This window comes from Streptomyces sp. NPDC051104 (assembly GCF_040682835.1).
In the GTDB taxonomy this organism is placed as follows: domain Bacteria; phylum Actinomycetota; class Actinomycetes; order Streptomycetales; family Streptomycetaceae; genus Streptomyces; species Streptomyces cynarae.
Window position 1 is genome coordinate 1 of record NZ_JBFBBS010000028.1, and the last position, 55,450, is coordinate 55,450.

Consider the following 55,450-nt stretch of genomic DNA (forward strand, 5'->3'; position numbering starts at 1 on the left):
CGTGCGCAGCCTGATCCGGCAGGCATGGACCACTCACCGCTGGGACGAACGCCCGAACCGCCGACCATGACCGCACGCCTATCCGCGCGGCCTCTAAGTCATTCGACTGTCGCCCCTGGCCCGTGCCTCGACGATTCTGGAACAGTCGCCCGCGTGCCAGGTGCCGGGTGGTCGTCATGCTCGGAGGAGCCAGCCGTGAACCGTACTCCCGTCGTCTTCATCCATGGCGCATGGGTCCATGCGTTTTCCTGGGAGTCGTGGGCGGAGCGCTTCGCTAGCCGGGGATTCCTCGTCTTCACACCGGGATGGCCGGGGGAGGCAGCCGTCGCCCGGGAGGTGCGCAAGTCGCCCGAGACGCTCGGCGGCATCGGACTGGACGCGCTGACGGACCACTACGCCGACATCGTGCGGTCGTTCGAGGTTTCGCCGGTTGTCGTCGGCCATTCGGTCGGTGGGCTCATCGCGCAGCATCTCATCGGCGCCAATGTGGGCCGGGCAGCGGTGGCGATCGCACCCGCCCCGATCAACGGCGTCCCGCTGCCCGCCTCCCGGACCCGCTTGTGGACCCCCGACCAGGCGGACACCGCCGACCGGCTGGTGTCCCTGTCCCCGGAGCAGTTCCACCAGGTCTTTGCCAACACCGTCGCGGCGGAGGAGTCCGACCGGCTCTTCGAGGGCTATGTGGTGCCGGCACCGCGCCGGCTGCTCACCGACCTCGGATGCGCCGACGCGGACCGCAGCCCGCGCGCCGTGGCGGACATCGCCAACGCGCGTCGTGGCCCGCTCCTGCTGATCTCCGGGCAGCAGGACCGACTGGTGCCCGACTCCGTCACGCGTGCGGTCTACAAGCAGTACGGCGACTCCACGGCCGTGACCGACCTGAAGCAGTTCGCAGACCGCGCCCACTCGCTGGTCGTCGACAACGGATGGCGCTTGGTCGCCGACTACGTGCTCGGCTGGCTCGACGAACGTGGCATCCGCGCCCATCCCGTGGAGGGCTGAACACACCGCCGCCGACGGACGGAACCTGTCGTCCCGGGCCGTCGGCCACTGTGGTCACCGGTATGGGGCACACGTTCCGGTCACACGTTCTGCTCGCCGGGGATCTTGCCCAGTGCGTCGCGCAGCGCGGCGCGCGAGGTGATGCCGAGCTTGGGGAAGACCCGGTACAGGTGGGAGCTGACCGTGCGCGGCGACAGGTGCATGCGTTCGCCGATCTCCTTGTTGGTCAGGCCGCCGGCGGCGAGGTCGGCGATCCGGCGTTCCTGCCAGGTCAGCGCCGCGAGGTGCGCGGAGGAGGCGAGGGTGGCCGCGCCGGTGGCACGGAGCTCGGCCCGGGCTCGTTCGGTCCAGGTGGGTGCGCCGAGCCGTTCGAACGTCTCCGTGGCCAGGGTCAGGGACAGCCGTGCGGCTTTGCGTCCTTGGGTGTGGCGCAAGCGGATGCCGTGGGGAGGCGGATGCGGGCGTGTTCGAAGGGGAAGACGGCGGCGGCCGGGTGGGTTTCGGCGCGGTCGTACATGGCGTCGGCTTCCGTGGGATCGGCGGCGGTCATGGCGAGGGCGCCGTAGGTGATCAGGGCGAGCCGGGGGGAGATCTCGGGGAGGTTGGCTTCCTGCGCGGCGAGGGCGTGGGCGCGAGCTTGTTCGGCGCGGCCGGTGTGCAGGGCTGCTTCGACGAGGTCGAGGAGGGTGCGGGAGGCCTGGTGGGCGTAAGGGGTGAAGGTGCCGGGGGGTGTGATGCCGATGGCGTGGAGGTAGGCGGCTTCGTAGTCGCCTTCGCTGAGGGCGGCGGTGGTGCCGATGGCGTCGGCGATCTGGGTGAGGAAGCCGATGCCGCGGGGGCGGGCCCAGGCGTCGACGATCGCCTGCAGGCCCCTCGCGCGTTCGGTTTGGCCCCGCATCGCGGCCAGCAGACCGAGGTACGCACGGCTCTGGTGGGCGAACAGCGCATTGCGATGAGACGTGGTCAGTTCCAGGCAGCGTTCTCCTGTGCGCTCGGCCTCGTCCCACTCACCGACCGCCATCTGGTCGAGCATGATCAGGTGCAGCATGGTCATGCCGACCGAAGCGGCCCCCGTCTCGACCTCGCGGTCCACGGTGCGCTGCAGATAAGGCCGGTACTGGCTGAGCGTGTCCACGTGGTAGGCGGTGGCGCACAGGCGGGTGACGTCCCACGGTTCGAGGTCGCGGAGGCCGGCGAAGGCGCGCTCCACCCGCTCGTGCACGCCCGCACCGCGCCGCACCACGTCGCCCCAGGCGTCCTGGTATATGCGTGACATGAACGGCACGAGCTCGCCCAGGGAGCCGAAAAGCTCGTGAGTCGGTCCCCACGATGTCTCGTCGCTCGCGTACTGGTTGATGGCCAGCAGCAGGTTGACCAGTCGTGTGTGCATCTCGTCCGGCTCCCGTACGCCGCCGACCCGCATGCTCTCGATCGCCGCCAGCACCTGACGCTGCGAGGACCGTACGTCCCCGTCCTCGTACAGCGCGACGTAGGCCGATGCGACCACCGACGCCGGGGACTGGCTCTGCCCAATCCGGTGTCGGAGCCCACCAACCGCTGCGCCCGGTCCAGCTGGCCGGCGTGCCCGGCGATGAACGCCGCGCTGCCGAGCCTCCGGGACCGCTCCTCGAGGCTCTCGCTCAACTCCGCGGCACGGGTCAGCCAGGCCACGGCGGCAACGGCGCCGCCCCGCCGAGTGGCGGAGTCCGCGGCTGCTTCCAGTACGGCCGCGACCTGCTCGTCGGGATCGACCGTCGAGGCCGCCAGGTGCATGGCGCGCCGTTCCAGGTTCTCGCGGTGTACTTGGGCGAGAACGGCGTGGGCCGCGCGCCGCTCGTTGGGTGTCGTCATCTGGACGACCGTCGACCGCACCAGGGGATGCCGGAAGACGAAGTTCCCGGTGAGCGGATCGATGCCCAGCAGGCCGCAGGCCGCGGCCTCGTCGGCGTCCAGCATGCGGTAGCGGGTGCCCCCCCGGGCGGCCGGCCGCGGTGCCGGCCTCGACGCCGTCCAGGGCGCCGCGCAGCAGCTCCGCGCGCACGGCGTCGCCGAGGGTCTCGATGCGCGCACCGTACACGTGCTGGAGCCGCTGCGGCAGCGGGATGCCGGTGTACCCGGGCAGTTCCGCGGGGTCGCGTCCCGCCCGGCCGCCCCGCACGTGGGGCGGCAGTTCCAGCAGGGCCAGCGGATTTCCCTGGGCCTCGTCCAGCACCAGACGGCGGATCTGGGGGTCCAGCCCGGGATAGCGCATGTCCAGGAGCTGTTCGGAGGCCTTCTCCGACAGCGTGGTCACGGGCAGTTCGGGCAGCGCGGCGGTGTCGAAACCCGAGGGCACGGCGGCACGCAGACCGACTATCAGCTTCACCGAGCTGCCGGTGAGGCGGCGTCCCACGAAGCCGCAGACCTCGGTGCTTGAGGCGTCGAGCCACTGACCGTCGTCCAGCACGAGCAGGATGGGTTTCTGCGACGCCGCGAGCGACAGCAGGTCGAGGACGGCGATGCCGAGGGTCATGACCGACGGGGGAGTCCCCTCGCTCCTCGCGAACACGACGTCGAAGACTCTCCGGTGCACCTCGTCCAGCCGGTCCAGGTAGGACAGCAGCGGATACAGGAACTGGTGCAGGCCCGCGAACGGCAGTTCCGACTCGGCCTCGACCCCGGCCGCCCGGATCACCCTGTACTGCTCACCTGTTGCCAGTTCGGCCACGTGGTCCAGCAGGGCGCTCTTGCCCACACCCGTGTCGCCCCGCAGGACGAGAGCCCGGCCCCCGGAGGCCGCCACGAACGCCGACAGCGTCTCCTGCTCGCTTTCGCGGCCGACCATGGTCCCGATGACCGACTCCACTGTCCCCCACTCCCTTCCCCGCTGAACCACTCCGGTCCGCGCACGCCGGCGTGCCCGTGCGTACGGATCGCGACACCCATGACGTGCCCGCCACCTATTTCGGCCCACCTGGGACGAAGACTAAATGCCCCCAGGGGTTCACGTCACTTGATATGGCCGAAATGTTTCTTGTCGGACATGTGGCCGCCATACACCGGGTGTGCCTTCGGCGGTTCATGAGCCGTCGGTCCGGCGCACCGACCGGTACGAAGACGGAAACTCCCGGCCGGACGCCCCCGGCGTGGCCGGCGCGTACCGCGGTGACGGGCCCTGTCGTAACTGCCATCACATGTGAGCTACTGTCATACGTATCTACGGTGCGCGCATGTGTACGGATGCCTGGCAGGCGGAGGCCGGCAGGCGCACCGCTGGGGAACGAGGCGGGTGGGACTGGATCGATCGCGGGCCCCAGCCCTCCGACCGGACCCGTTCCCGGCCCGCGGGGGCGCCGGGCAGGCGGCCGCGCACGGCCCCCACGGGCGCCGATCCCTGAGGCCGCCGACGGGTTCACGGCCGCAGCGTGCGGAGGGCGGCGCGGACACGGCTGGGCAGGTCGTGGAATGAGTCGAGCGGCGGCGGGACGCAGCCGTACCGCAGCCGTATCGCCACCGCACAGGCCGACCGGCCCTCGGGAACACCTGGACACACGTGTTCCCGAGGGCCGTCGGTGTGTCAGGACGCACCGAGGCCGTGCAGCAGGGTGTCGACGACGACGTCCGCCGCCTGTGCGGGGCTCAGTTCGGGCAGTTGCCGGGACACAAGGTGCATGAGCTGGGGCAGCAGCGCGCTCGCCCATCCCTCCGGGAGACCGGGGCGCAGGAGGCCTTCGTCGGTGGCGCGTTCGAGGAAGGCGTCGACCTCGGCGACACAGGCGTCCCGGCGCCGGCGGACGGCCTCGTCGGCGAGCATGCGGGTGAGGTCGACGGGCCAGGTGCGGTTGACGGCGATGATGTTCTCGACGTAGCGGTGCAGGGCGACGGCGACGGGTGCCTCGCGCAGTCGTGCGTCCTTGATGGCGTGCTCGATGGCCGTGAGGCGGGATTCGTAGATGGCTGCGAGGAGTTCCTCGCGGGAGGCGAAGCGGCGGTAGACCGCATCCTCATCGACCCGGACCGTCACGTCGTCGTCGGCGCCACCTTCGCCGGGCCGGGCGTCGCCGAACTGCTGTACTCGGCCACCGTCGCCATCACCGCGGAGGTGCCCGTCGAGCGCCTCTGGCACGCCGTACCCGCCTTCCCCACGATCAGCGAGGTGTGGCTGCGCCTGCTGGAGACGAGGAGAGACTCATGACCATCGCACGCGACCTCGCGCTCGTCGCCCTGGGACCGCCGCCCGACCGGCCCGTGGAACAGGGCGACCTCTCCCTCGCGCTGGCGGGGGCGGAGGCGGTCGATCTGCTGGAGAGCGGGGCGCTGACGCTGGACGGCGACCGCGTGGTGCCCGGGCCGCCGGTGGCGACGGGCGACCGTCTGCTGGACCAGGCACTCTCCTCGCTCGTCCGGCGGGAGCCGTACGAGACGGCCGAGGACTGGCTGTGGCGCCGCGGCAGCGAACTCGCCGCGGCCTACGTCGACGACCTGGAACGGGCCGGGCTCATCGTCCACCCGCGGGGCCACGGGCTCCGGTCGCGGTTCACGCGGACCGTGCCGGCCGACTCCCCGGAGCGCCGTCGCGCGGAGGAGCGTCGGGCCTCGGGCGATCCGGTCCTCGCCGCTCTGACGGCCGTCCTGAGGATCGGCGACACCCCGTCGGAGGCGCGCGAGAGCCCAGATGGGGACGCGGTGAAACACGGTGCTGGCCGCCGTCGGGGACGCGGTGACGGAGCTGGAGGCCGTACGGCTGCGCCGGGGTGTCGAGGGCGGCGCGTTCGACAACATATGGCGGGGTTAGGAATCTTGCGGCGCGCACCCCGACGAGGTCACACCTGCGAGTGCCGGCAACCGAGTGTGTTTCCGGATGGGGGTCCGGCTCCACCTCGCCCACACCGAACTCAGCGCTGGCCGCCCGCTGTCGATCGCGGCCACGGTAGGCCGCTCCGCCCAACTGATCGACGGTCCCGGGTGGCGGCTCTGGCGGCACGGCTGCAGGATCCCGTGCTCAAGGTGGGGGAGCAGTGGTCGGACGCGGCACTGGGCGTCCCGGCCTGGGCCAGGGCGGAGGAGAAGGCCGGTTTCAGCCCGCTCCGCTCGCTCTGGCGCACCGGGCGACTCTCCCGTCCCGCGGCGGACAGCGTCGCACGGCACACACCCGCGTCCGGCCGGCGGGAGCCACCGCGCGCGGGGCGAGCGGAGGTGTCAGCCGGCCACGCGCGACTTGACGACGGTGTACATCACCGAACGCTGCTGCTTGTGACGCTGGATGCGTCCCTTGGCGACCAGGGATTCGAGGGTGTTCCGTACCACCTGCGGTGTCGGATTGCGGTCCGGGTACTTCTCCAGAAGTTCGTCCCGCAGTTCCTTCGCCAGGCGCGGCCCGTCGTGCTTGCCGAGCAGCTCCAACAGGAGGTCACCGAGCAGAGGCCGGCGCGACTTCCCCTTCGCGCCGGCCTTCGCCGCGTCACCCGCCGGAGCGCTCCTGGCCGAGGCCGAGCGTCGCGCAGTGGCTTCGGCAGGGGCTCGCTTCGCTTTTGCGGCGACGGGCTCGTCCTGCAACTGCTCGGGCAGACGTGACGGGTCCGCGAAGCCCTCGTACCGCTGGGCGAGGGTGAGGATGTCCGACAGGAGGGCCTCCTCCTGCTTCAACACCGTGAGTCTCTCCGCCAGTTCCTGCTGTCGACGGCGGTTCTCCTCCAGGTCCGACGCGGCTTGTTCTACCAACCGCGATCGGAGCGTGCCGGCTGATTGGCTGGTCACAACCGTTTCACTCCCTCGATATGGATGATGTTTGCGCATGGTACCCACGCCGAGGGTCCCGTGCAGATAAGTGTCAACGCCAGACGGTACGCCGGGCATGTTCACTTTTCACGATAAGCGCCGATGTGCTTGTGCATGTAGCTGGTGCCGACTCTTCTTCGGCCGTTCAAGGCGCGCGGCCGCCACCCGCACGTGGCTCCTTCGCACAGACTGCCCGGCAAGTGTGTCACCGAACCTTCCGTGACGACCCTTTACGGAGATTTGTGTGTCGGGCCTGAGCACGGTGGGCCGGGTGACCGGGCCCACCCCGTGCCATTTCTCACGTCGTGCCGATGGTCGCCCGTCCGGTCGGGTCACCGCTCCGGTCCGGGACGAGCGGTCCGCTTCACAAGAGCTTCCTCTCCTCGTGACGGCGCCGAGCGGCCATGCCGCGTGACATGTGTCTGTCGCCGTGAGGAGCCCTCTTGCCCTGCCGTCGGAGCCGGAACGGCGGTGGCGGACGACCGTCAGCATGGCAGCCGATGACCGTCGGTGGACAGGTATGTCGACTTGCCTCTCTCACACCCTCCGCATGCGCCATGCGTTGGATGACGGCAGGCGTCCGGTCGGTGGGCGGGCTCCCCGAACAGCCGGACGCGTCCTGCACGGGGGTGCCCGGCGAGCGGTGAAGGTGTTTCTTTGACAGGCGACACGTGTGCCTGGATGCTGAGACCGGCAGGACAGCGGGTGAACCTCGCGGTAGCCGTTCCGTTCATCCTCATGCCGGGCCGGCGAACAGCCGGGCGACTGCTTCCGGAGCCTGCTCCACCGGCAGATCGGTCAAGTGCCGTCGGACGGGACGCAGCCGTACCGCGCGGCGGTGCCGACCGGACGACGGAGTCCCCCGTCGGGCTGCGCGGCTTCGCGAAGGCGGTCCGGCCGATGGCTCGCCCCCACGGGTCGTCATGCCGGCGAGGAGGAGTCCCTTGTACGTTCTGATCCCCGACGATCCCGTGTTCTTCGCGAAGTTCCAGAGCCTTGAACAACCGCTTCTCCGCCACCTCTACCGACTCCACAGCGCGGGCCTGGAGTCCGACGACGAGCGGATCATCTCGGATGCCTACGACAGTTGGGTGCAGGTACTGCTGAAACTGCCGCTGTGGTCCGAGTGGCACACGGCGAGCACGTCCACCGACCCAGCTCCGGAGGAGTGGGCCGGATACGTTCTGTACAGCACGGGCGGCGACCAGCTGATGAGCCTGTATCCGATCGAGGTGACCGCGGCCGATCTCGGGCAACTGACGGCCTGCCTCGACCTGTTCGTCGAGCACGACCAGGCCCGGCCCGCGATGCCGGGCCAGACGCGCGCCGAGACGAGCGCCGAAAAGCCGGAAAAGGAGAGGGGTCTCACCGATGGCTTCCGCCGGGTCGTGGAGGTGCTCTTGCATCCTCCCCCGCAGCGGCTGCTCACCCTGCTGAGACATGTCGTGCTTCGAGGAACGCCCGTCTCCGTGACCCTGCCGGCCGAGCAGGAGACGGAGTACCGGCGCTTCTGCGAGGACATCGTGACCATCCTCAGCTCCGGCGACACCTTCGCCTACCGCAGCCACCGAGCCATGTATTTCTGAGACACCTCGGGCCGGTCTTCCCGGAGACCTCCCGGCGGGAGTCCTGGAAGCGGTTGCCGGGTGTGGGTGGTGTGCTGAACCTTTCGACCTGCCGTCACGTTGTCCAGTTGGAGGCTCCGCCGTCGGACACACGGACGGCGGGACCGGTAGGGGTCTTCCGGAGTCCTGCCACGCTCCCGTGGCAGGAGCACGTCCCCGCGCCGGCGGTTCGAGTCCCCCCTCAGGGCCGCCGGCGCGCTCCTGTCGCGCGTCACCGCGTCGCCCCGTCCGTTCACGCCGTGACCGGCGCGCGGCGAGGCATCGTCCGAGGACGGCCGTGGGTTCGGGCTCGTTCCCGCAGGCCCCTTGGACAGGTCCGGCGGCCCCCCGGCTGCCTCCTGGCCCGGCGCACGGGCGGCACCTGCCGCCGGCGCGCGGGAGCGTGGGACGTGCTGATGCACAGCTTCCGTGAGACGCTGGCAGCGCTCGCCCGCGCTGATCCCTGCAAGCGCTGCGACCGCACAAGCGCCGCGACCGCACGATGCCCGCGGCCAGGGGGTCAGCGCGTGGTCACGGCGGACGCGGTCTTCTTGCGTGCGCGGTAGGCGGCGGCCTTGTACTTGTTGCCGCAGGACTCCATGCCGCACCACTGCCGCCGCATGCCCCGGGACCGGTCGATGTAGACGCGCGTGCACTCGGGGTTGCCGCATTCCTTCAGCAGGGGGACGTCCGGGCCGCTGAGCAGTTCGACGGCCTGCCGTGCGACGGTGGCCAGGGCCTGCTCGGGGGTCGCCTCGGTGTGCCGGCCCGTGAGGGTGAGCTGCGGTGTCGCGGGGGTCTTGCGGGCGGCGCCGTTGACCACGGCGAGCGCCTGGCGGTCGAACTCCTCGCCGAGTCGCCGGTTGGTGACGAGCCGGTACATCGCTTCGCGCACGGCGATCGCCTCCCGGACGTCGTCCTCCTCGCCAGGCGTGATCGTGTCCACGAGTCCGGACTCCAGGTACCAGGCGTTGAGCCGCTCCGGGGTCACGAACATCTCGAACCGGGTCGAGCGCCGGGCGCGGAGGGTGGCCGCGAAGTCGAGCGCCGGGTGCCCGCATACGAAGACATGGTTAAGATTCACATCACCATCTTGACAGGTGACGCCCATGGGGCGCAAGCACCGTCAACAGAACCGTCACCCTTCAATGCGGTCATCCGGGTGAGATGGGGAAGTGATCGTACGGCACCGAGCGCGTTGGGCGCGGGTCAGGCCCGGGAGCCGGTCGCCGCCGCGCTCTCCCGCTGCCCGCCCTCCGCCTGAAGCCGCAGTTCGCACCCCTGCCACCGTCGGCGCAGCCAGCGGTCGTGACTGGCGAGGACGATCGCGCCGGGCCCCGGGCCGAAGCGCGGCCTCCAGTTCGTCGCACAGCGCCGGGGACAGGTGGTTGGTCGGCTCGTCGAGCAGCAGCAGCTGGGGCGGGCGGGCCACCAGCAGCGCCAGCGCCAGCCGCCGGCGCTGCCCCACGGACAGCTGCCCGACCGGTTTGCCCAGGTCCGCCTCGTGCATAACGCCGAGCGAGGTCAGCGGCACCTTCTCGGCCCGCTCCGAACCCAGCGACTGCTCGTAGGTGTCGCGCGCCGTGCGCTCGGGCCGGTCGAACACGGTGTCCTGGGTGAGCAGCCCCACAGTCAGCCGGCGCCGGCTGCGCACCTCGCCCTCCGCCGCGAGACGTCCGGCGAGCACGGCGAGCAGCGTCGATTTGCCCGCCCCGTTGCCGCCCGTGACCAGCAGCCGGTCGGTCGCCGACACCTCCAGGCCGTCCAGTGCGAGACGGCCGGGCACCCGCACGTCGTGCAGGGACACCAGCGGCTGCGGGCCCTGCTCCGCCCACGCGGCGTCGAGGAGTTCCTGGTGCCTGGGGTCGTCCTCCGGGACGCGGGCCAGCTCCTCGCCGAGCCGGTCCAGTTCCGCGAGGTCCTCGCGGGCCTCGCGCAGCGCCTCGTCGAGCACCGCGGCGATGGTCGAGCCGGCGTCGAACGGCATCTCCTGGTGGAGGAAGCCGAGGTCGCCGGGGCGGGTGACGCTTCCCGCGTCGGGTTCGTCCACGGCGGCGAGCACCCGCAGCAGGGTGGACTTTCCGGCGCCGTTCTCCCCGATGAGGCCGATGCGGTGGCCGGGGGAGGCGGTCAGGGAGACGCCGTCGAGGACACGCCGTCCGCCCAGGGAGCGGACCAGGTCGTGGGCGAGCAGAGCGGTCTGGGGCACAGGAAACCGTCCAACGTGATCGGTGGTCGGCCCGCCGGGCGCACGGCCTCGGACGCGGGCCACTGCACGCTCCGGCGGCTCACACCGCGGGGGCCCCCATCTCCTTGAGCACGCCGTCGGCCAGCCGCAGCCAGCGGCTGACCCCGATCTCGGCAAGGAAGCGCTCGTCGTGGCTGACCACCATGAAGGCGCCCTGATAGGAGTTGAGCGCGCTCTCGAGCTGCCCCGCGCTGACCAGGTCGAGGTTGTTGGTCGGCTCGTCGAGCAGCAGCAGGTGGGGCGCCGGTTCTGCGCACAGTGCGCAGGCCAGGGTGGCGCGCAGCCGTTCACCGCCGGAGAGCACCCCGACCGGCAGGTGCGCCCGCGCGCCCCGGAAAAGGAAGCGGGCGAGCAGGTTCATCCGCTCCGCATCGGGCCGCTCGGGCGCGAACGCCGCCAAGTTCTCCGCCACGGTGCGGTCCAGGTCCAGCAGACCCAGGCGCTGCGACAGGTAGGCGATCCGGCCGTCGTTGCGCTTGACCTTGCCGCTGTCCGGGGCGAGGTCGCCGGTGATCAGACGCATCAGGGTGGTCTTGCCCGCGCCGTTGGGGCCGGTCAGCGCGATGCGCTCGGGGCCCCGGATGGTCAGGTCGACACCGCCCTCGGCGAACACGGCCTCGTCTCCGAGACGCACCTGCATCCCTTCGCCGAGGAACAGGTTGCGACCGGCGGGCACCTTGGTGTCGGGCAGTTCCAGGGTGAGGCGCTGCTCCTCGCGCAGCGCGCGCCCGACCTCGTCGAGGCGGGCCTTGGCCTCGCTGACCCGGGCCGCGTGCATCTGCCCGGCCCGCCCCGCGGACTCCTGCGCGCCCCGCTTCATGTTGCCGGCGAAGATGCGGGGCAGACCGGCGTTCTTGAGGTTGCGTGCGGCGTTGCTCGCGCGGCGCTCGGCTCGCTCGCGAGCCTGCTGCATCTCCCGCTTCTCCCGCTTCACTTCCTGCTCGGCGTTGCGGACGTTCTTCTCGGCGACCTCCTGCTCGGCGTGGACGGCCTCCTCGTACTCGGTGAAGTTGCCGCCGTACAGGCGCAGTTCGTCGCTGCCGAGTTCGGCGATGCGTTCCATGCGGTCGAGCAGCGCGCGGTCGTGGCTGACCAGGAGCAGACAGCCGTTGAAGTCCGACAGCACGTCGTAGAGCTTGTGCCGGGCCTGAAGGTCGAGGTTGTTGGTGGGCTCGTCGAGCAGGAGTACGTCGGGGCGCTTGAGCAGCTGGGCGGCGAGGCCGAGCGAGACGACCTGGCCGCCGCTGAGCGTGCTCAGGCCGCGGTCCAGGGTGAGGTCTGCCAGGCCGAGACGGTCGAGTTGGGCGCGGGTGCGCTCCTCGATGTCCCAGTCGTCGCCGATGGTGGTGAAGTGCTCCTCGCTGACGTCGCCGGACTCCACGGCGTCCAGGGCACGGATGACCTCGGCGACGCCGAGCACCTCGGCGACCGTGAGGTTCCCGGTCAGGGGCAGGCTCTGCGGGAGGTAGCCGAGCGTGCCGCTGACGGACACCGAGCCGGTGGCAGGCTTCAGTTCGCCGGCGATCAGCTTGAGCAGGGTGCTTTTGCCGGAGCCGTTGGGGGCGACCAGGCCCGTACGGCCGGGGGCCACGGCGAAGGACAGGTCGTCGAAGACCGGGGTGTCGTCGGGCCAGGCGAAGGAGAGGTTCGAGGAGACGATGGCGGCGTCGGACATGGAAGCGACCTCGGAGGTACTGAGGGCAGAGCTCGGAGTTCTGCCCTGGGCAGACATGGGAAAAGGGGTACGACGAAACGGACCACCTCGGCAGCGCCCCTGAGCGCCGGCCGGTGGCCGTCAGATCCGGATCTCACCCGGAGATGTCGTCGTCACCCACCACGTCTGCGACTCCTCGAAACACGGTCTACGTCCCTCAGAGCCTAGCACGTGTCGTGGCCTTGCCCGGTTCCGGCCGTGCGGAGCTCATGCATGTGTGCCTGTGGGCACATGTCGAGTGCGCACATGCCGCGCTGTCCCATTCGTCGTGTTGTTGACAGCCCGAGTACGGCCGTGCCAGTATCGTCACCAGTTGAATAGGTGACGATGTCGCTGCATGGCTCGACAGTGTTCACACGTGTGGACCCGCCCGGCCGGCGCCGTCTGCCGTACGGCCGCACCTCGCCAGGATCGTCACCACTCCGAAGGAGCACACTGACCAAGGCAGGAAAGCCGAAGCCGAGGGCCGAGGGCGCACCGGTGGGACGGCGGGCGATGCTGGGCATGCTCGGCGCGGGCGCCGCGGGGCTCGCCGCCGCGCCCTACCTCCAGCGTGGCTGGGAGGGGTTCCTCGGTGCCGCCTCCCAGGTCGACGCCACCGGGCTGACCGGCCTGCTGCCCAATCCGGGCGGCTTCCGGTACTACAGCGTCGTCGGCTCGGTGCCGCACAAGGACGAGACGAACTACGAACTCACGGTCGGCGGACTGGTGGAGAAGCCGAAGACCTACACGCTCGCCGACCTGCGCGCGATGCCGCAGACCCGGGTCGTCCATGACGTGCTGTGCACGGACGGATGGCGTGTGGACAAGACGCCTTTCGAAGGGGTGAAGCTGGCGGACATCCTGGACGCCGCCGGGGTACGCTCCCCGGGCGCGGGGGTCCGCTTCTCCTGCTTCGACGGTGCCTACACCGAGAGCCTCACCCTGGAGCACGCCCGCCGCTCCGACGTCCTGGTGGCACTGAACATGCAGGACAAGCCCATCACCCACGACCACGGCGGACCCGTCCGTCTCTACGTGGCCCCCATGTACTTCTACAAGTCGGCCAAGTGGCTGTCCGGCATCTCGGTCACCGACAAGGTCGTTCCCGGCTACTGGGAGGAACGCGGTTATGCGATCGACGGCTGGCTCGACGGCGCCGACCGGCACAGCGACGCGGCCTGACCCCTCCGACCGGGTCCGCCGCTTCAGCACCGCCGAACGCATGGTCCACCGGGCCACCGGCTACCTGATGCTGGTGTGCCTGGTCTCCGCCGCCTGCCTGTACCTCGGGCCGCTCGCCCAACTGGTCGGACGGCGGCACCCGATGGTCACCGTGCACGAGTGGTCGGGCATCTCGCTGCCACTGCCCTTCCTGCTGGGACTCCTCTCGGCCGACTTCCGCGCGGACCTGCACAGGCTGAACCGGTTCGCGGTGTACGACCGGCGGTGGCTGCGGGCCGTCCGCAGGCGCAGGACGTCGCCCGAGGCGCGCCCGGCCGGCAAGTTCAACGCGGGGCAGAAGCTCTACGCGGGCTGGATCGCCGGCGCCGTCCTGGTCATGATGTTCACCGGCCTGCTGATGTGGTTCATGGGCCTGCTGCCCTTCATCTCCCGCACCAGCGCGATCTTCGTCCACGACCTGCTGGCCTGGACGATCACCTTCGTCGTCCTCGGGCACATGCGCGAGGCCTTCGAGGATCCGGAGGCGCGGCTCGGGATGCGTACCGGGTACGTCAGCCGGTCCTGGGCGCAGCGGTACCACTCCCGGTGGCTGCGCGAGGAGCGCGACGGCAGCGCGACCGAGGGAGCGGACGAGGTGTGACGTGGCCCCGGCGAGGGGGTGATGCCGGCCGGAAGGGCTCATGGACGACCGCAGTGCCCCGGACGCCGGGGCTTCCCGGTCGGACGGCCAGGCCCGCGGCTTCGTGCCCGAGCACCTGTGCGACTGGAGGCTGGAGGACCTGTCGACCGACCGCGTCCTCATCACCTCGGAACTGGTGACCAACGCCCTCATCCATGCAGGCGACGACATGGACTTGCGGCTGCGGGCGTCCGTGGACCGCGTCCGCCTGGAGGTGGGGGACTCCGACACCGACCCGCCCATGCCTGCCGCCTGCCCGCTCACCGACGAGGCAGCGCGCGGGCCGAGCACGGCCGCGGCCTGTTCCCGGTCGACGCGCCGGCGGACAACGTGGCACACCTCCCCGAACGGCCGGGCAAGACCGTCTGGCTGGAGACGCGCATCTCCGGGGCGGCCCCGAACCCCGCCGCATGACCTAACACGTTCGTCACCGTCCTCGGCCGGGGCCCGTGGACGCGGACCGTCAACTGACTGTTGTCGTGTGCTCGGCGTGCGTCCAGAGTGGGAGCCGGTCGGGCGGCGTCCGGCCACTGGCTCAGCTGAGGTTGAAACACACCCTTCCGTCACCGTCTTAACGGGTGATAGGGTTCGGATCAGTCTTCGGCGGACCCGAGGCTGCCTCGGGTCGCACACCCAGGTCGGGGAGGCGTGCGCGCGGACGTCGTCCGCGGTGAGACCGCCGCCCCAGCCACTGTCCTGCTCATCCGCCGTACACATGTGTCGTCGCGCGAGCGGGCGCACACCTACTTCTTGGATGGATACCCATGAGACGACGACTTCTGACTGTCCTCGCGGCCGGTGTACCTGCCGACCGCGTCGGCGGAACCCCGGAACTCCGCCTCCACGCCGCTCAATTGCGACACGGTGTCGGTGAAGGCCCCGGCCGGCACCGAGGTGGAGTCCGTGACGGCGGTCCGCCATGGGGGCGGCACCATCCAGGGCACCGGGGTCCTGCAGGGCACGGTCACCGACGTCCCGGCCTTCTGCGAGGTCACGGTCACCCTCACCCGCCCGGGCGACGGCGACCACGCCAAGGTGCGGACCTGGCTGCCCGTCAGCGGGTGGAACGGCCGGTTCCAGGGGCTCGGGGGCGCCGCCTACCTCGCCGGGGACAACAATGTCGGTCTGGCCACCGCGGTCAAGAACGGTTACGCGGCGACCACCACGGACGCCGGCGTCGGCGACGCCCTCGACACCAGCTGGGCACTGAACAGCAAGGGGCAGGTCAACACCGCCCTGCTGAACAACTTCGCCTCCCGCTCCCAGCACGAGGCGGCGGTCGTCGGCAAGGAGGTCGTCGACGGGGTCTACGGCAAGCGTGCCGCCTACTCCTACTTCACCGACTGCTCCACCGGCGGGCGCCAGGGCTACATGGAGGCCCAGCGCTACCCGACCGACTACGACGGCATCCTCGCCGACGCGCCCGCGATCAACTGGGATGAGTTCGAGGTCGCCACCCTGTGGCCCCAGGTGGTGATGAACAACGAGAAGACCTACCCGACCCCCTGCGAGTTCAAGGCCTTCACCGACGCCGCCGTCAAGGCCTGCGACTCGCTCGACGGCGTCAAGGACGGCCTGGTCAACGACGCTTCGCGCTGCGACTTCGACCCGCGCCGGCTGATCGGCACCAAGGTCGTGTGCAACGGCGAGGAACTGACCATCACGGTGGCCGACGCGGCCGTGGTACGCAGGATCTGGGACGGTCCGCGCACGCCGTCGGGCGAGAAGCTGTGGTCCGGCGTCCCGATCGGGGCCAACCTGGCGGCTCTGGCGGGTTTTTCCGATCCCGACGCCGACGGGAACGTCAAGGGAGCACCATTCCAGGTGCCCGCCGAGTGGGTCAGGCTGTGGGTGGCGAAGGACCCGTCCCTCGACATCTCGGAGATCACCTACGGCCGTTTCGCGCAGCTGTTCAAGCAGTCCGAGGCCGAGTACGACAAGGTCATCGGCACGGACGACCCGGACCTGTCCGCCTTCCGCAAGTCGGGCGGCAAGCTGCTGACCTGGCACGGCCAGGCCGACCAGTACATCCCCACCCAGGGCACCGTGCAGTACCGCAAGCAGGTCGAGCGGGAGATGGGCGGCTCCAAGCGGGTCGACGACTTCTACCGTCTCTTCCTCGCCCCGAACACCAACCACTGCGGCCTCAACGGCCTCAACGGCCTTGACGGCTCGGCCGACGGCCTCGCCGCGCTGACCGCCTGGGTCGAGCACGGCAAGGCGCCCAAGACGCTGCCCGCCACCCTGATCGACGCAGACGGTCAGACGGTCACCCGCGACCTGTGCAGCTACCCGTCGGTGTCCCGCTACAAGGGCCACGGCGACACGGCTGCCGCCTCCAGCTTCCGTTGCGTCTCCCCGTCCCGGCACTGACCGGCCGGGCCGCCGGCGACTTCCCGACCTGAGAAAGGCCGAACCATCATGAGCACGCAGACAGCGACGCCTTCGAGCCCGGCGACGACGGGCGAGCGCAACTCCCTGCTGAGGCTGTACCTGGGCCGCGGCGTCCTCGCCGTGGCGTGGGCCCTGACGTTCGCCGGAGCCCACGAGCACGTCGACGCCGTGGCGATCACGCTGCTGGTCGTCTATCCGCTGATCGACGCGGTGTCCTCGCTGATCGACTATCGTGCCACCCCCGACGGTTACGAGCGCCGGGTCACCGCGCTCAACGGGGTGCTCAGCACGCTGGCCGCCATCGCGGTCGGCATCGCCGGCGTGGGCGGCGAGGCCCCGGTGCTCCATGTGTTCGGTGCCTGGGCCGTCATCTCCGGTGCCGCCCAGGTGATCGTCGGACTGCGGCGGCGCGGCCCCGAGCTGGGCAAGCAGTGGCCGACCCTGATCTCGGGCGGGCTGTCGTTCGTCGTCGGCATCTTCTACAACATCCAGGCCGCGGGCGACAATCCCTCGCTCGACGTGCTGTCGGTGTACGCCACCGGCGGCGGGGTGTGGTTCATCCTCCAGGCCCTGCTGCTGTGCTGGAAGTCCCGGCAGCTCCGCACCAGGACCGTCTGACCCCGGATCCCCTTCCGGTGCCGTCCCGGCCCGCGCCCCGAGGCGCGGGCCGGAATTTTCGTGTTGTAAGGGCGGGACTTGGACCGTCGGGCGACGCGGTAACGCATCGGAAGGGACGTCACACCGCGGATGATGCCGGACCCGTCCAGTCCAACCAGTCCACCACTACGGCGAGTTCAAGTTCGGCGTTGCGGGAGAGCAGGGCGCACAGGGCGATGGTGGTCTCCGGCAGGGCCGGCGGGGCACCGAGACAGTGGTGTATGCCGTGCCGGAAGGCCATGTGGCGGGCACTCGGCAGGTCACGTCGGGAACGGTGCGGTCGGTGTCCTCGCCTGCGGGGCGCAGTGCCCGGCCGATCCGAGGGCGACGGCGATGCCGCCTCGGGGATGCGCACCCCGCCCAGTTCGAGATCATCCGCCGCGTAGCGGCTCGTCGCACGCTCGACGGACGTGTGGTAGCGCAGGAACTTATGGGGCCGAGCTTCCGCAGCTGGGCGTACGGTCAGGGGCGTCCGCCTTGAAGGCCGGATCCAGGTCCACTCTGCCGTCCTCATACGGGCACTGCTCGTGGGAGCTCATGGGACGTCTCTCCCGTTCTGGCGGTCTCGTGGGGTCCGGGGGTGCCCGGGCGGCGCACGCTCGGGCCGTCGTCATGGGAACCTGCCCGATCCGGTGCGGAGTTCAGGACCGCCCGGTACGGGGGTCCGCACACGCCACAGGGGCATGCGCACCGCGCATGCCCCTGTGGCGTCGGAGAACTCAGTTGTCGCTGTTGAAGATCGTCAGCACGCGCAGCACCTCGAGGTAGATCCACACGAGCGTCGTGGTGAGCCCGAAGGCGGCCAGCCAGGCCTCCTCGCGCGGGGCGCCGTAGGCGACGGCGTCCTCGACCTGCTTGAGGTTCAGGGCGAGGAAGGCCGCACCGAGCAGTATGCCGATGACACCGAAGACGATGCCGAGGCCGCCGCTGTGGAAGCCGAGGCCGTTGCCCGCGCCGAAGACGGAGAAGACGGAGTCGGCGACCAGCAGCAGAAGGAAGCCGGTCGCGGCGGCGGCGAGGAACCCGGCGAACCTCTGGGTGACCCGGATCCAGCGCATCCGGTACGCGATGAGCACGCCCGCGGCCACGGCGAAGGTGCCGAGCACCGCCTGAACGACCACACCCGGGGCGATGTACGTCGAGACCGTGCTGGAGAGCACGCCCAGGAATACACCCTCGAACGCCGCGTACCCGAGGATCAGCGCCGGAGACGGCGTCCGCTTGAACGCCTGGACCATGGACAGGACGAACGCGACGAGGGCGGCGCCCACGGCCAGGCCATAGGACCGGCCGATGTTCGCCTCGTCGACGGGCAGCACGAGCCAGGACAGCACCGTCGCCAGGGCCACGGTGCCGAGGGTCGTCGCGGTGCGGACGATGACGTCGTCCGTGGTCACCGCAGTGGAGCCGGCGCGCAGGCCGGTGTCGGCGGGGGAGGCGTAGGGGTTGGTCCGGTAGTCGCCGGCCGGGCTGCCGTCGACCGTGGCGCCCACCGGCTCGCGGTGATACCCGCCCGCCGGGCCTGCGTCACGGGTGGCGCCCCAGCAGGAGAAGATCGGGTTGCTGGTCCTCACGTCATTCCTCCTCGTCCGCCGCACTCGCGGCTTGCCGCACAGCGTTGTCGTCGGGCGCCCGTGGCGGCACACGTGTGCCCATGAACATTCACCGGGCCGACGACGGCAACCCTGTGCGTCACCACTTTGATAGGTGACGTAATGGGAAGCAAGTCCCGCCCGCTCGCCGGACAGGCGGTCATTCGGACGGCGCTGCCGGTTCGTCGAGCAGTTCCCTGAGGAACCCGTCCCGGTTCAGGCCGTCCATCTCCGCCTCGGCCGAGACGATCCGGTAGGTGGCGTCGAGCCACTCCGTCAGCGGCGCGGTGGGCAGTTCGAACAGGGCCTCCACCTCCTCGGACTCCAGAAGCAGCCACGACGAGGGCCGCTCTCCGGGCAGGGTCGGCCACATCCGCACGTCGCCGCACCCGCTCATCGACGTCACTCCGCGGTGCAGGAGTTCACGGCCGATGTGCCAGATGAGATTGGGCCCCCGTTCCGCCAGGAACTCGACCGTGATCACCGCGGGCGTGTCCGGGTCGAAGCGGAACTTCGCCCGCATCGGCAGCCGGGTGAATTCGTCGAGCATCTGGTCGAGGCCGAGCAACAGCGACGGCACGAGCTCGGGCGCCGAACGCGGCCGCAGTGGTGACTGATCACGATGCATGGCAGGAGTTCCCCTCCGTGGGACGAAGTCTGCGTCCACCACTCTTCGCCAGGGGGCGGGACCCGCACATCGGTCAGTTGACGGTCGAAGCACAGGCCCGAACGGGGCAGTTGACGGAACGCCCGCGCCGGTGCGTGGCCTCCGCGCGGCTTGCGTCGACGCAAAGGCGGCGCCGGGACGTGTCCTACGGACTTCGGGGGATGTGACGTAAGTCAATTGTCTGCCGGTGCCGGTGCCGGTGCCGGTGATGAAAGCGGCGAGCGGCCGGTGCCGCACGGCGCGCCCACCGAGGCCGTCACCCCGCACCCACGGCCGGCGACCGGCCCTTCGTGCGGCTCGCCGTCTCCGGCTCGCGGCTGCCGCTTCCAGCGGTCGGTCAGGGATGGCTCACTTGGCCTGCAGGGGTCCCGCGAAGGACTTGCGCAGGGACGGGGGAGCGGCGAGGGGGAGCAGTGCGGCGAGCATCTTTCCCTTGAGCGTGCTCGGCTGCCGCGTCAGCTCGATGTCGACCCGGGTGCCGTCGGCCTCGGGGGTCATGCGGAAGACCCAGCCGCCGCCGCCTCCGAAGAGCTTGGAGTCGAGGGTGGTGATGGTGACCGTGTCACCGCCCGGTTCCCACTCGTAACGCGCGCGCTCCCAGGCGGCGGCGGTGCCCTCGGTGACCTCGGCCCAGGTGTCACCGAGGTCGTGGACCTCGAAGTGTTCGGTGTCGATCGTGGGCCAGGCCTCGGCGCGGGAAGGGCCGAAGTCGGTCAGCACCCCCAGCACGTCCTTAGGGCTGAGCGTGGAGACGAAATGGAACCGTACGATTGCCATGGGTCTTCCTCACCAAAAGTAACTGCTCTGACCGGTGACGAGACGTTCCCACGTATCCGCGTCACCTGTCAAGGCGGTTGCTCTGAGGAGGGGGGTGGCCAGTCACCAGCCAGGAGGTCCATGTGAGACATGTGTTTCCGTGCGGCACGATCGCCTTCGACTTCGTGGGCCCCTTGCAGGCGCGTCGAGGACCGGCTCCCGACGAGCGGATCGGCTCCCCGGAGTTGCTCGACTCCTGGTTCGTGCAGGCCGGGCTCCTCGACGAGGAGCCCGGATGCGACGAGGCCGACCTGCGCGCGGCCCTGGAACGGCGGGAGGCGATCTACTTACCGGTCCGGGCCCGTCTCGACGGTGTCCCCCTCCCCGCCGGGGCGGTCACCGCGGCGAACCGGCGGGCCGCCGGACCCCCGGTGGCGACGCGCCTGGGGCCCCAGCGAGCCGTCACGGTACGCCTCCCAGGCCCTGACCGACCTCGCCCGCGAGGCGGTCGAGGTCATCGCGGGCTGCGAAGCGGCGCTGTTGCGCGAGTGCGGACACCCCGACTGCACACAGGTCTACCTCGATCGCTCCCGGGGGCCGCCGGCGGGAGTGGTGCGCCATGCGAACCTGCGGGAACCGCGTCAGGGCAGCGGCTCTGCGGGCGCGCCGCCGCCGGTGAAACAGCCGTGTGCCCCGGACGCCGTGCACATGTACCCGTGCGGGCGGTTCCCTCGTCACGGGACCACCCCCCACAGCCTTCAGACCCGGTTCTCGGCCTGGAACATCCAGCTCCGCTTCTCCAGTTCGGCGGTCAGGCGCTCGTCATCGCCGGCCACGAGACCACGGTCAACCTCCTGGGCAACGCCGTACTGCCCCTCCTCCAGCACCCCGACCAGGTGCGGTTGTAGCGGGACGACCCAGGGCTCCTGCCCAACGCGATCGAGGAGTTCCTGCGTTACGACACCTCCGTCGAGCGCACGACGAACCGGTACGCGGCCGAGGACCTGGAACTGGGCGGGGTGCGGATCCCCCGGGGCGGCGTCGTCGCCGTGGCCGCCGCCAACGCGCGATGGACGAAGGCTGGCGCGGTGAGGTCGAAGGGCCGGCCGCTTCGGCGCTCAGTGGCACGTGTTCAGTCGAGGACTGCGGTGGCTTCTATCTCGACCAGATGCTCGGGCACGTCCAGCGCCGCGACGCCGATCAGCGTGGTCGGCGGCACCGGAGTGACCCCCTGCTTCGCGGCGGCCCGGGAGATTCCCTCCATGAGCGGGGGCATCTTGTCGGCAGTCCAGTCGGCGACGTGGAAGGTCAGTTTGGCGACGTCGTCGAAGGAACCGCCGGCCTCGCCCAGTGCGGTGGCGATGTTGAGGTGGCACCGCTCAACCTGCGCAGCGAGGTCATCCTCGCCGACCGTGACCCCTTCCGCGTCCCAGGCGACCTGCCCGGCGAAGACCGTAGGAGAGTGTGCGTTGAAGCCGGGTCGAGGGCATCAGCCACAAGATGCTCACCAGGAACCTGCGCATACTGGAGCGCGACGGCCTCGCCGAGCGGACCGCCCACCCCAGCGTCCCGCCCCGCGTCGAGTACACCCTTGCTGGAACATACGGAGCCGAGGCCGCCGATGCTGACCGAACCGCTCTGGGACCAATTCGCCGCGCTGTTGCCTGAGCGGCCGGCTTACGCCCCGCCCCGTCCGTTGGGCTGCGACCACCGACCTCGACGCCGCCGCAGACGCGGACGTCGTCATCGAGTCAACGCATCAGCGACCGGATCGCTACCAGACGACCGGGCCGGTCCTGTCGAAGAAGCCGCCGGTCGGGCCGTCGGCGCCGATCGAGGCCATGCGGACGATGATCTCCGCGCCCTCCTCGATGGTTTGTGTGCCCGTGTGACCGTTGAGGTCGGTGGCGGTGTAGCCGGGGTCGACGGCGTTGAACCGGATGGCGGGGAAAGCCTTGGCGTACTGCGCGGTGATCATGACCAGCGCGGTCTTGGAGGAGTTGTAGTCCAGCGCCGTTACGTGGAACTCCACCCGGCTGGGGTCGGAGGTTGCCGCCAGCGAGCCCAGACCGCTGCCGACGTTGACGACGACCGGGGCGTTGCTTGCTTCCAGCAGTGGCAGGAAGGCGTGCGTGACGCGCACGACGCCGAAGACGTTCGTGTCGTACGTGGTCACCATGTCGGCCCCCGTGACCTCGCCGACCGACTTACGCGCACCCACGATCCCGGCGTTGTTGACCAGGACGTCGAGGCCGCCGGCGTCCGCGCGGACGAATTCGGCGGCAGCCTTGACGGAATCCTCGTCGGTGACGTCGAGCCGAACGAACCGGGCGCCGAGCCTCTCGGCCGCCTCCCGGCCTCGGTGTGCGTCGCGTGCCCCGACGTAGACGGTGTGCCCGGCCTCGATCAGGCGGCGGGCGGCCTCGAAGCCCAGGCCCTTGTTCGCTCCAGTGATCAATGTGGTGGTCATGTGTGCACTCCGTGCTCGGTGGGGTGGTGACGCCTCCACCCTCCCCCCGCAGCGCAGGGACAGGCAGTGCCCGCCTCAGCCACTGGACTGGCAGTACCAGGCTGTCCGGGCAGGGCAGCGCGATACTGGGACGATGAGTGAATCCAGGGAACTGGGCAGAGCCCTGCACGGCTGGCGGGACCGGATCGCCCCCGCAACCGTCGGACTGCCCACGGGCGGAGTACGTCGGGCCGCCGGGCTGCGCCGCGAGGAACTGGCACAGCTCGCCAACCTGTCGGTGGACTACATCACCCGCCTTGAACAGGGCCGGGCCACCTCCCCGTCGGCGCAGGTCCTCTCCGTGCTGGCCCGCGCCCTGCGGCTGTCGGCAGCCGAGCGCGAATACCTGATATCTCCTCGCGGGCCAGCCGGCGCCAGGCCCCGGGCAGCTGTCCGCGTACATCCCACCAGGGGTCCGAAGGCTGCTCGACCAACTGGACGGCTCACCGCTGAGCGTGCATGACGCCGCATGGAACCTGATTCTGTGGAACCCGTTGTGGGCTGCCGTGTTCGGAGACGCATGCGCGCTGCACGGACGCGAGCGCAACATCGTCTGGCGGCACTTCGCCGGCCTGCCCAGCCGGGTCAGCCACACCCCCGAGCAGGAGGCCCGGTTCGAGGCGGCCGTGGTCGCCGATCTCAGGGCGGCGACCGCCCGCTACCCGGCCGATGCCGGCCTGCGCTCCATGATCAAGGACCTGCGGAGTGTCAGCACCGACTTCGCACGCCTGTGGGACACGGGCATCGTGGGCGTCCACGAGTCGGACACCAAGACCGTCCATCACCCTGGCATCGGCACATTCACCGTCGACTGTGACGTGCTCATTGCTCCCGGCAGCGATCTGCGGATCGTCGCCCATACCGCCGCTCCCGGCAGCGACGCCGCCGACCGGCTCAGGCTCCTCAACGTCATCGGCACCCAGGCCATGACCGAAGACAGAACCCCGTGATCGAAGCTGGGCGTCACGGTCTCGGGCATCCAGGTCGGCTCGAACGGCGCGCAGTTCGCTGAAGTGGGACGCCTGCTCGACGCGAGCACGGTTCGCGCCGCGATCGACAGCACGTTTCCGCTTGCGGATGCCCGGGCGGCGCGCGAACGCGCTGCCCGAGGGCATATCCAGGGCAAGATCGTACTCACGGTCGCTCAGGGACGTCGTCGCCTGCGTCTTCGCTCTGGCGGCTCTTGCGGAACGGGCGCGTCAGCGCTGTCTCCGCCGCGCCGGAGCAGGCAACCGGCACCTTGACGACCGCCGCGAATTCCCGCAGTAGTCATCGGCCGACGTCTGTGTCCGCCTCCGGCTACGCGTACGTCGTCGACACTGGTGCAGCGCGTGGAGCAGGGCCTTCGCGCCCACGCCGACGGGGCTCTGGCCGATGACGCCGCCGTCTTCGCCATGCAGTGCGCCTTCACGGCGCATACGGGGCTTCACGTCGGCGACTTGACCCACGGCGATGGTGTTCGTGCGCGCCTGGCGAGTGGCGGCGCGAGGTGATTGCGTTGGCTCATAAGAGGCGTTTGAAATAACCAGCGTGTGCAATTAATGTGGGCGCGAAGGGCGGCCGGTCCGCACCGCTGCCGAATGCGGCGAGGGCACGGCCACCTGTCGCGATCCGTTCGTTCCCTGCGGGCAGTCGGGCCCGTCAAGCACCATCTGGAGACCGTTCCTCATGACCATCCCTGCCACCGCCGTCGCTCCGCTCACGGTCGGCGACGCCGAGTTCCTGATCGACACGGCGCGCTCGGCCGCCGAAACTGCCGGTGTCCCCGTTGCCGTCACCGTCCTCGACGCAGGCGGCCACATGCTCGCCTTCCGACGAGACGACCGGGCCGTTCTCATCGCAGGCGAGACCAGCACGCGGAAGGCGTACACCGCTCTGCAGCTGAACGCTCCCACGGCCGATCTGGTCGACGCCGTCCAGCCCGGCGGCCTCTTCCACACCCTGCCGACCGCCCTCGACCGCCCGTTGCTGTTCATCGCCGGCGGAGTGCCCGTCCACCGTGACGGCCGGCTGATCGGAGCTCTCGGCGTCGGCGGCGGAGCTCCGGAACAGGACCACTCCTTCGCCGATGCGGCCGTCCAGGCGCTGAAGGCCTGAACTTCTCACGTCGAGGTGCCGGTACGGGTACCTGTACGGGACCACACATGAAAGGGCTGGGATGATGCAGATCGATCTGAAAGGCCGCACGGCACTGGTCACCGGCTCCACACAGGGCATCGGCGCGGCGATCGCCGCCGGTCTGGCTCGTGCCGGGGCCCGGGTGGGCGTCAACGGCCGTACCCCGCAGCGCGTGGACGACAGCATCGCCCAATTGGCACAGGAGGTGCCCGGGGCGGAGCTGGTCCCGGTCGCGGCGGATGTGACAAGCGAGGAGGGTGCTCGCCAGGCCGCGGAAGTCCTGCCGCAGGTGGACATCCTCGTCAACAACCTGGGCATCTTCGGCGCCGAGGATCCTCTGAAGATCACCGACGAACAGTGGCGGCACTACTTCGAGGTGAACGTACTGGCCGCCGTACGCTTGACTCGCCTGTACCTCCCGGGCATGACCGAGCGGGGGTGGGGGCGCATCCAGTACATCGCCAGCGACTCGGCGGTCGCCATTCCCGCGGAAATGATCCACTACGGCATGTCGAAGACCGCGCTGCTCGCGGTGGGCCGGGGCTTCGCCAAACAGGCCGCCGGCACGGGCGTCACGGTGAACTCCGTGATCGCCGGGCCCACCCACACCGGAGGCGTCGAGGACTTCGTCTACAAACTCGTCGACCGCGACCTGCCTTGGGAGGAAGCCCAGCGTGTCTTCATGCGCGAGCACCGGCCGCAGTCGCTGCTGCAGCGCCTGATCGAGCCGGAGGAGATCGCCAACATGGTGGTCTACCTCAGCTCCGACCAGGCCTCGGCCACCACCGGTGGCGCACTTCGGGTGGACGGCGGATACGTAGACTCCATCCTGCCGTGAGCGAACCTGACGGAGGTGCGGGAAACGGCGTCCGGCGGCGTCTCCGGCCGAGGGGTGCGGACGCGGACGGAGGCGGTCAAGCGCCCCTCATCGGCCCGCGCCATCTACTGCGAAGCCGGTCCGCACGGCGGACAACGCTTGGTGGTCTGACCGGCCGGGGCGCAGCCGCTGCGCCCCGGCCGCCCCTGGCTTGCCGCCCCCGGCATCCGGCAGTGCCCTCCCCTGCAGACGCTGGGCGGGCGATGTCCTTCAGCTTCAACGGCCGACACCGCGCGGTCAATGCGCCTTGACCCGGAGCGTGGCAGAGGTGGCGGAGGAGGGGCTGAGCAGTCGCTGTTCGCGTGAGAGCAGTGAGGCGTCCAACATGACCTGCCCCTCATGGACGGGGTTGGGCTGGGTGGCGTTGAACCTGACGTGAAAGGTGAATGAGCTGCTTGTGTGCGGACCGAGGGACAGTGCGGTCTGTTGGGGCCGCGAGAGGAAGTCCATGCCAGTTCCCTCTGTCACATACTGGACGCTGTCCCATGTTCCGGTCGCGGGACGCCATTCCTGCAAAGTGCCCTGCGGCGCCTCGCCTGTCGGGGTGTCGACGCAGGAGCAGTGACCCATCGACACCACCAGCGAGGTATCGGCATGGGTGGTCAGGTTGGGGTTGGCAATGGCCACGGTGAAATGCAGGGCCTTGCCCCCGGGGGCGAGCACGGCATCCGAGGGGAGGCCGCGGGGAACGGAGCTGATCGACCAGGCCGTCCCAGTGGCCTGAGCCAGAGATGTCTCACGCTATGACGTCCGCACCGGTACGGTCAGCACCGGAGCGCTCAGTGTCAGACTCGACGTCTCGTTGTCCGGCCGCCAGGTGGGGGCGTCGCTCTGGGTGAGTTCCAGCCTCAGCCGGTGTCCCGACTGGAGTTGCCACCCGGCCGGCCACAGTTCGAAGGCGAGCGGCTGCACGTTTCCGGGGGAACCGGTGACGCGGTACACCGACCGGGTGATGAGCGTCTGGGTGCCGCTTACCGGGTCGATGTCGAACAGCCGCGCCGCGAGTTCGGCGTCGCCACCCTGCAGGGTGGCAGTCACATGGACGACGGGCGACCCGGTGATGATGCCGGGTGAGGGCGGGGCGAAGACCCAGCCCGCCACGCCCCGGTCGGACCGCGTCGGGGTGGTGCGGCAGCCGGAGTTGGCGATCGGGTCGACGGCGGCTGCCTCCGTTCCGCCGGGGATGGAGCTCGTGGTCACCGCGCCGGTCGAGCCGGTGAAGGTCCAGCTTCCGGTCGCCAGTTGGGAGAGGCGGTCGGCGGTCAGTGTGGCGTTGGTCTGCCCGGGCACACAGGCGGTGGTACTGAGAGTCGTCCGTGCAGTGGTCGGCTGAGAACCGGCGAGCACCGCGTCGAGCCAGTTGTTGGCCTCGTCGTTGGCGGTCACCCAGACCTGGTGGGGGTTGTCGGCGTACGAGTGTCCGAGATCTCCGTAGAACGTCCACACCGGATATCCGGGGGCCGCTGCCTGCAGCTTGTTCACCATCTGCGCCGCATGAACGGCGGGGAACAGCGGGTCGGTGGTGCCCTGGATGCTGAGAACGGGGATCCGGGCGGAGGCCGGCGGGACGGGCATGTCGTACGGCGAGCGGTAGTCCGTCAGTTGCCGGACGATCTGGTTGATCAACGGATCGTTCCCGTACGGCTCACCGGCGGTGATCCGCGCATGCCATCCCGGTATGTCCGCGGTGGGGTCGTCGGCGGCGTACTGGCCGTACTCAGCGCCGAGCGCGTACAGACCGTCCAGATAGCTCTCCTTCGCGACGCCCACCGGATCCTCATGAGGCCCGTCGCCCGGCGCCCCTGACAGGCCGTCGGAGCCTCTTCCGTTGTCGATGAGTGCCTGCGCGAGATCCGTCCAGGAGTACTGCGGGATGGCGGCGGCGAGATGGAGCGGTACCCCTTTCGGTGAGGTCCAGGGCACCAGTGTGCCGTCGGGCTGCATCACCTTGTTTTGGGACATCGCCAGCAGCCAGCTCTGGCCGCCGCCGTAGGAGTCACCGGTCGTCACGACCTTGTCCGGTGCGGCGATCCCGGCGTCGGCCAGCAGCCCCACGAGAAACTGGGTGTCGTGCACCTCCCACCGTCGGTCGGCGAGGTGGGTCCAGCCGGCCCGGCCCGCGCACGCCGGATCGGTGGCGTAGGTGTACCCGGTCGCCGGGTCCTTGCCGCAGGAGCGGTGAAAGCCACGCGATGTGAAGTTGAGGACGGCGAAGCCCTTTCCCGTGAACCAGGCGTTGTTCCAGTGGTAGGTGTTCGCGTCGTTGCCCGCCGGGGTGGTGGACTCGAAGTCCGTCTTGTCGTGGCCCCAGCCATTGAGCATGACCATCAACGGCAAGGGTCCTGAGCTGTCCGGGGGTAGGGAGACGTCCACGTCCAGTGGTGTGCCGTCGAAGCTCGGCACGACGCCGGAGCACACGGTGTAGGGGCTCCCACCAGGCGGGGACACCTGAGCCGAGACGCTGAGGCCGAGTGGGCAGGCCGTCGCCGCCGCGGCGTGCTCAGCGGACGGACTCGCGAGGCCGAGTACGGCTGCCATGGCGGACAGTACGGGGAGAAACCGACGCCTTCCGGGGGCCACAGCAACTCCTTCATCAGGGTGTTCTCTATGAGTGCCAGGGATCGTACGGGCGAGTAACCTGGCTGGCCATATCCCTCGACCATGCGAGAGCAAAGCCTTTCCCATCGTTTGCGTCGATGAACGACGGCACGACGGCTAGAGCCTCTCGTTGGATCATGCCGGGCCCTCGCTGACAGAGGAGGCTGCGGGAGTGCGCCATAGAGTCGCGTCGTACGCTGCCCCGCATGGGTTACATGCGTTCGGGTGGGTCCCGGTCCAGGCGGCGGCGGTCATCAGTCAGGTCGTCGGGAGCGACGGCCATGCAGGCGTTGAAGTTTCTCGGTATCAGCGCGCTGTCCGGAATCGTGCTGGCCGGTATCGCACTGCCGGCCACCGGCGCGATCGGCCTGTCTGCGAAGGGCGCCGCGACCGGTTTCGACGACCTGCCGGGTGACCTCAAGCGTCCGCCGCTGAGCCAGGCCTCACACATCGTGGACGCCGACGGCGACCTCATCGCGACCGTCTACTCCCGAGACCGCACCGTGGTCCCGCTCAGCGAGATCAGCCCGGTCATGCAGAAGGCCATCGTCGCCATCGAGGACGCCCGCTTCTGGCAGCACGGCCCCATCGATCCCAAAGGCGTGATCCGCGCGGTCGTCAGGGACACGCAGGCGGGCAGCGCTCAGCAGGGCGCCTCCACGCTGACCCAGCAGTACGTCAAGAACGTCTTCGTCGAAGAGGCGGGTGACGACCCGAACGCCGTGGCCCAGGCCACCTCGCCGACCCTCGGCCGCAAGATCCAGGAACTCAAGTACGCGATCCAGGTCGAGAAGGAACTCGGTAAGAAAAAGATCCTGCAGAACTACCTCGACATCGTGCCCTTCGGGGAGCAGTCCTTCGGCATCGAGGCGGCCTCCGAGCGCTACTTCAGCGCACACGCCAAGGACCTCACGCTGCCGCAGGCCGCTCTCCTGGCCGGCGTTGTCAACGGGACCACGCTGTACGACCCCATCCAGCACCCCCAGGCCGCCCGCACCCGCCGCGACATAGTCCTGCAGCGCATGGCCGACGTGCACGACATCACCCAGGCGCAGGCCGACGCCGCCGAGCGACAGCCCCTCGGACTGAAGCCCACCGCCCCCAGGAACGGCTGCATCACCGCCGTCCGCGGCGCCGCCTTCTTCTGCGACTACGTCCGCGAGGTCTTCCTCAACAGCCCCGTCTTCGGCAAGACCGCAGAAGACCGAGCCCAGCGCTGGAACACCGGCGGCCTGACCATCAAGACCACCCTGGACCCGAAGACCCAGGACGCCGTCCAGGCCGCCATCACCCAGCATGTCTACAAGACCGACCCCGTCGCCACCGCCGTCACCCTCGTCCAGCCCGGCACCGGCAAGATCCTCGCGATGGGCCAGTCGCGTCCGTACGGCTTCGGCACGGACGAGACACAGATCAACCTCAGCGTCAACCACGACATGGGCGGCGGGACCGGCTTCCAGTCGGGCTCGACGTTCAAACCGATCACCGCTGCGGCGGCGATCGACGGCGGTACCGACCCCAACACCGTCCTGCCGGCTCCGTATTCGATGGACTATCCGAGTCCGGTCAGCACCTGCGGCAGACCGTGGGTACGCAATCCCACCGACCCACCACTGTCGAACGAGGACAGGTCGGAAGTCGGCCCGATGAACATGAACAAGGCGATGGCCCTGTCGGTCAACACCTACTTCGTCCAGCTCATCGGCAACATCGGTATCTGCCCAGTGGTCCAGATGGAGCAGAAGCTCGGCGTGCACCAGGCGAACGGCGCCCCGCTTCAGCAGGTCCCCTCCATTACGCTGGGCACACAGCAAGTGAGCCCGCTGACCATGGCCTCCGCCTACGCCGCCTTCGCCGACAACGGCGTCTACTGCACGCCTATGGCCATCGAATCGATCACCGACGCGAGCGGCAAGTCGCTGCCGGTACCGCAGACCTCATGCAGCCAAGCGATGTCCCCGAAGACCGCCGCGACCATCAACACGCTCCTCAAGGGCGTGGTCGAGGACGGTACCGGCCAGCAGGCAGGCCTGAAGGACCGCGACAGCGCGGGCAAGACCGGTACGACCGACAATCGTTGGGCGGCATGGTTCGTGGGCTACACCTCGAACCTGGCCGGCGCGGTCTGGGTCGGCGGCCCGTCCCACAACGTCCCCATGACGAACATCACCATCGGCGGCGTGTTCCACAAGGAGGTTTTCGGCGCCGACACCCCTGGTCCCATCTGGCGCGATGCCATGACCGGCGCTCTCGCCGGCACCGCCTCGCCCCCGCTGCTCACCGTCCAACTCGCTGCCGACAAGCCGCAGACCCCCGAGCCGGGCGCCTCCACCACCCCCGACAGCAACGGCAACACACCCGAACCTCGTGCGAGCCTTCGCCCTCCCCGGCTTCACGCTCCGAACGGCGGGAAGCGCAGGTAGCGGGTGCGCGCGCTGGAGGACGCACCAACAGGGCTGCTGCCAGCCCTCGCGCTGACGGAGTCGATCGTGCACCGCGACCGGTCCAGCTCGCCGCGGGCGCCGAGCTCATCGAGGAGGACACGGTGCAGCCGGGCCCAGACACGGCCCCGGCTCGACTGGGCAAAGCGTGGGGACGGTGGGCTTGGACGACCGAAGCCGGCGACAGCTGCCGCCAGGTGCAGCCTGAGGCACCCACGAAGATGATCGCGGCCGGCGCGGTCGCATCAACCAGCGATCGCCGGCGCCCGGTGGATATTCGCATGCGTCAGTCGATGAACGCATCAGCAGGCGCCGGCACCCGCCCCTGGACCAACATCCGCACCGCGACCGTTCTACTGTCCTGCCTCGGTCTCGAAGTGCAGGGAGATCGACTGCAGAACGTCCGCAGCAGAGACGTCGGCGCGCCCGCCGTCGTGGATCTCGGCGAGCTGGACGAAGGCCAGCGCGAACGCTGAGGCGATCTGCACGATGGCCGGCCCCAGCTGCTCGCTTACGGCAGTCGCCACCTCGTGGGCGCTCGCATCGGCGCGCAGCTCGATGCGCGGCAGCATCTCCTCGAGCAACGCGGAGACCGTTTCACTCTGTGTGACGTCACCGTCGCGGTTCTCGCGGGCTTGGCGTCGCATCTCCAGCGCCTCGGTCAGGATGCCGACGACCCGCTGCATGATTTCTCGTTGCTCCATGCGGGCACGGTACGCCGGACAGTCGTCAGAAGTGTGCTTACCCGGATGCGGCCCGGTGTGTCCGCCGCCATGGCGCAGGCGGTCCGCATGCCGATGTCGTGGCCGACGACAGGGAACCGGTCATGGCCGAGCACGTTCATGAGCCGGTGGAAGTCCTGTGCGCAGGTCGCGGAGTCGTACCCGGTGCGTGGTCTGTCGGACAGGCCGGTGCCACGCGGGTCGGCGACGACGACCGTGTAGTGCTCGGCGAGCGGCAGCATGACGTGACGCCACTGGTACCAGAACTGCGGCCAGCCGCCGATCAGCAACAGGGCAGGTCCCTGTCCTCCGGTGACGGTGTGCAGGCGTACTGAGCCCACGTCGACGTACCGGCTGGAGAAGACCCTGTCGAATTCGGCGGGCAGGCCGGGTGTGCCGGTGACGGTGCCGAAGTCAGCCGGTCGTGCCGTACGGAGGTGTGCAACGGTCATGGTGTGCAGGTGTTTCCTTTCAAGAGCGTGCTTGGCGGATCTGTGGTGCTGCGGGAGTCGGGTGGGAGGGGGCGCCCGGCAATCGACCGATTCGCACCTTCGCTGCCGGGTGGAGCGGCGAACCACAGCAGGCGCTGGCGGCCGTTCTCGCTGATCAGGCTGTGGCGGTCCAACTCAGTGACGCCCAGGGTGGGATGGACGACACGCGGCCGTCGACGGCGCGTCGTGCGAGGCCGGAAGCTCCCGTCCCAGGCGTGCGAGCGGGGACAATGCCATCACCACTGGGGACAGAATCATGCCTGCGGCCGTCACCAGGACGCTGGTGCGCGGCGCCCACTCCTCCGCGAGAAATCCGCCGACCAGAGAACCGAGCGGGGTAGACCCCATGCCGACGAACGTGATCGTCGCGGCCACCCGGCCCTGCATCCCGTCCGGAGTGACGGCCTGCCGGACGGCAATGACCGTGACATTCACCAACTGGCCGCCGCCCCCGAACACGAAGCCGACCCCAAGGAGCGCGGGAACCGTCACCGCAGAGGAGCCGTGCAGCGCGGGCACACACAGGAACACGCTGTCGCCGAGCGCCGCCGCGCACACGAGGACCGTGCCATGACCGAACCGGCTCGGCAGGCGGGCGGCCAGCAGCGAGCCCAAGAGCGCGCCCGGTCCCACCGCCGTGAGCGCCAGCCCGACGACGGTGCCCGACAGATGCAGTTCCCGCGGCAGGAAGAGCAGATAGACGGTCATCATGGCCGCGAAGGAGAACTGGAATACGGCCGAGGCCAGGCACACGGTCCGAAGCACGGTATCGCCGGCGACGAAACGCAGGCCCTCATGAATCCGCTGCCAGACCCGAGGGGGGTGTTCCGGGCGCTCCGGGATCGATTCGGCTCGGCGGATCCGCCGGATCGACAGGAACGACAGCGCGAAAAACAGCGCGCTGGAGGCGGCGGCAATCGGCGCCGACAGCAGGGACACCAACGCACCGCCGAGAGCGGGACCGCCGATCTGCGCCGCGGACCGGCTGCCCTCGAGCGCGCTGTTGCCTCGCACCAGTTGGTCGCGTTCCACCAGCCGCACGAGAGAGGCCTGGTATGCCACGTCGAAGAACACGGACAGGGCCCCGACGGCGAAGGCGAGCGCAAGCAGGCCGGGCAGGCCGAGCCGGCCGAAGAGGCCGGCCATGGCGGCAGCGCCCAGGGCCAAGGCCCGGCCGATGTCCGTGAGCGCCATCGTCGTGCGGGTGCGCCACCTGTCCACCCACGCGCCGACGAAGAGCGAGAGCAACAGGATCGGCGCCTGCCCCACCGCGCGGAGGACGCCCAGCCGGCCGGCACTGGCGTGGAGCGTCAGGACGGCGAAGAGCGGCAGAACCACCAGACTTGCGTGTTCACCGAGTTGGGAGGCTGTCTGACCCATCCAGAGTCTGCGGAAGTCGACGTCCCGCCACAGGCTCGGCGGAACAGGTCGACCGGAATCTGACACAGCGGAGGAAGCGGACGGCACGGGAATCCCTTGTGTTGCCGACAACGAGGCCCGCCACCGAGCACATAAAAGGTGCGCCGACGGTTCAGGCAGGGGAAGGCTCGCTATGCCGCAACATCAAGGGCGGCACGCGATGACAGGCTGGTCACGGCCTACAACGTCAACGCGCGCTCGGAAGACCGACCATGTCTCAGCTCCTCCTGGGTGACTCGCTGCGCCCAAACCCTAGCCGTCGCCGACCCGACGCGAAAGGCGGCCTCGCTCGCCTCTCGCGCAAACCAAGCAGGCTGGACCCGTATTCGGAGAAGGCGCCGCGAACCAGTGGGCAAACCAACATCGGACGGGCGGACCCGGTAGCGCCGGGACCTCAGAAACGCGGCAGTTCGGAAGCGTTCACGCCCTGTCGTCCCTCCCAGTGATGTGCGATCCAGGGGGTGACAACCCCTGGGTTGGGACGGCCCTGGCTGACGGGCGACCACACACGCACGCTGGAGACGCAAGCAGGGAGCCGTCGGCAACGACGCCCACGCCCCACGCCCACGATCCATCCGTCGTGGCAGCCCATCCGGCATCTCGTGCAGGAGTCTTCATGTCCTTGTCCTCCTCGAACCCGACGGACAGCCGGGCCACGCCCGGTCACGGCCCGGACCACCCCTGTGTAGCCGTCGTCACCGGCGGTTCCAGGGGGATCGGTCGCCAGACGGTGAGCCGTCTGGCGGCCGACGGGTTCGCCGTCGTGGTCGGTTACGCCGGCAACCGGGATCTGGCCGAGGCCGCCGTCAAGGAGGTCACCGCGGACGGCGGCCGGGCGGTCGCCGTCCGGGCAGATGTCGCCGACGAACAGGACGTGGCCGCCCTGTTCGCCACCGCAGAGTCCACATATGGCGGCGTCGACGTGGTCGTCCACGGCGCCGGCCGAATGAGTCTTGCGCCCATCGCCGAACTGGACCTGGCCGAACTGGACGCGCTGCACCGCACCGATATCCGCGGGACCTTCGTCGTCGCCCGGCAGGCCGCCCGCACGGTGCGCCCCGGCGGGGCGATCATCACGTTCTCCACGTCCCAGGTGGGCATGGCCTTCCCCCGGTACGGGGCCTACGTCGCGAGCAAGGGCGCGGTCGAGGCGGTCACCATGGTCCTCGCCCGCGAGCTGCGCGGCCAGGTCATCCGCGCCAACGGCGGAATCATGTGACAGCAACGGTCCTCGCCCAGTTCGATGAGCAGCCGCTGCCGGCGGACGTCGGGCAGTGTCAGAGTTGAGGCCGGCCTGTGTTTCCCGGGGGACCACAGGATGGGTCCGCCGGCGGATATGGGCAGCGATGACGGCGTTCCGCTCGTCGTGGATGCGGTGGACCGTGCCGTCGTAGCGGTGAAGTAGCAGGTCATCGAAGGTGTTCCTGGAAGTCCCCTCCTTCGACCACCGGAGCTCGAACGGAGGGGTGAGCCTTGATCATGAGTCGCCGCCTGGGGCCTGACGGCTCCCGTCCGGCAGGTCGGACCCGGTCATGGGTTCGATCGGACAGCGCCTGCCTAGGCTTTGCGGGCGAGTAGTTGAACCTCCTGGAACTGCCGTCGGTCGGTGGGCTGAGGCTCGCGAACCATCCGGGCTACCTCGACCAACCCCGCCTCGCGCAGCAGCGCGGCAAGGTGATCAGGCCACCACCGATAGGCCGGCGCGACTGCGTGATCGAAGACCTGCGTCGGGTGAGACGGATCTTCGCTTGCCGAAAAGCCGACCAGAAGGTGGCCGCCAGGCGCCAGCACACGGTGGAACTCAGCCAAGATGACGGGGAGTTCTTGCGGCGGAGTATGGATGATGGACCAACGTGACAGTACGCCGCCCAGCACGCCGTCAGCGATGTTCAATGCGGCCATCGAGCCCACGTCGAACCGCAAGCGCGGATAGGCCTGTCGAGCCAATTCGATCATTGCAGGAGAGGCGTCAACGCCAAACACCGCCAGCCCCAGTTCGTCCAGATACGCGGTGATATAGCCAGGTCCGCACCCCAGGTCCGCGACCTGACCGTCTCCACTCGCACTTACGACCTCGGCGAAGACACTCAAGATCGCGCGGTCCAGGGGCCTGTCACGCAGCGCGTCACGGAACAGCTGCGCATACGTTGAGGCAGCAGCGTCGTAGGCCTCGCGGGTGGTACTGAGGGCATCATGTTCGACCATGCTCACGACAGTAGTTCCCGGCGCTGACGCGAGCCGAGAGAATCACGATCTCCCCTCCCGCCTGTTCGCCCGGCGCTGTCACCAGTGGGCTTGGCATGCAGCCCAAGGCGGCGCCATCCCCAGATCAAGGGGGTACCGCCCGCCACTGCCGCTAGGACCTGTCCGGCGCATCTTGCTGGCACCAGCCCTCGCTCTCTGGCTTGGAGGAATGGACCTAGGCTGTGGCCATGCTCCTGATCTACGAGGGGGAAACCACCGCTGACGCGCCCGAGCCACGTACTGGCGGCGTCCCGCTCGTGCCCGGCGGATTTCTCTGGCCGATGTGCCGGGAGTGCGGCGGGGCCATGCAGTTTCTCGCGCATCTGCCCCTGCAAGTCGGCGTCGTTGCGGTGTTCTTCTGCCAGAACGACCCTGGCATGTGCGACGACTGGGATGCCACTGCGGGTGGCAATCATGCCTTCCTGTTCAGCGGCAACCTCTCCCCGGCCGCTGTTCCCGCCGAAGGCGAGACGCTCCTTGGCGCGATCACCGCGCTGCGGCTCCACCCCGCTGACGTACCCACCGAGGAACGGGTGCTGGGACGGGTGGGCGGCGAACCTGGTTGGCTCCAGGGTGACGAGACGCCCGACTGTCCTTCCTGCACAACCCCTATGGCGTTTACGGCCGAGCTACAAGAGGGCTATGACTTCGCCGCCTCGGCGAACTTCGGTGGCGGGGGCCGCGGCTATATCTTCACCTGCCAACCCTGCGACGAGGCCGCGTTCCTCTGGCAACGCTGACCACCGCCGCTCCCGGAAGTCACGCCCGCAGCCAGAGACGGATTGTTTCGACAGTGACAGTGCCGTGGAAAACGTAGGCCCTCTTGTCGTACCTCGTCGCGACGGCTCGGGGTCCAGGAGTGTCAATGGTGCCCGGGGAGATCGCGTTGACCCGGATGTTCCGGTCCTTGAGCTCGTTGGCCCAGGTCCGGGCGAAGGACCGGATTGCCGCCTGGAGGCCGCATACGTGCCGAACGCCGCGACACCGTCACCGGCGCGGACTGAGGAGTTCAGGATCACGGATGCGCCGTCGTTGAGCAGAGGCAGTGCCTTCTGCACGGTGAACAGCGTGCCGCGCACGTTGACACCGAAGGTCTGGTCGAAGTGCTGCTCGGTGATCTGCTCCAGTGTCGCGAACGAGGCGCTCGCCGCGTTCGCGAAGACCACGTCCAGGCCCCGGCCCCGGGCGCGGACCGTGTCGTACAGGCGATCCAGGTCGGTGAGGTCGGAGATATCACCCACCACGGCGGTGGCCTTCGCCGGGCCGATGATCTCCACCGCCGCGTCCAGCGCGGTCTTGCGCCGGCCGGTGATGAAGACGTGCGCGCCCTCGGCTGCCAGCCGGACGGCGGTTGCCAGGCCGATCCCGGTGCTGCCGCCGGTGATGACGGCGGTCTTGCCTTCGAGCTGTCCCATGTGCACGACCTCCACAGAGTTCGGTACCGATCGGTACCGAAAAGGACCGTAGCACATCTGCACCGACCGGTACGGAAGACGTATGATCGATGGCATGGAGACGCGGCAGAAGGCGCCAATCGGCCGACCGAGGGGTTTCGACACTGACGAGGCCCTCGAACGCGCCATGCGGGTCTTCTGGGAACAGGGCTACGAAGGCGCCAGCCTCACCGACCTGACCAAAGCCATGGGCATTACCCGCACCAGCATGTACGCGGCCTTCGGCAACAAAGAGGACCTGTTCCGCAAGGCCCTGGAGCGCTATACGGAAGGCCCCGCCTCGTACGGGGCCCGGGCCCTGCGGGAGCCGACCGCCCGGCAGGTGGCCACCTCGTTCCTGAGCGGCTCCGTTCGGGCGACCACGCGCCCGGGCTGCCCCACCGGGTGCCTGGGCGTCCAAGGCTCCCTAGCCGCCGGTGACCCGGGACGCAGCGCCCGCGACGCCCTCATTGCCTGGCGCAACGAGGCCATTTCCCTCCTCCGTGACCGGTTCCAGCAAGCCGTCGACGAAGGCGACCTGCCCCCCGGCACCGATCCCGGACTGCTCGCCCGCTACGTCATGACCGTGGCGAACGGCATCGCCGTCCAAGCCGCCAGCGGTGCTACACGTGACGACCTGCAGCAGGTGGCCGACATGGCCCTGCGCAGCTGGCCGCCTGCCTGACGGCCCCGCCGGCCGAGGCCGCCTACCCGCGATGCCCGGGCGATCCAGTGAGCGCAGGCTCGCGGATCGAGAAGACTCCGCGGGGCGATCCCCGGCACTGCTGCCTCGATCGCGCAGGCGGTCACACTCATTCGGCCCCTGGAACGTCAGCTGGTCCTATCGGGTAGCGGGGTAGAACTGCGCGAGCTGGTTCTCGACCCAGGGGTCGTACACCGCCAGGCGCTTGGCGGCCGCGGGCTCGAACATCGCAACCTGGCCCGCGACCCAGGGATCCACCTGCCGGTGGGCAGTGCGGTGATGGGAGTAGCTGTGGCCGGTGGCGACCGCGGCGGTCCGGCCAGGAAGACGGCCCGGCGTCTGAGGAGAAGCCGCCATCGCCGAGCCGCCGGTGGCGAACACAGCGCCTCCGGCGACTGCGGCAGAAACGCCCGTGGTCGCGATACGACGCATCAGCTTCTTCATGATCTTTCCTCCTTGCGCGGCCCACCGATCAGTGGCTGCGAGCGAACCAGCTCGTGAAGCTCGAGCCACTCGAGATGCGGGAAATGTCGCCTTGTGAACAGAAGCATCAGGTCGGTGTGCCTACCCACTCGCGTTCCGCACACACCGCGGCAGTGGAAATCTCATCCGGCGTCATCAGCCCACGCGTCCACGGGTCGCTGCCCGGTGGGTCCGGGTGCCGCAGGCTGAACACACCCGCCGGACTTGGGCCGGCATCCCTGTCGCCGTCGACAAGCTGTGCCAGTACTTGCGCGCGCAGCTGCCGGGCCGACCTGCCCTGGGAGATATACGGGGTACGCAGGGGGGACCAGGCAACCAGCACCGCCATGCGCGGCCATACGAGGGGCTCAGCACGCGAGGCCAGGCGACACCGCGTAGATGTGACGGTGTGGCCCTGACTCCTCCGATCACACCGATGCTCTCCGAGGCCCGGCCGGGAACTGCCACCGGACGGGGCCGCCCGGGCAGCTGATCGTGGAGCAGAAAGCGGACGCTTGCGGACCTGACCAACGACGACCGAGCCAACCGGCCACCGTCATGAGTCAGCCCGTGACCGTCCCGCCGCAAGATCGTCTCAACCCAGCCAGTCGAACACGCGGGGCCGCGCCCGGTCGGACGGCCGCCCGACCCCGTGGTCCCGGCGGGCGGCCGGCACCGTGGCGGTGTTACTCGCAGAACACCTGCACCTTGGTACGCGGGTCCGCGGACTTGGCAGCCCGAGGTGGTCCGTACGGGCTCGGCCGAGGGTGCCGCACCACCGCGTGCGGGAGGGGAGCGCCCCCGCTGCGATGAGTTCCGGCCTGGTCGCGAGTCTGTTCTGGTGACCGTCGTAGAACGCCGTGCGCGCTGCCCGGCACGAGACACCAGGGAGGACGCCATGACGACCACGCCGGACGACCCGACCACCGCGCTGCCCGGCCGCCCGCCCGTCGTGGACCTGGCCACCTGGCAGACCGCCCGTGACGAGCTCCTGGTCCGCGAGAAGGCCCACACCCGCGAGGGCGACGCCATCGCCGCGGCCCGCCGTCGGCTGCCGATGGTGGAGCTCGGCGGGACGCTCGAGGTCGTCGGACCCGACGGCCCGGTCCCGTTCCTGGACCTGTTCCAGGGCCGCGACGAGCTCGTGGTCTACAAGCACATGTGGTACGACGGCGCGCCGCACCAGGGGCAGTGCGAGGGCTGCACCACCACGGCCTGGCACCTGAAGGACGCCGTCTACCTCAACGCCCGGGGCGTGTCGTTCGCCATCCTGACCACGGGCCGTTGGGACGAGGTGGCCTCCTACGTCGAGTTCATGGGCTGCACCCAGCCCTGGTACTCGGTGCGCGACGTGGACGCGCCGGTCGGCGGCAGCATGGGGTACCTCACCTGCTTCCTGCGTGACGGCGACCGCGTGTTCCTCACCTACTCCACGACTGGCCGTGGCAACGAGCGGGTCAACAGCTCATTCGGCCTGCTCGACATGACGCCCTACGGCCGCGGCGAAGCGTGGGAGGACAACCCCGAGGGCTGGCCTGAGGGGCGCAGCCCGTGCTGGTCCTGGCGCTCGGACGCGGACGGGAACGCCACCTGGGGCCCGACCAGCCGCCCCGTGCCGCAGTGGACCCGCCCCGGCGCGACCCCCGTGGAGACCCTCGGTCGGCGCGGCCACCACCACTGACGCCCCTTGGTGGACGGCGTCGCCAAAAGGTGTCAGGTGCCGGGCGGAACCTCCGGACGATGCGAACGGCCCCGCGCGCTCGATCGGTGGGCGGTTCGGCCCGGAAGGCGAAGGACTAGTCGGCCCAGGACTCGCCGGATTTGCGGTAGCCGTCCCTGAGCGCGACCAGCTCCGTGGAACCGTCAGCGCGCACGCAGCCCAGGACCAGGACGCAGGCTTCGGCCTCCGCCAGGCGGACGTTGTGGTGGACGCCGTCGGCTCACACGGAGTCAACGGCACTGCCCGAGACGGTTCCTGGATCGCCCAGGCCCGCCACCGGGCTGCCGCCCTCCTCACCGAGGATGCAGTCGGCCTTTGCGCGCAGCGGACTGGCGGGCGGAGTTGCGGCCGCCCGCTCCGGCGGCGCCGCCCGTGGCCGCGCCGGGTTCCGCCCGGCGAGCAGAACCGCGCCCGCCGGTTGCGGGGTTGCCACCGGACGCTCTCCTCTCGGCCGTGGTCCGGCGGTCGGAGTCCCGGCTCCCCGTCCTGGTTGCAGCACCTGTCGTCGCTTGGCCCCCACCGCCGTTCCCGGGTTGGCGGCGGCGCGATGGCCTGCCGGGCCTGGTGCCGGTCTTCCCGTCCGGACGGGACGCCGTCGGTGTCGCCGGCTGGGGCACCTCGATGGTGACGGGCACGCCGGAAGGCTCCCGGGCGCCGGTGATGGTGGCCAGTTCCGCGTCGCTCGACGTGATGCGGGCCGTCCGGGGGCGGATGCCCGCGTCCGACATGAGCCGGGTGATGTCCCGTTTCTGGGCAGGTAGGACCAGCGTGACCACGCTGCCGGAGCCACCGGCGCGGGCCGTGCGGCCGCCCCGGTGGAGGTAGTCCTTGTGGTCGGTGGGGGGATCGACGTTCACGACGAGGTCGAGGTCGTCGATGTGTATGCCCCGGGCCGCGACGTTCGTCGCCACCAGCGCGGTGACCTGGCCGCTCTTGAACTGTTCCAGGGTGCGGTTGCGCTGCGGCTGGGAGCGGCCTCCGTGCAGTGCCGCCGCGCGGACACCGACGGACAGGAGCCGCTTGGCGAGCCGGTCGGCGGACCTCTTGGTGTCGAGGAAGAGGATGACCCGGCCGTCACGGGCCGCGATGCGCGTGGTGACGGCCTTCTTGTCGGTCTCGTCCTGGACGTGGAGCACGTGGTGCTCCATGGTCGTCACCGCTCCCGCGGACGGGTCCACGGAGTGCACTACGGGGTCGGTCAGGAACCGCTGCACCAGGCGGTCGATGTTGCGGTCCAGGGTGGCCGAGAAGAGCATGCGCTGCCCGTCGGGCCGTACTTGCTGGATCAGCTTGGTGATCTGCGGCAGGAAGCCCATGTCGGTCATCTGGTCGGCTTCGTCCAGCACCGTGATGCGTACCTGGTCGAGCACGCAGTCCCCACGTTCCACGAGGTCGTTGAGCCTGCCGGGACTCGCCACGACCACCTCGGCGCCGCGCCGGAGCGCACCGGCCTGCTTGGTGATGGACAGCCCGCCGACCACGGTGGCCAGCCGGACGTTCACCGCCGTCGCGTAGGGGGTCAGCGCGTCCGTCACCTGCTGGGCGAGTTCACGCGTGGGCACCAGTACGAGGGCGAGGGGTGCCTTGGGCTCCGCGCGCAGTCCGGCCGTGCGGGCCAGGAGCGCCAACCCGAACGCGAGGGTCTTGCCGGAGCCGGTGCGTCCCCGTCCCAGCAGGTCACGGCCGGCCAGTGAGTTGGGCAGCGTGGCGGCCTGGATGGGGAAGGGGGTGGTCACCCCTTGGGCGGTGAGGGTCTTCAGCAGCCCCGCGGGCATGTCCAGACCGGCGAAGTCCTCGACGGCGGGAAGTGCGGGTGTCGTGCTTTCCGGTAGCCGGAATTCCCTCGGCGACGACGTGGGGGGAGGGGGTGAGGAGGTACGCCGGTTCGGCTTCTGGGGCCTACGGGACATGCAGTTGTCTGCCTTCCTGGGAACAGCACAAACCGGGGTCCGCACCACGACGGTGCGGACCCCGGTGAGCGGATACGCGTCCGGCGATCAGGCGGGGACGATGTTCTCCGCCTGCGGGCCCTTCTGGCCCTGCGTGACGTCGAAGGAGACCCGCTGGCCCTCCTGGAGCTCACGGAAGCCCTGCGACTGGATGTTCGAGTAGTGGGCGAAGACGTCGGGGCCGCCGCCGTCCTGCTGGATGAAGCCGAAACCCTTTTCGGCGTTGAACCACTTGACGGTTCCCTGTGCCATGACTTTCTCCTTCTGTAGGCAGAGGCCCCATCCGGAGATGCCGGAAAACAAATAATGCGCCTGAAGGAGAAGCATTCTCGTCAGGCGCACATAGGTTCATGGGTACCACAACTGCAACGCGAAGAGTTTAGCACGGCTCGGCGGCCCGTGGTGGATCATCGAGGCGCACACCGAGGTCCCTCAAAGCCATCGGTGACCGTGACGATGGCCTGGCCGCCGCCTTCTCTTCCACTCGGGGTGCGGTGACGCCCCACTACCGTCACGACTTCACCGAGTTCACCGCCTGGTCGTCGATGGGGATGCGCAGCCGGCCGGCCGCGGTGGCGAGGGCCGTTCCCAGCGGGAGCGCGACCCGGGTCAGGGCGTGCCGGTCGCCCCGGGTCGGATCCCGGTTGACGATCAGCACCGGCTTCCCGGCCTGGGCCGCCTGGCGGACGAACCGGAGCCCGGACATCACCGTGAGTGATGAACCCAGGACCAGCAGCGAGGCCGCTTCACGGACCAGCTTGCGGCAGTGCTCGACCCGCTGCGGCGGAACGGCCTCACCGAAGAACACCACGTCCGGTTTGAGGATGCCGCCGCAGCTCGTGCAGGGGAGCACGCGGAAGTCCCCGACCTGTTCGTCGGTGAGGTCCGCGTCACCGTCCGGGTTGATTCCTGCGGCCACCGGCTCGAAGCCCGGATTGGCCTCCTCCAGCCTGCGGGCGAGTTCGAGGCGCGGGCTGAAGGCGCCGCAGGAAAGGCAGACGACCCGGTCCAGGCTTCCGTGGAGTTCCACGACGCCCTTACTGCCGGCGGCCTGGTGCAGGCCGTCGACGTTCTGGGTGATCACACCCGAGAGCAGGCCGTGCCGCTCGAACGCGGCCACGGCCCGGTGCCCGGCGTTGGGGCGGGCGCGGCCGAAGGTGCGCCAGCCGAGGTGGCTGCGCGCCCAGTACCTGCGCCGGGCCTGGACGCTGGCGGTGAAGTCCTGGTAGGTCATCGGGGTGTGCCGGCTGAGACTCCCGCCCTTGCCCCGGTAGTCGGGGATCCCCGACTCCGTCGAGATGCCCGCTCCGCTGAGCACCAGCACACCGCCGGTGCTCAGTGCTTCGGCGACCGGCTCGAGATTCGTGGTGCCCGGCGGCACATCCTCGGCAGGGGTCCAGCTCAGAGTGGGGCGCATGCGCATGTCGCCAGGGTACGGAACAGGCCGCATCCGGTCGTTCGCACCGATCAGCAGGATGGCGCGCCGTGCTGGTGTGGCTGAGGTCCCGCCGGGCCCGCCGATCCCGGGCGTCTCGCACGGCAAGGAGGCGCAGGCCGTCGGCTTGCTCGCCGACCGCCACGGCACGCGGGCCTACGACGACGCGGAGGCGCTGGTCGCAGCGCAGCTGCGGGCAGCCAGGCGGTGGGCATGCTGTGATCCATCAGGCCTGAGCGCGGGCGACGAGCAGGGCGACGTCGTCCTCGCCGCCGGGTGGCCGCAGGATGTCCAGGAGGCGGTCGCAGACTTCTCCCAGATCCGGGCCGCGCACCTCCGTGAGGGCGCCCAGGAGGGTGTCCAAACGGACGTCGATGGGCTCGCTTCGGGTTTCGACCAGGCCGTCGGTGTAGAGGGTGAGCTGATCGCCGGGGCGGAAGGCGATGATGGTGGTCTCGAAGGGCACGCCTCCGACGCCCAGCGGCACACCGGTGGGCAGATCGAGGAGCTCCGCCGGCCGGCCGGGACGCAGTAGGGCCGGGGGCAGGTGGCCCGCGAGGCTGATGTGGCACTGGCCCTGGTCAGGGTCGTAGACGCAGTAGACGCAGGTGGTGATGGTCTGCTGGACGCTCTCGGTCAGGTGGTCGAGGTGGCGGAGGGCCTCGGCGGGGGCGAGGTCGAGTTCGGCGAAGGCGCGGGTGGCGCTGCGGAGCTGGCCCATGGTGGCGGCGGCGTTGATGCCGCTGCCCATGACATCGCCGACCACCAGGGCGGTCTTGCCCGCGTGCAGGGGTATCGCGTCGTACCAGTCGCCGCCGACCTCGCTCGTGGCGCCGGCGGGCTGGTAGCGGCAGGCGATCCGAAGGCCGGGCAGGTGTGACGGGGGCTCGGGGAGCAGGCTGCGCTGAAGGGTGAGGGCCGCGTGACGCTGGGCCTGGTACCCGCGGGCGTTGTCGATGCACACCGCCGCGCGGGAGGCCACCTCGCAGGCGAGGAAGACGTCGTCGTCATCGAAGGGCGCGGGGTTGCGCGTGCGCTTGAGGGCGATGGCGCCGAGGAGTTCGCCGCGGGCCACGAGAGGTACGGCGAGGTAGGAGTGCACACCGGCCGCCGCGAGGAGGGAGGCGGCCTCGCTATCGCGGGCGATGCGCCGCAGATCGCCAGGGGTGGTGTGGGGCACCAGGACCGGCTTGCGGGTGCGCACGCACTGGGTGATGAGGCGGTCGCTGCCGTAGGTGGCGAGTCCCCCGGGTGGGCCGACCGCGCGGACCGCATCCGTCGGGTGGGCCGCACCGATGGCGAGGACGCGGAAGCGCGTCGGACCCGAGTCCGGCACGGCCCGACCGTAGAGCAGGCTGTGGAGTACGTCGACGGTGGCCATGTCGGCCAGATCCGGTACGACGGCCTCGGCCAGCTCATGCGCTGTCGTCTCCAGATCGAGGGTGGTGCCCACGGAGGCGGAGACCTTGGCGATCAGGGCGAGGCGCTGCCGTGCCTGTGCCGCATCGATGGCGGCTCGGTGTCGCTCGGTGATGTCGATGACGAAATAGGCCATGCCCAGCACCCGCCCGGCGGAATCCTCCAGCCGGTAGTAGGAGACGGACCAGGCATGCTCGTGATCGGGGTCGCCGGGGGGACGACAGACGATGTGCCGGTCCACGACTGGTTCCCCCGTATCGAGGACACGGCGGAAACGTGCCTCGACATTCCCCGTGTCCAGAAAGGTCAGTACCTCACCGGCCGACCGCCCGACCCGCTCGGCGGCAGGCAGGCCGGTGATGCGTTCCAGCGCCGGATTCACGGTCACGTAACGCAGCTCCGTATCCAGGATGGCCAGTCCGATCGGGGACTGGGACACCAGACGCGCGGTCAGGGCGACGTCCCGCTCGACCCGCCGCACCGTCGCCTGGTCCGCGGCCAGGCCCAGGGCATACGTCTCACCGCGGTCGTCGAGCAGCCGCATGTTGCGGAACTCCACCAGGCGGGTGCTGCCGTCCTTGTGCCGGATCGGGAACGCCCCGGCCCATTCGGCGCCCGATTCCATGACCTCGGCGAAAAGCTTGACCACCTCTTCCCAGTGCTCCTCATGGACCATCAGCCGCGCGGCGAACCGGCCCAGCGCCTCCGCCGCGGTGTAGCCGAACAATTCCTCGGCCTGGGGGCTCCAGAACACCACCTGCCCGTTCGCATCCAGCACCACGGCAGCGACGCTCAGGAGGTCGAGCAGACCACTCGGCGGGGCGGCAGGACTGGCCACCGGCTGGTCTCGGTCTGCTCTGGAGGAGTCCGCTGTGCCCATGCGCCGAACCTCCTGCCCCACTCGGTAGCCCGGATCGCGCCGAAGCGTGGCCGCTGCCTCCCTTCATAGTCGCCCCAGGCCGAGGCGGCACATCCTGGATCGGCCCGTTGGGCCGGGACCGGACGGGATGTGCGATGGGGGAGAGCTTGACTCGAGGTGGTGTCCCGGGGGAGCTCGGCTGACCGCCCTGGCCGACGTTCTCACGCTCGCCGCGATCGTGCCTGACGTGAGAGGGGACTGGATCGGTGTGAGACTGGGCAGGGAAGGGGTGATCCCTGTGTCGGACCCACCGCACGCGTCCGTTGGTCCCGACACCGCGGTTGACGAGCATCAGCTGGAAGAACTGATCATCGAGGCGCAGACGGCCCTGCCATTCGAACTGTCCGCGCTGGCGAACCGGTGCGCCTCGGCCCTCGGCCTGGACACCGTGTTGATCTACCTCGCCGACCTGCAGCAACGGCTGCTCATCCCACTCGATGAGGCCTTGAAGCCCCTGCCGGTGGACCGTTCGTCGGCCGGCTGGGCGTACCGTACGGTCTCCCCGCGGGTGGCCGACGCCGACGACGGCTTGATCGTCTGGATGCCTCTGGTGGACGGTGCGGAGCGGCTGGGCGTGCTGGCGGTGCGGACCGCCTCGCTCGACGGGGTGCGGATGCGCCGAAGCCGGATGCTGGCCCATCTGTTCGCCATGCTGATCACCTCCAAGCGCGCCTACAGCGACTGGCTCGCCGCCCGAACCCGCACCGCGACCATGCGGTTGCCCGCCGAGATGCTGCGGGCCTTCCTGCCACCCCGCACCGTCGGCAGCAGGAGGTGCGTCTCCACCGCGGTTCTCGAACCGGCGTACGAGATCGCCGGGGACGCCTTCGACCACTCGGTGGTCAAGAACGTGCTGCACACCATGGTCCTCGACGGCATGGGTCACGATCTGACCGCCGGCCTGACCACGTCGGTCGCGATGGCGGCTGCGCGCAACGCCCGCCGCGGCGGTGGCGACCTGGCCGACGTCGTCGGCTCCGTCGACCAGGCGCTCGCCCGGTGGCTGCCCGACCAGTTCTGCACCGGCGTGCTGTGTCGGCTCGACGCGGAGGCCGGGCTGCTGCGCTGGGTCAATTGCGGTCACCCCCCACCGCTGTTGATCCGTGGCGAACGGGTGCTCGCCGGAGCGCTGGACAGCCCCCCGCAGCCGCCGATCGGCCTGGCCGGCACACTCGCCCCGGCAGCCCGGCAGGTCCACGAGACGGCACTGGAACCGGGCGACTGCGTCCTGCTCTACACCGACGGTGTCGTTGAGGCTCGTGACGCGGACGGCGCGGAGTTCGGACTCGACCGGTTCACTGACTTCATCATCCGCTCCTCTGCCGCCGGCCAGCGCCCGGCCGAGGTGCTGCGGCTGCTCATCCACGCCATCCTCGACTACCAGCGCAACCAACTCCGGGACGACGTGACCATCCTGCTCTTCGAATGGCACCCGCAGTTCCGGTGACGCGGTATTGCGCCGAACCTCGCTGTTCTCGTGCGCCGTCTTCGGCCGGGTCGGATACTCGGTCGGCACCTCCTTCTGAGCGCAGCCGCCCACAGCCGGAGTTGTCACCACCCGACGGCGGGCTGCCATCATGCGGCTGGCCCTCACGGTGGGACGTTCAGCGACAGTTGGCCGTGCGCAGCGATAGTTGGACCGTTGTCGTGAGCGAGTTGATCGCTGTGCGGCGACGGTACCTGCGCATGTCGTTGCACAGCGGGTGCATAGGATCGTCGGCATGGCACTGCGACCTGTTCAGGTGAACATAAAGGCTCTTGATCACTCGGCAGTCGGCCGGTTCTGGGCGGAGGCGCTCGGCTGGAGTGCTTACAGCCCCGGCGTGACCACCTACGTAGGACCCGTCGGCGGCCTCGTTTGGCCGGACCCGGTCGCCGTCTGCATCGACGTCGTTCCCGTCCCGGAACCCAGGACGACAACAAAGAACCGTGTGCACCTCGATCTCGCCACCACCTCAGCCGCCCATCAGGCGGAGTTGGTCGCGCGCCTCCAGGCTCTCGGCGCGACGCCCGCCCACGTGGGCCAGGGCAACGTGCCGTGGACGGTCCTCGCCGACCCCGAGGGCAACGAGTTCTGCGTGCTGGAGCCTCGGCAGATCTGCCGGGACACCGGGCCGATCGCCGCGGTGGTGGTCGACTGCGCGGATCCGCGGGCCATGGCCCGGTTCTGGCACGAGGCGATGGACTGGTCCCTGCACGAGGTGACCGGCGATCATGCGGTGTTGCGCTCCGCCAACAGTGTGGGCCCGTATCTCGAGTTCCTCCGCACGCCCGGCGTGAAGACCGTGCCGGACCGCGTCCATCTTGACCTGCTGCCGTACCCCGGTGACGACAAAGCAGCGGAGGTGGCCCGGCTGCGGGCCCTCGGCGCCACCGACCTGGACCTCGGCCAGGGCGACGTCCCGTGGACGTGCATGGCCGACCCGGAGGGCCACGAGTTCTGTGTCCTCGCCCTGTCCTGACGCGGAGCCTCAATCCCCCCGGACGCGTGAGCGTTGTGTGGCTCATGTGACATGACCCCGACACGGGTACGCCGCCCGACCGGGTGGGTTGGGCTGCGGCGTCTCGGTCGAGTCGTGCGACGAGAGCTTGCGCGTCGGCAGCGAGATCAGCTCGCTCGCCGACCACAACACTCAACCCACGAGCGCATGGTGCACGGCCTGGCGGCCGGTACCCGCGACGGGGTCTTGTTCACCGACGATTGAGCACGACTCGATACGCGCCACAGCGGCAACGGCGGCCGATGCGCGCGCCCGGGCTCTCCCGGGCGCGCGCTTCCCGCTGCTCAGGTCCGGTACCGGTAGAGGATCCTGCCGCGGGTCAGGTCATACGGGCTGAGCTCCACGACCACTCGGTCGAACGGGAGGATCTTGATGTAATTTTTCCGGATCTTCCCGCTGATGTGCGCGAGTACGTGGTGCCCGTTCTGCAGCTCCACCTTGAAGGTGGCGTTGCGCAGGCATTCGAGGACGGTGCCCTCGACTTCCAGGCCCTTTGCTGTCCTTGCCAATGTGTCTCGCTTCTCGATTCGGTGAGTTGAGTGGGGTCGGTCGGGTCGTTTCGGTGCGTGAGCAGGCGTCAGCGGCGCACCAGTTCCAGGTAGCTGCTCGATCGCCGCGCGCCGACGCCCTCGACGAGCGCAATCGCCGCGGAGTTGGATTCGTCCACCTCGGCCCAGGCGGAGCCGATCCCGTTCCGGTGCAGTGCGCCCAACGCGTGGGCCAGCAGTGCCCGCCCGATGCCGTGTCGGCGCTGGTCGGCCCGTATCGCGATCAGCCCGATCCGCGCCCGGCTGCGCACCGGCACGACCCGGACCAGACCGACGTACTCTCCGTTACGGACCGCCGTCGCGTACTTCGACGGGTCCACCAGCGTGGACCCGGCCGGGCCGGGCAGCACCTCGGCCGGCATGGTGCGCCAGCCGACGGTGGCTTCGACTTCCTCTCGAATCGTGCGGTCCAACGCGCGCAGCAGGTTCTCGTCCGCCTCGCCGGCGGGCAGGATCGTCACACCCGCCGGGAGGTGCAGTTCGCCGAGCCCGGTTTCGCGCGAGTCGGTGGGCAGGACGTACTCCCACTCACGGCGTCCGACGGTGAAGCCGAGCCGCTCCCAGCTCGACTTGAGGTCGTGGTCGGCCTCGCCGACCAAGGTGTAGAGCGGCTGAGGCAAGCCCGCCAGCATCGCGGCGGCGAGCTGGTCGAAGATCGCGTCCTGCCATACGTCGATGCTGATGAAGAGCCGCCCGTCGGGCCGATGCGAGACATCACCCTGGCCGACGATCCGATCGTCGGCCACGGCCTCCCACTGCGCCTCCGCGACCCGTGTGATCCTCACAGTGTTCATAGGTGTTCGCCTTTCAGGAGTGCCTTGTTGGAGAAGCGCTCCCGACGACACCTAGATCAGTCGCACACCGTGACGGAAGGAGGGAGCACCCACCTCGATACAGCGTTCACGGGTCTCACCTCCTCTGGCGGAGTCACGGTCAACTGCAAGCTACCAGCTGGATCATCAGCCCGCCCAACCCTTTTCCCAGCCATGTGATCGGAACTCCAGACAGGCCCTGGCTCTGGGTGAAATGGCCGACCAGTGTTGAACACCGGCCGCTCATCAGCGCACTTCACACCGTCTCTGGCCAACTATCGTTGGATGTCGGAGGCATGGGCACCGTGTCCCCCCGAGCGGCGTGTTCCTCGGGGAGCGGCCGGGTATCACTTTCGGGCGGTGGGGGACCCTCCTGCCGCGGGAGGGGGTGTCACGGTCAGCAAACTCCGCATCCTGGACAGAACCCGCCTGATCGGCCTGCTGATCACGGTGCCTGTGGTCGCGATCGACATTCCCCTGGCCGCGCCGGCGTTCCGCGACCACGTGCTCTGGGCGTACGGCCTCTTCGAGCTCCTGTTCTGTGTACCGCTCGCCAGCATCGCCATGTTGATCATGGGCGATCACTTCGAGGAGCCTGGGGGCGACACCAAGGGGGATGACGAGGCCGGCCTCGGAGGTCTCTAGCGCTGCGACCGGACAGGTTTGCCGGGCCGGTGGGTGTTCCCCCTCTGACTGCGCTCTGCTCTCCGTCTAGGGGAGGGTCCTGCCCGATAAGTCAACTGGCCGTGTCAGGCCTGGTGTTGCTGGCGGTGTGCGGAGTGTACGGGGGTGTACGCAGTGGTGGGTGGGCTGTGGTGGATCCGTGACCGTACCGACCGGGCTGCTGCCGCTCGCCTGGACGCGGCGCTTGGCCCCGGCCCGGCCGAACTCCGGCGGCCGGCCAGCGTGAGAGCCGCGCTCCTTGCGGTTGCGCGCCTGGTCCGGCTTGTCCGTGATGGTGCAGCCGTGCCACGCCGCCGCAGGCAGGGGCGGTTGGCGCGGGAGGCGTACGCCCTGTCCGCGCGGACCCGCCTCGGCCGGGCGCGGGGCCTGCCAGGACCGGGCGGGGAACCCGGACGCGGCCGAGGACGACCTCGAACCCGCACAACCGTGGAGTCGACGTTGAGGTCCCCGGTGATCAGGTCTTCGGCGTCGGCCCGCCCCTGTAATTCGGTGGAGATCCGAGCGGCGGGTGAGGCGGCGCGAGACGAGGCATCCGAGCAGGACGACGGCGGCGTTCGTTCCCGGATGCTCCCGGCAGACGGGTACCGGCCATATGCCCGACGCCTAACGGACGGAGAGCATCAAGTCGCCGCGGGTCTTCCGGTGTCCCTGCTGCCCTTGGCCGACGCCACGGTGGACTGGAGGCCCCCGCGCCGATCAGGAGTCGTCCGGCTCCCGGGCGGAAACCGGCGGGCGGAAGCAGGCATGGACGATCTTGCCGTCGGGGCAGGGTCGTGCCTGCCAGTCGTCGGCGAGGGCGTCCACCAGCAGCATGCCCCGCCCGCCGAGTTGCTCGGTGCTCGGTGGACGAGGGGTGGGCAGGTCCGTGGAGTTGTCGTGTACGGCGACGTGGAGACAGCGCGTGTCCCAGGTCAGCATCAGCTGCGCGGAGCTGTGCGCGTGCAGGTGCGCGTTGGTCACCAGTTCCGAAACGGTCAGGAGTACGGCCTCCACCGTCTGCGGCGCGCTGTCCGTCCAGCCCAGCGACTCCATATGTGCGCGCGCCCAGTCCCGGGCGGTCTTGACCTCGCTGTTCAACGGCAGGGAGCGTGCCCACCCCACTGCCTTCACCGACGAACCACTCACGGTGTCCCTCCCTGTGGTCGATGTGCCGGACCCGAGTACCCGTTCGGCACGCCTTGACGCGGGCCGGCCGTCTCGACGCCACGTCACCTAGGCTCGCTGCAAGATCGTCGGTTCATGTCTGCCATGGATGGTGGAGGCGAGGGCCAGGGACTCGCCCGGGTACTGTGGCACCGTGGAGGGAAGCCGGGTCCGTCATTCACCCCGTGGTGACAGACCCGGCTTCTTTCATGCCCGCTTGCAAACGACTCCGGGGTCGTCTTCGTGGCTCTTTGCGAACCCCGATCCCGAGGAGGGTGCAGCCTGCCAGGGAGACGGTCGGCTACAGGTACTCGTACGCGTCGTTGCCGTTCCACCAGCCGCTGATCTTCCATGAACTCCAGACCATGGGCCGGCAGATGCTCACCTTGACCCGGGTCCCCGCGGTGCGCGGCGAGTCGCCGATCTTTCCGACCCCACGGACGCAGGCGGTGGAGCCCAGGTTCATGACCCGCATGCCGATGCTGCTCTGGGTCCGCCCGTTGTAGATACGACGGCACTCGGTGTAGGCGAGCCGAGCGTTCCACCTCTTGATCCCGTGGCTCCAGCACTGCTGGCTGGTGACACCCGCCGGGAGGGCGTGCGCCGTCGCACCGTCCGGGGCATCGGCCCAGGAAACGCCCATGGGCACGGTGTGGGCCGTCCCCAAGGGTGGGAAGCTCGGAACGGATCTGAACCGCGACACCCTGGCCGCCGCGCTCTACGAGGGGGGCGTGCGCCCCGTGCGTCAGATTGCCATCGACGACACCTGGTCGGCGCTCCGGTTCCGACCCGGCGACTGAACTTCGGCAGCACTGCACAAGACGGTGGTTGCTGTGTCGTCATAGCGACCGCGGTATCAAGGTGAGTTGGCCGCTTGCTTCACATCACGTGGAGGCCGGCCCCTTGCAGGCCGGCCTCTCAACTTGGTTGCGAAGTCGAGCTCGCGTGGGTCAGGCGGTGAAGCCGCCGTCGACGTGGATCGAGGCTCCGGTGATGTACCTGCCGTCCGCACTTGCCAGGTGGGCGACGGTGGCCGCGATCTCGGCCGCTTCCGCATAGCGGCCGACAGCGGTGAAGCCGGCGATCATCTCGGCGTTCGGCCCGTCGGCGGGGTTGGCGTCCGTATCGGTGGGGCCCGGGTGCACCAGATTGACGGTGACTCCACGCGGGCCGAGTTCTCGGGCCAAGGCCTTGGTCATCCCGACGAGAGCCGTCTTGCTCATCGAGTACAGCGCCAGTCCGGGGAAGACCGCACGTTCGGCGACATTGCTGCCGATGCAGATGATGCGGCCGCCCTGGCTCATGTGACGCACTGCCGCCTGGGACGCGGCGAACGGTGCCCGGACGTTCACCGCCAGGGTGCGCTCGATCTCTGCCGGTCCCAGGTCCTCAAGTGGGCCGACGAGGAAGACGCCGGCGTTGTTGACCAGGATGTCGAGTCTGCCGAACATCGCGGCGGCCTCGTCCACCGCGGCGGTGAGTGCCTCAGGTACCGCACTGTCGGCCTGGATGGCCAGTGCCCGGCGCCCGCTGGCCTTGATCTGCTCCACCACCTCGGTGGCGCGCTCCGCGCTCTTCTCATAGGTCAGGACGACATCGGCGCCTTCTTCGGCCAGTCGTAACGCCACAGCGGCACCGATGCCGCGGCTTCCGCCCGTGATCAAAGCCACGCTTCCCTCAAGTCGGTTCATGGGCTCGAGCATTGCGGACCCCACCGTTGGGCGCTGGCGGGAAACCGACCTGGCGTTCGGCCTGCGGAAGGGCAACACCATCCCTCATCACGAAACCGCACTGGAGTACTGGGGCGCCTATCGAGACGTGATCAATAGGTGGTCTGTGAGGTCCTTGATCAACGCCGTCGCCGCTCCGCGGGCAGCGGGCGTGTCTCTCAAGTCCGGCAGGGCATGCGGGGCTTCGCCGATGCTCGTAGACTCATGGCGTGGCATTCATGAGCACCCCGCACTGCTGCTTCCTGTGATCGGAAGGCGTTGAGGGCGAGGCCGGACGGCGTCGCCCTCTTTGGTGTGCCTGCTGCGTGTACCACGGTCCCGGTGCTGCCCGTTGTTTCCTGAGGCAGCGACGTTCTGAGTACGCGTGCAGGCACGGTCTCTTCCCCTCACGCTTGCCAGGAGTGCCTCGTGCCCGTGTTTCCTCCCCCTACCCTCGAACTGTCTCTCGACGTGCTGCGCTGCCCAACGTGCCGTACACGCCGCCTGCATCCCGACCGCGCCGCACTGCGCTGCCCGGCGGGTCACGCCTTCGATATCGCCCGCCACGGCTACGCCGGCCTGCTGACGGGCACCCGTGCCACCAGCGGCGACGATGCAGCCATGGCCCGGGCCCGGCACCGATTCCTGTCCACCGGCACGTATGCGCCCATCCGCGAAGTCGCGGCCCGCCTGGCGGCCGACGCCGTGCCTGAGCAGGCCACGGTTCTGGACGTGGGGTGCGGCACGGGCTACTACCTGGCCGGCGTGCTCGACCAGTTGCCCGACGCCCGCGGTCTGGGTCTGGACACGTCGGTGCGCGCGCTGCGCTCGGCAGCTCGTGCCCACGAACGAGCCGCCGCGGCGGCCTGGGACGTCTTCCGCCCCTTCCCGCTGGCCGACGGGGTGGCCGATGTCGTGTTGGACGTGTTCGCCCCGCGTAACCCGGCCGAGTTCCACCGAGTGCTCCGGCCGACTGGCCGGTTGATCGTGGTGCGTCCTACCGGACGGCACCTGGCCGAGCTGCGCGGTCGACTGCCTGCGATGGTCGCGGTCGACGCGGCCGAGGAACAGCGCCTGCACCGGGCACTGGATCCTTTCTTTGAGGCCGCCGTTACTGAAAAGGTGGAGTACCCCGCGACCCTGGCCGGGCTGGAGGCCGTGGACTTGGTGGCGATGACGCCGAGCGCACGCCACTTGAGCCGTGCAGACCTGAGCGATGACACCCTCCTGCCCGAGCAGGTAACGGTCTCCGTGCTGGTCACCGCCTACCAGCTTCGGTGACCACGAGCGGGCGCATGCGCTCGGGGTCCCCGACACCGTGGCGGCGGTCGCCCGCTTCCTGCCCCACCTCTGAGGTCGTCCAGGAGCTGAGTTTCGGTCCGAAGCTGACCCGATACCTTCGTCTTCCGAGATGGCCTCATCCAGGCCCAGACCGTCCGGTACACCCTGGTCGCCGGCGACTGATCAGCAGTTCGTCGGGCCGCCGAATCCGGTTGTCGGGCCATCGCCGCGCCGACGGCCGACCGCTGCCGATGCTGGATTCTGCCACCCACTGGTCGCTCCTCCCTCACGGGAGGGCGCATTGTTGCCGGTAGGTGTGGCACGCTCGGCCATGACCGGACGTTCCATGCGCCGGTTGTCACCTTGATCGTCAGAGTGGAGAGGCAACGGCATGCGCATCGGGCTGCTCGGTACCGGCCCCTGGGCTCAGGCAGCCCACGCACCCGCGTTGAGCGGGCATGACGGACTGGACTTCGTGGGCGTGTGGGGGCGCCGGGCGAGCGCGGCCAGGGAGCTGGCCGACCGCCACGGCACGCGGGCCTACGACGACGTGGACGCACTGCTCGCCGACGTGGACGCCGTCGCCGTGGCTCTGCCTCCTGACGTGCAGGCCGAGCTGGCACTGCGAGCCGCGCGGGCGGGGTGTCACCTGCTGCTCGACAAGCCCCTGGCCGCGACGGTGGCGCAGGGACAGGCAGTGCTCGACGCCGTGCGGAAGGCGGGCGTGGCCTCGGTGGTCTTCTTCACGACCCGCTTCCAGACCGAGCCGGAGGCCTGGATCGCAGAACAGGCCGGCCTGGGGGGCTGGTTCACCGCTCAGGCGCAGTGGCTGGGCGCGGTGTTCACCGGTGACAGCCCCTTCGCGGCCTCGCCATGGCGGCGGGAAAAGGGTGCCCTGTGGGATGTCGGGCCGCACGCACTGTCCGTGCTACTGCCGGTGCTGGGCGATGTAAGGCGAGTGGCAGCCGCTGCGCACGGTCCCGCAGACACCGTCCATGTGGTCCTCGACCATGTCGGCGGCGCCTCCAGCACCATGACGCTGAGCCTCACGGCGCCGCCCGCGGCGGCGGGAGCGGCCG

Annotated in this window: 44 protein-coding genes and 16 pseudogenes (1 of these 60 cut by a window edge); 26 read left to right on the forward strand and 34 right to left on the reverse strand. The window is 69.7% G+C overall.

Going from position 1 to position 55,450, the window contains the following annotated elements; all coding sequences use genetic code 11:
• The first annotated feature begins 195 nt into the window (after nt 1-195).
• Entirely contained in the window at nt 196-1,002 is an 807-nt protein-coding gene (locus AB0N14_RS28765) for an alpha/beta hydrolase (protein WP_366028629.1), read from the forward strand.
• 80 nt (nt 1,003-1,082) lie between these two features.
• Here AB0N14_RS28765 and AB0N14_RS28770 read toward each other — a convergent pair.
• Nucleotides 1,083-3,847: pseudogene (locus tag AB0N14_RS28770) on the reverse strand (AAA family ATPase).
• A 711-nt stretch (nt 3,848-4,558) separates the two neighbouring features.
• A complete protein-coding gene (locus AB0N14_RS28775) occupies nt 4,559-5,005 on the reverse strand; it encodes a TetR family transcriptional regulator (RefSeq protein ID WP_366028630.1) in 447 nt (148 codons plus the stop codon).
• Between AB0N14_RS28775 and AB0N14_RS28780 the strand changes: the two are divergent.
• Both AB0N14_RS28780 and AB0N14_RS28785 read left to right on the forward strand, forming a co-directional pair.
• Nucleotides 4,979-5,176: pseudogene (locus tag AB0N14_RS28780) on the forward strand (pyridine nucleotide-disulfide oxidoreductase); the annotation flags it as partial. The gene AB0N14_RS28775 and the pseudogene AB0N14_RS28780 sit on opposite strands and share 27 nt — an antisense overlap.
• A pseudogene (locus AB0N14_RS28785) lies at nt 5,173-5,776 on the forward strand (GPP34 family phosphoprotein). The pseudogenes AB0N14_RS28780 and AB0N14_RS28785, both read left to right, overlap by 4 nt.
• A 404-nt stretch (nt 5,777-6,180) precedes the next feature.
• Here AB0N14_RS28785 and AB0N14_RS28790 read toward each other — a convergent pair.
• The gene (locus AB0N14_RS28790; protein ID WP_366028631.1) at nt 6,181-6,738 is read right to left on the reverse strand and encodes a hypothetical protein; all 558 of its coding nucleotides are present in this window, start codon (nt 6,736-6,738) and stop codon (nt 6,181-6,183) included.
• A 965-nt stretch (nt 6,739-7,703) separates the two neighbouring features.
• On the opposite strand from AB0N14_RS28790, the gene AB0N14_RS28795 reads away from it, so the two are divergent.
• A complete protein-coding gene (locus tag AB0N14_RS28795; RefSeq protein WP_366028633.1) occupies nt 7,704-8,345 on the forward strand; it encodes a hypothetical protein in 642 nt (213 codons plus the stop codon).
• A gap of 538 nt (nt 8,346-8,883) precedes the next feature.
• On the opposite strand, the gene AB0N14_RS28800 is transcribed toward AB0N14_RS28795, so the two are convergent.
• From AB0N14_RS28800 to abc-f, 3 genes and pseudogenes are all read right to left on the reverse strand, one after another.
• Nucleotides 8,884-9,447, reverse strand: coding sequence for a CGNR zinc finger domain-containing protein (locus AB0N14_RS28800; RefSeq protein ID WP_366028634.1), 564 nt, complete (start codon nt 9,445-9,447; stop codon nt 8,884-8,886).
• 125 nt (nt 9,448-9,572) lie between these two features.
• Nucleotides 9,573-10,572 (reverse strand): annotated as a pseudogene (locus AB0N14_RS28805) (ATP-binding cassette domain-containing protein).
• A 79-nt stretch (nt 10,573-10,651) separates the two neighbouring features.
• The gene (gene abc-f, locus AB0N14_RS28810; RefSeq protein WP_366028635.1) at nt 10,652-12,286 is read right to left on the reverse strand and encodes a ribosomal protection-like ABC-F family protein; all 1,635 of its coding nucleotides are present in this window, start codon (nt 12,284-12,286) and stop codon (nt 10,652-10,654) included.
• Between the two features lie 534 nt (nt 12,287-12,820).
• Here abc-f and AB0N14_RS28815 point away from each other — a divergent pair.
• From AB0N14_RS28815 to AB0N14_RS28830, 4 genes and pseudogenes are all read left to right on the forward strand, one after another.
• On the forward strand, nt 12,821-13,489 hold the full coding sequence (locus tag AB0N14_RS28815; protein WP_366028704.1) for a molybdopterin-dependent oxidoreductase: 669 nt from the start codon (nt 12,821-12,823) through the stop codon (nt 13,487-13,489).
• Complete coding sequence (locus tag AB0N14_RS28820; protein WP_366028636.1) at nt 13,437-14,129, forward strand: cytochrome b/b6 domain-containing protein; 693 nt, start codon at nt 13,437-13,439, stop codon at nt 14,127-14,129. The genes AB0N14_RS28815 and AB0N14_RS28820 overlap by 53 nt, the downstream gene beginning before the upstream one ends.
• 803 nt (nt 14,130-14,932) lie before the next feature.
• Nucleotides 14,933-16,541 (forward strand): annotated as a pseudogene (locus tag AB0N14_RS28825) (tannase/feruloyl esterase family alpha/beta hydrolase).
• Between the two features lie 48 nt (nt 16,542-16,589).
• A complete protein-coding gene (locus tag AB0N14_RS28830; protein ID WP_366028637.1) occupies nt 16,590-17,180 on the forward strand; it encodes a DUF308 domain-containing protein in 591 nt (196 codons plus the stop codon).
• A 118-nt stretch (nt 17,181-17,298) separates the two neighbouring features.
• On the opposite strand, the gene AB0N14_RS28835 is transcribed toward AB0N14_RS28830, so the two are convergent.
• The 4 genes from AB0N14_RS28835 to AB0N14_RS28850 form a co-directional block, all read right to left on the reverse strand.
• Nucleotides 17,299-17,460 (reverse strand): hypothetical protein, encoded by a 162-nt coding sequence (locus AB0N14_RS28835; RefSeq protein WP_366028638.1) that lies wholly within the window; start codon nt 17,458-17,460, stop codon nt 17,299-17,301.
• Between the two features lie 478 nt (nt 17,461-17,938).
• Nucleotides 17,939-18,793: a Bax inhibitor-1/YccA family protein gene (locus AB0N14_RS28840; protein WP_366028639.1), complete on the reverse strand. Its 855-nt coding sequence runs from the start codon at nt 18,791-18,793 to the stop codon at nt 17,939-17,941.
• 178 nt (nt 18,794-18,971) lie between these two features.
• Nucleotides 18,972-19,439: an SsgA family sporulation/cell division regulator gene (locus AB0N14_RS28845; RefSeq protein ID WP_366028640.1), complete on the reverse strand. Its 468-nt coding sequence runs from the start codon at nt 19,437-19,439 to the stop codon at nt 18,972-18,974.
• Nucleotides 19,440-19,826: 387 nt separating this feature from the next.
• Nucleotides 19,827-20,255 (reverse strand): hypothetical protein, encoded by a 429-nt coding sequence (locus AB0N14_RS28850; protein ID WP_366028641.1) that lies wholly within the window; start codon nt 20,253-20,255, stop codon nt 19,827-19,829.
• Between the two features lie 164 nt (nt 20,256-20,419).
• Between AB0N14_RS28850 and AB0N14_RS28855 the strand changes: the two are divergent.
• Nucleotides 20,420-20,668 (forward strand): annotated as a pseudogene (locus tag AB0N14_RS28855) (ABATE domain-containing protein); the annotation flags it as partial.
• Between the two features lie 185 nt (nt 20,669-20,853).
• Entirely contained in the window at nt 20,854-20,913 is a 60-nt protein-coding gene (locus tag AB0N14_RS28860) for a hypothetical protein (RefSeq protein ID WP_366028705.1), read from the forward strand.
• A gap of 79 nt (nt 20,914-20,992) precedes the next feature.
• Here the strand turns inward: AB0N14_RS28860 and AB0N14_RS28865 are convergent, their stop codons facing one another.
• A complete protein-coding gene (locus AB0N14_RS28865; RefSeq protein WP_366028710.1) occupies nt 20,993-21,121 on the reverse strand; it encodes a hypothetical protein in 129 nt (42 codons plus the stop codon).
• A 245-nt stretch (nt 21,122-21,366) separates the two neighbouring features.
• A pseudogene (locus AB0N14_RS28870) lies at nt 21,367-21,681 on the reverse strand (RidA family protein); the annotation flags it as partial.
• A 32-nt stretch (nt 21,682-21,713) separates the two neighbouring features.
• Between AB0N14_RS28870 and AB0N14_RS28875 the strand changes: the two are divergent.
• Nucleotides 21,714-21,827, forward strand: a pseudogene (locus tag AB0N14_RS28875) (winged helix-turn-helix transcriptional regulator); the annotation flags it as partial.
• 28 nt (nt 21,828-21,855) lie between these two features.
• Nucleotides 21,856-21,954, forward strand: a pseudogene (locus AB0N14_RS28880) (IS5/IS1182 family transposase); the annotation flags it as partial.
• Between the two features lie 54 nt (nt 21,955-22,008).
• On the opposite strand, the gene AB0N14_RS28885 reads toward AB0N14_RS28880, so the two are convergent.
• Nucleotides 22,009-22,704, reverse strand: coding sequence for an SDR family oxidoreductase (locus AB0N14_RS28885; protein WP_366028642.1), 696 nt, complete (start codon nt 22,702-22,704; stop codon nt 22,009-22,011).
• Nucleotides 22,705-22,837: 133 nt separating this feature from the next.
• Here AB0N14_RS28885 and AB0N14_RS28890 point away from each other — a divergent pair.
• The 3 genes and pseudogenes from AB0N14_RS28890 to AB0N14_RS28900 all read left to right on the forward strand — a co-directional run.
• Nucleotides 22,838-23,888: pseudogene (locus AB0N14_RS28890) on the forward strand (helix-turn-helix domain-containing protein); the annotation flags it as partial.
• 523 nt (nt 23,889-24,411) lie between these two features.
• Nucleotides 24,412-24,840, forward strand: coding sequence for a heme-binding protein (locus AB0N14_RS28895; protein WP_366028643.1), 429 nt, complete (start codon nt 24,412-24,414; stop codon nt 24,838-24,840).
• 64 nt (nt 24,841-24,904) lie between these two features.
• The gene (locus tag AB0N14_RS28900) at nt 24,905-25,699 is read left to right on the forward strand and encodes an SDR family oxidoreductase (protein ID WP_366028706.1); all 795 of its coding nucleotides are present in this window, start codon (nt 24,905-24,907) and stop codon (nt 25,697-25,699) included.
• A 276-nt stretch (nt 25,700-25,975) separates the two neighbouring features.
• Here the strand turns inward: AB0N14_RS28900 and AB0N14_RS28905 are convergent, their stop codons facing one another.
• Nucleotides 25,976-26,401 carry a hypothetical protein gene (locus AB0N14_RS28905; RefSeq protein WP_366028644.1) on the reverse strand — a complete coding sequence of 142 codons (426 nt, stop codon included), beginning with the start codon at nt 26,399-26,401 and terminating at the stop codon, nt 25,976-25,978.
• Nucleotides 26,402-26,479: 78 nt separating this feature from the next.
• Nucleotides 26,480-28,276, reverse strand: coding sequence for a CocE/NonD family hydrolase C-terminal non-catalytic domain-containing protein (locus AB0N14_RS28910; protein WP_366028645.1), 1,797 nt, complete (start codon nt 28,274-28,276; stop codon nt 26,480-26,482).
• Nucleotides 28,277-28,617: 341 nt separating this feature from the next.
• Here AB0N14_RS28910 and AB0N14_RS28915 point away from each other — a divergent pair, with 341 nt between their 5' ends.
• The gene (locus AB0N14_RS28915) at nt 28,618-30,759 is read left to right on the forward strand and encodes a transglycosylase domain-containing protein (protein ID WP_366028646.1); all 2,142 of its coding nucleotides are present in this window, start codon (nt 28,618-28,620) and stop codon (nt 30,757-30,759) included.
• A gap of 41 nt (nt 30,760-30,800) precedes the next feature.
• Here the strand turns inward: AB0N14_RS28915 and AB0N14_RS28920 are convergent.
• From AB0N14_RS28920 to AB0N14_RS28940, 5 genes and pseudogenes are all read right to left on the reverse strand, one after another.
• Nucleotides 30,801-31,009, reverse strand: a pseudogene (locus AB0N14_RS28920) (IS5/IS1182 family transposase); the annotation flags it as partial.
• A gap of 121 nt (nt 31,010-31,130) precedes the next feature.
• Nucleotides 31,131-31,481: a hypothetical protein gene (locus tag AB0N14_RS28925; RefSeq protein WP_366028647.1), complete on the reverse strand. Its 351-nt coding sequence runs from the start codon at nt 31,479-31,481 to the stop codon at nt 31,131-31,133.
• Nucleotides 31,439-31,951, reverse strand: coding sequence for an alpha/beta fold hydrolase (locus AB0N14_RS28930; RefSeq protein ID WP_366028648.1), 513 nt, complete (start codon nt 31,949-31,951; stop codon nt 31,439-31,441). The genes AB0N14_RS28925 and AB0N14_RS28930 overlap by 43 nt, the downstream gene beginning before the upstream one ends.
• A pseudogene (locus AB0N14_RS28935) lies at nt 31,948-32,157 on the reverse strand (hypothetical protein); the annotation flags it as partial. The gene AB0N14_RS28930 and the pseudogene AB0N14_RS28935, both read right to left, overlap by 4 nt.
• On the reverse strand, nt 32,126-33,403 hold the full coding sequence (locus AB0N14_RS28940) for an MFS transporter (RefSeq protein WP_366028707.1): 1,278 nt from the start codon (nt 33,401-33,403) through the stop codon (nt 32,126-32,128). The gene AB0N14_RS28940 and the pseudogene AB0N14_RS28935, both read right to left, overlap by 32 nt.
• 622 nt (nt 33,404-34,025) lie before the next feature.
• On the opposite strand from AB0N14_RS28940, the pseudogene AB0N14_RS28945 reads away from it, so the two are divergent.
• Nucleotides 34,026-34,604 (forward strand): annotated as a pseudogene (locus tag AB0N14_RS28945) (SDR family NAD(P)-dependent oxidoreductase); the annotation flags it as partial.
• A gap of 362 nt (nt 34,605-34,966) precedes the next feature.
• On the opposite strand, the gene AB0N14_RS28950 reads toward AB0N14_RS28945, so the two are convergent.
• The gene (locus AB0N14_RS28950; RefSeq protein WP_366028649.1) at nt 34,967-35,614 is read right to left on the reverse strand and encodes a methyltransferase domain-containing protein; all 648 of its coding nucleotides are present in this window, start codon (nt 35,612-35,614) and stop codon (nt 34,967-34,969) included.
• A 227-nt stretch (nt 35,615-35,841) separates the two neighbouring features.
• Here AB0N14_RS28950 and AB0N14_RS28955 point away from each other — a divergent pair, with 227 nt between their 5' ends.
• On the forward strand, nt 35,842-36,393 hold the full coding sequence (locus AB0N14_RS28955) for a hypothetical protein (protein WP_366028650.1): 552 nt from the start codon (nt 35,842-35,844) through the stop codon (nt 36,391-36,393).
• A 19-nt stretch (nt 36,394-36,412) separates the two neighbouring features.
• Here the strand turns inward: AB0N14_RS28955 and AB0N14_RS28960 are convergent.
• Nucleotides 36,413-37,068 (reverse strand): annotated as a pseudogene (locus tag AB0N14_RS28960) (SDR family NAD(P)-dependent oxidoreductase).
• Nucleotides 37,069-37,162: 94 nt separating this feature from the next.
• Here AB0N14_RS28960 and AB0N14_RS28965 point away from each other — a divergent pair.
• Nucleotides 37,163-37,771 carry a TetR/AcrR family transcriptional regulator gene (locus AB0N14_RS28965; protein WP_366028708.1) on the forward strand — a complete coding sequence of 203 codons (609 nt, stop codon included), beginning with the start codon at nt 37,163-37,165 and terminating at the stop codon, nt 37,769-37,771.
• 156 nt (nt 37,772-37,927) lie between these two features.
• On the opposite strand, the gene AB0N14_RS28970 is transcribed toward AB0N14_RS28965, so the two are convergent.
• Nucleotides 37,928-38,233 carry a hypothetical protein gene (locus tag AB0N14_RS28970; RefSeq protein ID WP_366028652.1) on the reverse strand — a complete coding sequence of 102 codons (306 nt, stop codon included), beginning with the start codon at nt 38,231-38,233 and terminating at the stop codon, nt 37,928-37,930.
• Between the two features lie 916 nt (nt 38,234-39,149).
• Between AB0N14_RS28970 and AB0N14_RS28975 the strand changes: the two genes are divergently transcribed.
• On the forward strand, nt 39,150-39,932 hold the full coding sequence (locus AB0N14_RS28975; protein WP_366028653.1) for a DUF899 family protein: 783 nt from the start codon (nt 39,150-39,152) through the stop codon (nt 39,930-39,932).
• A gap of 118 nt (nt 39,933-40,050) precedes the next feature.
• On the opposite strand, the pseudogene AB0N14_RS28980 reads toward AB0N14_RS28975, so the two are convergent.
• The 5 genes and pseudogenes from AB0N14_RS28980 to AB0N14_RS29000 all read right to left on the reverse strand — a co-directional run.
• Nucleotides 40,051-40,188, reverse strand: a pseudogene (locus AB0N14_RS28980) (IS256 family transposase); the annotation flags it as partial.
• Between the two features lie 76 nt (nt 40,189-40,264).
• On the reverse strand, nt 40,265-41,881 hold the full coding sequence (locus AB0N14_RS28985) for a DEAD/DEAH box helicase (protein WP_366028654.1): 1,617 nt from the start codon (nt 41,879-41,881) through the stop codon (nt 40,265-40,267).
• An 87-nt stretch (nt 41,882-41,968) separates the two neighbouring features.
• Complete coding sequence (locus tag AB0N14_RS28990) at nt 41,969-42,172, reverse strand: cold-shock protein (RefSeq protein ID WP_016578941.1); 204 nt, start codon at nt 42,170-42,172, stop codon at nt 41,969-41,971.
• 259 nt (nt 42,173-42,431) lie between these two features.
• Nucleotides 42,432-43,343, reverse strand: coding sequence for an NAD-dependent protein deacetylase (locus AB0N14_RS28995; protein ID WP_366028655.1), 912 nt, complete (start codon nt 43,341-43,343; stop codon nt 42,432-42,434).
• Nucleotides 43,344-43,581: 238 nt separating this feature from the next.
• A complete protein-coding gene (locus AB0N14_RS29000) occupies nt 43,582-45,654 on the reverse strand; it encodes a SpoIIE family protein phosphatase (protein ID WP_366028656.1) in 2,073 nt (690 codons plus the stop codon).
• 277 nt (nt 45,655-45,931) lie between these two features.
• Between AB0N14_RS29000 and AB0N14_RS29005 the strand changes: the two genes are divergently transcribed.
• Nucleotides 45,932-47,140, forward strand: a complete 1,209-nt coding sequence (locus tag AB0N14_RS29005) for a PP2C family protein-serine/threonine phosphatase (RefSeq protein ID WP_366028657.1) — start codon at nt 45,932-45,934, stop codon at nt 47,138-47,140.
• A gap of 274 nt (nt 47,141-47,414) precedes the next feature.
• Nucleotides 47,415-48,155 (forward strand): VOC family protein, encoded by a 741-nt coding sequence (locus AB0N14_RS29010; RefSeq protein ID WP_366028658.1) that lies wholly within the window; start codon nt 47,415-47,417, stop codon nt 48,153-48,155.
• A gap of 323 nt (nt 48,156-48,478) precedes the next feature.
• On the opposite strand, the gene infA is transcribed toward AB0N14_RS29010, so the two are convergent.
• Together infA and AB0N14_RS29020 are read right to left on the reverse strand one after the other, a co-directional pair.
• Complete coding sequence (infA, locus tag AB0N14_RS29015; protein WP_366028659.1) at nt 48,479-48,703, reverse strand: translation initiation factor IF-1; 225 nt, start codon at nt 48,701-48,703, stop codon at nt 48,479-48,481.
• A gap of 68 nt (nt 48,704-48,771) precedes the next feature.
• Nucleotides 48,772-49,536, reverse strand: a complete 765-nt coding sequence (locus AB0N14_RS29020; protein ID WP_366028660.1) for a GNAT family N-acetyltransferase — start codon at nt 49,534-49,536, stop codon at nt 48,772-48,774.
• A gap of 378 nt (nt 49,537-49,914) precedes the next feature.
• On the opposite strand from AB0N14_RS29020, the gene AB0N14_RS29025 reads away from it, so the two are divergent.
• Nucleotides 49,915-50,199: a hypothetical protein gene (locus AB0N14_RS29025; protein ID WP_366028661.1), complete on the forward strand. Its 285-nt coding sequence runs from the start codon at nt 49,915-49,917 to the stop codon at nt 50,197-50,199.
• A 249-nt stretch (nt 50,200-50,448) separates the two neighbouring features.
• On the opposite strand, the pseudogene AB0N14_RS29030 reads toward AB0N14_RS29025, so the two are convergent.
• From AB0N14_RS29030 to AB0N14_RS29040, 3 genes and pseudogenes are all read right to left on the reverse strand, one after another.
• A pseudogene (locus AB0N14_RS29030) lies at nt 50,449-50,609 on the reverse strand (IS5/IS1182 family transposase); the annotation flags it as partial.
• Nucleotides 50,610-50,934: 325 nt separating this feature from the next.
• Nucleotides 50,935-51,363, reverse strand: coding sequence for an ATP-binding protein (locus AB0N14_RS29035; protein ID WP_366028662.1), 429 nt, complete (start codon nt 51,361-51,363; stop codon nt 50,935-50,937).
• Nucleotides 51,364-51,682: 319 nt separating this feature from the next.
• Nucleotides 51,683-52,024, reverse strand: coding sequence for a hypothetical protein (locus tag AB0N14_RS29040; RefSeq protein WP_366028663.1), 342 nt, complete (start codon nt 52,022-52,024; stop codon nt 51,683-51,685).
• On the opposite strand from AB0N14_RS29040, the gene AB0N14_RS29045 reads away from it, so the two are divergent.
• Entirely contained in the window at nt 52,023-52,181 is a 159-nt protein-coding gene (locus AB0N14_RS29045; RefSeq protein WP_366028664.1) for a hypothetical protein, read from the forward strand. The two genes, AB0N14_RS29040 and AB0N14_RS29045, sit on opposite strands and share 2 nt — an antisense overlap.
• Nucleotides 52,182-52,331: 150 nt before the next feature.
• Here the strand turns inward: AB0N14_RS29045 and AB0N14_RS29050 are convergent, their stop codons facing one another.
• Nucleotides 52,332-53,072, reverse strand: coding sequence for a 3-oxoacyl-ACP reductase family protein (locus AB0N14_RS29050; RefSeq protein WP_366028709.1), 741 nt, complete (start codon nt 53,070-53,072; stop codon nt 52,332-52,334).
• A 447-nt stretch (nt 53,073-53,519) separates the two neighbouring features.
• Between AB0N14_RS29050 and AB0N14_RS29055 the strand changes: the two genes are divergently transcribed.
• Both AB0N14_RS29055 and AB0N14_RS29060 read left to right on the forward strand, forming a co-directional pair.
• Nucleotides 53,520-54,371, forward strand: a complete 852-nt coding sequence (locus AB0N14_RS29055; protein ID WP_366028665.1) for a methyltransferase domain-containing protein — start codon at nt 53,520-53,522, stop codon at nt 54,369-54,371.
• Between the two features lie 391 nt (nt 54,372-54,762).
• Nucleotides 54,763-55,450, forward strand: partial view of a Gfo/Idh/MocA family oxidoreductase gene (locus AB0N14_RS29060; protein WP_366028666.1) — the 5' portion only. The gene runs 251 nt beyond the window's last position; 688 of the gene's 939 nt are visible here — the first part of the coding sequence; its start codon is at nt 54,763-54,765; its stop codon lies off the right edge, out of view.

What these genes read in the sequence shown, in the direction of transcription:
- abc-f (WP_366028635.1), bottom strand. Translation starts at nt 12,286, where the DNA reads ATGTCCGACGCCGCCATCGTCTCCTCGAACCTCTCCTTCGCCTGGCCC.
- AB0N14_RS28815 (WP_366028704.1), top strand. Translation starts at nt 12,821, where the DNA reads ATGCTGGGCATGCTCGGCGCGGGCGCCGCGGGGCTCGCCGCCGCGCCC.
- AB0N14_RS28820 (WP_366028636.1), top strand. Translation starts at nt 13,437, where the DNA reads ATGCGATCGACGGCTGGCTCGACGGCGCCGACCGGCACAGCGACGCGG.
- AB0N14_RS28830 (WP_366028637.1), top strand. Translation starts at nt 16,590, where the DNA reads ATGAGCACGCAGACAGCGACGCCTTCGAGCCCGGCGACGACGGGCGAG.
- AB0N14_RS28835 (WP_366028638.1), bottom strand. Translation starts at nt 17,460, where the DNA reads ATGGCCTTCCGGCACGGCATACACCACTGTCTCGGTGCCCCGCCGGCC.
- AB0N14_RS28845 (WP_366028640.1), bottom strand. Translation starts at nt 19,439, where the DNA reads ATGCATCGTGATCAGTCACCACTGCGGCCGCGTTCGGCGCCCGAGCTC.
- AB0N14_RS28850 (WP_366028641.1), bottom strand. Translation starts at nt 20,255, where the DNA reads ATGGCAATCGTACGGTTCCATTTCGTCTCCACGCTCAGCCCTAAGGAC.
- AB0N14_RS28885 (WP_366028642.1), bottom strand. Translation starts at nt 22,704, where the DNA reads ATGACCACCACATTGATCACTGGAGCGAACAAGGGCCTGGGCTTCGAG.
- AB0N14_RS28895 (WP_366028643.1), top strand. Translation starts at nt 24,412, where the DNA reads ATGACCATCCCTGCCACCGCCGTCGCTCCGCTCACGGTCGGCGACGCC.
- AB0N14_RS28900 (WP_366028706.1), top strand. Translation starts at nt 24,905, where the DNA reads ATGCAGATCGATCTGAAAGGCCGCACGGCACTGGTCACCGGCTCCACA.
- AB0N14_RS28910 (WP_366028645.1), bottom strand. Translation starts at nt 28,276, where the DNA reads ATGGCAGCCGTACTCGGCCTCGCGAGTCCGTCCGCTGAGCACGCCGCG.
- AB0N14_RS28915 (WP_366028646.1), top strand. Translation starts at nt 28,618, where the DNA reads ATGCAGGCGTTGAAGTTTCTCGGTATCAGCGCGCTGTCCGGAATCGTG.
- AB0N14_RS28925 (WP_366028647.1), bottom strand. Translation starts at nt 31,481, where the DNA reads ATGGAGCAACGAGAAATCATGCAGCGGGTCGTCGGCATCCTGACCGAG.
- AB0N14_RS28930 (WP_366028648.1), bottom strand. Translation starts at nt 31,951, where the DNA reads ATGACCGTTGCACACCTCCGTACGGCACGACCGGCTGACTTCGGCACC.
- AB0N14_RS28950 (WP_366028649.1), bottom strand. Translation starts at nt 35,614, where the DNA reads ATGGTCGAACATGATGCCCTCAGTACCACCCGCGAGGCCTACGACGCT.
- AB0N14_RS28955 (WP_366028650.1), top strand. Translation starts at nt 35,842, where the DNA reads ATGCTCCTGATCTACGAGGGGGAAACCACCGCTGACGCGCCCGAGCCA.
- AB0N14_RS28965 (WP_366028708.1), top strand. Translation starts at nt 37,163, where the DNA reads ATGGAGACGCGGCAGAAGGCGCCAATCGGCCGACCGAGGGGTTTCGAC.
- AB0N14_RS28970 (WP_366028652.1), bottom strand. Translation starts at nt 38,233, where the DNA reads ATGAAGAAGCTGATGCGTCGTATCGCGACCACGGGCGTTTCTGCCGCA.
- AB0N14_RS28975 (WP_366028653.1), top strand. Translation starts at nt 39,150, where the DNA reads ATGACGACCACGCCGGACGACCCGACCACCGCGCTGCCCGGCCGCCCG.
- AB0N14_RS28985 (WP_366028654.1), bottom strand. Translation starts at nt 41,881, where the DNA reads ATGTCCCGTAGGCCCCAGAAGCCGAACCGGCGTACCTCCTCACCCCCT.
- AB0N14_RS28990 (WP_016578941.1), bottom strand. Translation starts at nt 42,172, where the DNA reads ATGGCACAGGGAACCGTCAAGTGGTTCAACGCCGAAAAGGGTTTCGGC.
- AB0N14_RS28995 (WP_366028655.1), bottom strand. Translation starts at nt 43,343, where the DNA reads ATGCGCATGCGCCCCACTCTGAGCTGGACCCCTGCCGAGGATGTGCCG.
- AB0N14_RS29000 (WP_366028656.1), bottom strand. Translation starts at nt 45,654, where the DNA reads ATGGGCACAGCGGACTCCTCCAGAGCAGACCGAGACCAGCCGGTGGCC.
- AB0N14_RS29010 (WP_366028658.1), top strand. Translation starts at nt 47,415, where the DNA reads ATGGCACTGCGACCTGTTCAGGTGAACATAAAGGCTCTTGATCACTCG.
- AB0N14_RS29020 (WP_366028660.1), bottom strand. Translation starts at nt 49,536, where the DNA reads ATGAACACTGTGAGGATCACACGGGTCGCGGAGGCGCAGTGGGAGGCC.
- AB0N14_RS29045 (WP_366028664.1), top strand. Translation starts at nt 52,023, where the DNA reads ATGGGCACGGTGTGGGCCGTCCCCAAGGGTGGGAAGCTCGGAACGGAT.
- AB0N14_RS29040 (WP_366028663.1), bottom strand. Translation starts at nt 52,024, where the DNA reads ATGGGCGTTTCCTGGGCCGATGCCCCGGACGGTGCGACGGCGCACGCC.
- AB0N14_RS29050 (WP_366028709.1), bottom strand. Translation starts at nt 53,072, where the DNA reads ATGAACCGACTTGAGGGAAGCGTGGCTTTGATCACGGGCGGAAGCCGC.